The organism is Aquitalea magnusonii, from assembly GCF_002217795.2.
GTDB lineage: Bacteria > Pseudomonadota > Gammaproteobacteria > Burkholderiales > Chromobacteriaceae > Aquitalea > Aquitalea magnusonii_B.
In genome coordinates this window covers 4754617-4812287 of record NZ_AP018823.1, presented here as the reverse complement: position 1 = coordinate 4812287, position 57671 = coordinate 4754617, and the positions used below count along the sequence as shown (strand labels likewise).

Below are 57671 nucleotides of genomic sequence, written 5' to 3'. Positions count from 1 at the left end.
CACGGTTCCGAGCAGGCAGAACCAGAAGGTGCGGATCTGCCAGTCAAAATGGCTTTGGTACAGCGTTCCGCGACACTCATCGCGCTTGAGATAATTGATGATTACCGCCACCACCATGGGCAGGCCGGTAAACAGGCTGATGCCTTGCAGGATATACACCAGCAGGGTGAGGTTGTTCAGCCGGCGCTCGTCGTCGCGGGTGGATAAATCCATGTTTGTCTTTCAGTTGCTGGCCGGGGCCTGCAGACGCTGCCACAGCGGCTGCAGACGGTCGCGGCACTGTTGGGCCGCCAGGCGCGACGCCATGAACAAGGACTGCATGCCATGCGCCACACCAACCATGCCGCTCATGCGCTGACGGCTCCAGCCCTGCAAGATGCCGGGGCTGCGCTGCGGCGCAGTCAACAATACCGGGGCAGCACAAGGCAGTGTCAGTTGCAGTTGCTCGGACAGCACTTTCAGACGGCGGTTGGCCTCATCTAGCTGGCTTAGCTCCGGCAAGGTCACTGCAACGTGGCTCAGCTCCAGCACGGCAATACGTGCGGCGAGCCAGTCGGTTTCATCGGCAAAGCGGCTGGGTGAACATGCGCTCTTGATGCGCAATGAGGACAACAGCATGGCCAAGGCACGAATATCAGGCAGCAAGGACTCCAGTACCGGGGTGGCGGCCGCCTGGTCATGCTGTTGCAGGGTGCGATACAGGCGGTCCGCTGCGGGCGCGACGCTGTTGGCCAGGGCCTCACCATCGGTCAACAGGGTTACGGACCATACGGCACCGTCCAGCACCAGATTGGCGCTTTCTCGGGCGATCTGCCTTGCATCACTGACTTCATTCATGACCTGGATCTCCAGTCTGGTTGCCTGGGTAGGTCCGGCGTCTGCTTTGTCTGGAAATAACAAATGCCGCCGGATTGACCGCGGCGGCATTGTTCGGGATTCTGTGTTGTCCTGTACTTTTTCCTAGTCCAGAACCACCCCTTGGAGCCGCCGTGGTGTGCGGTACCAATAAAAGTAGGTGGTAAAGACTGCGGAGAAAGAATTCATGCCGACCATCCTGCCAACAAGGACAGTGGGCTGTCAAGGCGGAATGCAAGAAATCGTTGCATTGCACAAAAAAACCCGGCCAAGGCCGGGTTTTTGCAACAGTCCGGCCAAACGGCCAGCATCTGCTTACATATTGGGATAGTTGGGACCGCCACCACCTTCCGGGGTACACCAGTTGATGTTCTGGCTGGGGTCCTTGATATCACAGGTTTTGCAATGCACGCAGTTCTGCGCATTGATTTGCAGACGCGGGCTGCCCTCTTCCTGACCGACAATTTCATACACACCAGCCGGGCAGTAGCGCTGCTCGGGTGCGTCATACTTGGCCAGGTTGAAGCTGATCGGCACGCTGGCATCTTTCAGTTTCAGGTGCGGCGGCTGGTCTTCGCTGTGATTGGTGTTGGAAATGAACACCGAGGACAGGCGGTCGAAGGTCAGCACCCCGTCCGGCTTGGGATAGTCGATGCGCGTGCATTCACTGGCCGGGCGCAGCGCTTCGTGGTCGGCATGCTTGTGTCGCAGCGTCCACGGGGCCTTGCCACGGAACAGGAAGGTGTCGATGGCCGAGTAGATCATGGCCGGCCACAGACCCCAGCGGAAGGACGGGCGGATATTGCGCACCTGGTGCAGTTCTTCATGCAGCCAGCTTTGCTTGAAGCTGGCGGAGTAAGCGCTTGCTTCCAGCCCCTGGGCTGCCGGATTGGCCTGCAGCAAGGCAAACACGGCATCGGCCGCCAGGATGGCGGACTTCATCGCCGTGTGCGTGCCCTTGATCTTGGGCACATTGAGGAAGCCGGCGGTATCACCCACCAGCAAACCACCGGGGAAGGTGAGCTTGGGCAGACTCTGGATGCCGCCTTCGGACAAGGCGCGCGCGCCATAGCTCAGACGACGGCCTCCCTCAAACACACCCTTGATGGCCGGGTGGGTCTTGAAGCGCTGGAATTCCTCGAACGGCGACAGGTAGGGGTTGGTGTAATCCAGACCCACCACATAGCCCACGACGACCTGATTGTCTTCCAGGTGGTACATGAAGGAGCCGCCGTAAGTGGCGGTGTCTACCGGCCAGCCCACGGTGTGGGTGATGGTGCCGGGCTTGTGGTGTTCCGGTTTGACTTCCCACAATTCCTTGATGCCGATGCCGTAGGTTTGCGGGTCGGCACCGTCACGCAGGCCAAAGCGCTCAAACAGCATCTTGGTGAGCGAGCCACGACAGCCTTCGGCAAAAATGGTTTGTTTTGCCCACAGTTCCATGCCGGGTTCGCCGGGTTGGTCGCCGTTCTTGCCGGTGCCCATGGCACCGGTGGCCACGCCCTTGACCGAGCCGTCGGCATGGTAAAGCACTTCGGCGGCAGCAAAACCGGGGTAGATTTCCACCCCCAGTGCTTCGGCCTGCTCACCCAGCCAGCGACAGAAATTGCCCAGGCTGACAATGTAATTGCCGTGATTGTGCATCTGCGGCGGAGTCGGCAACTGGATGGACTCGGTTTCCGTCAGGTAGAGGAAACGGTCGGACAGCGCCGGGGTATTCAGCGGTGCTCCTTTTTCTTTCCAGTCCGGGATCAGCTCGGAAAGCGCCCCGGTTTCGATCACGGCGCCAGACAGGATATGTGCGCCGATTTCGGAGCCCTTTTCCAGCAGACAGACACTGATTTCCTGGCCGTTCTGTTCGGCCACTTGCTTCAGGCGAATCGCGGCAGACAGCCCGGCAGGGCCGCCGCCGACGATCACCACGTCGTATTCCATATAATCGCGTTGCACCACATCTCCTTTGCGCCCGGAGGGCTGTCCTTATTAGCTGGCAGTCATCATGCAATGAAGCAGCCACGCTCGTCAAAATCAAACAAGCGTTTAAACGGTGCCTTGCTCACGCAGTGTGGCAATCCTGGCAGCGTCGTAGCCCAGCGCGCGCAGTACGTCGTCGGTATGTTCACCCAGTTTGGGAGGGGCCTGATTGTACTCGACTGGTGTGCCGGAAAGTTTGATCGGACACCCTACCAGGGGAACATTTTGCCCTACGCTGTCCTGCATGTGTATTTCCATGCCGCGATGGCGAATCTGCGGATCGCGGAATGCCTCGTCCACGGTATTGATCGGACCGCACGGCACACCGGCTTCATCCAGTTGCTTGAGCCATTGTTCGCGGGTATTGCCCATGAAGGCCTCGGCCAGCAAGGGAACGATGCTGGCGCGGTGCTTCACCCGCTGCGGATTGCTGGCAAAACGTTCGTCATCCGCCAGTTGCGGCAGGCCGATCACCTGGCATACCGCACGGAATTGCTTGTCGTTACCGCAAGCCAGAATGAAATGGCCATCGGCACAGGCAAATACCTGGTAAGGCACGATATTGGCGTGGGCATTGCCCAGCCGCGGCGGCACTTGCTGGCCGATCAGCCAATTCATATTGATATTGGCCAAGGACGCCAGCGCGCAGTCAAACAGCGCCATGTCGATGTACTGTCCCTTGCCACTGCTCTGACGGGCAATGATGGCCGCCAGAATGGCATTGCTGGCATAGATGCCGGTGAACAGGTCGGTGACTGCCACGCCCACCTTGTGCGGCTCACCATCGGCCGGGCCGGTAATGCTCATCAGGCCGGACATGCCCTGCACGATGTAGTCGTAACCCGGCAGCTCGGCATAGGGGCCATCCTGACCGAAACCGGTGATGGAGCAATACACCAGCCGCGGATTGAGCTGGCTGAGGCTGTCGTAATCCAGCCCGTATTTTTTCAGGCCGCCCACCTTGTAGTTTTCAATCACCACGTCGGCATCGCGTGCCAGCGCGCGGACAATCTCCTGCCCTTCCGGCTTGGTGATATCGACAGTCACCGAGCGCTTGCCGCGGTTGGCACACAAGAAGTAGGCTGCCGTGCCATCCGCCAGGCTGGGCGGGGCCCATTGACGAGTGTCGTCACCGGCACCCGGGCGCTCGACCTTGAGCACTTCGGCACCCAGATCAGCCAGTAACTGACCCGCCCACGGCCCGGCCAGTACCCGGGAAAGATCCAGAACCTTGATGCCTGCAAGTGCGCCCGCCATGGTGTTCTCCTGATTCATTCGTTAGTGGCCGTCTGGCGGCCGGATGGACAGTGTCATGTGGCCGCTTAAGCAGCCACATGACACTGTTCACCAAAAAAAGGGCCCGGTAAGCACCGGGCCTCGCAAGGACAGACAGGAACCAACAACGGGGGCAGGTGGAGCCACACCCCCGCTGTGCTATCAGGCAAATGCCTGAATACCGGTCTGGGCGCGGCCCAGAATCAGGGCATGCACATCGTGCGTGCCTTCATAAGTGTTGACGGCTTCCAGGTTCATTACGTGGCGGATGACGTGGAATTCGTCGGCAATACCGTTACCGCCGTGCATGTCGCGGGCGATGCGGGCGATGTCCAGCGACTTGCCGCAGTTGTTGCGCTTGATCAGCGAAATCATTTCCGGCGCAGCCTTGCCTTCGTCCAGCAGGCGACCCACGCGGATGGCTGCTTGCAGGCCCAGCGCGATTTCGGTCTGCATATTGGCCAGCTTCAGCTGGATCAGCTGGGTGGCAGCCAGCGGGCGGCCAAACTGCTTGCGGTCCAGCGTGTACTGGCGCGCGGCGTGCCAGCAGAACTCGGCGGCACCCATGGCGCCCCAGGCGATGCCGTAGCGGGCCTTGTTCAGGCAACCGAACGGGCCTTTCAGGCCTTTCACGCCCGGCAGGATGGCATCTTCCGGCACCAGCACTTCGTCCATGACGATTTCACCGGTGATGGAAGCGCGCAGGCTGAACTTGCCGTGAATCTTGGGTGCCGACAGGCCCTGCATGCCTTTTTCCAGCACGAAGCCGCGGATTTCGCCTTCGTCATCCTTGGCCCATACCACGAACACATCAGCCACCGGGCTGTTGGTAATCCACATCTTGCTACCGGACAGGACATAACCGCCGTCCACCTTGCGGGCACGGGTTTTCATGCCGGCCGGGTCGGAACCGGCATCCGGTTCGGTCAGGCCGAAACAACCCACCCATTCACCGGTGGCCAGCTTGGGCAGGTATTTGTCTTTCTGTGCTTCCGAGCCGTAGGCCCAGATCGGGTGCATCACCAGGCTGGACTGCACGCTCATGGCCGAGCGGTAGCCGGAATCGACACGTTCCACTTCACGCGCCACCAGGCCGTAGGCCACATGGCTGAGGCCGGCACAACCGTAGCCGTCGATGGTGCAACCCAACAGGCCCAGCTCACCCATCTCGCTCATGATTTCGCGGTCGAAGCGTTCCTCGCGGTTGGCCGTCAACACGCGCGGCATCAGACGGTCCTGACAGTAGGCTTCAGCGGTTTGCTGAACCAGTCTTTCTTCTTCGGTCAGCTGATCGGCCAGCAGGAAGGGATCTTCCCAGGCAAAGGGTGCGCGGCTGTTGTTGGCGGCCATTGAGGTATCTCCTTGGTGAATTTGCTCCGCATAATTCCGCATTGCGGAATTGCGTTTTACATTGCAGAATAGACTAACAACTCCAAAATTGGCTGTAAAGCGTTTTCTTTTACCGACGCCGCAAGCAGGCTATCCTTGCCGCTCGCGCCAGGCCGCCAGCACCTGATGTTTCGGCCATTGATATAGAAATGAGGAATGCAATGCAGGAAGAAGATGACAAGGACCGACTGTTCGTCACCGCGCTGGCGCGTGGCTTGCAGGTGATGGCAGCGTTTCGACCGGGCGAGTCGGCACTGTCCAATCTGGAAATTGCCAAGCGCACCGGCCTACCCAAATCCACGGTATCGCGGCTGACCTATACCCTGACCACGCTGGGCTATCTGTCCCAGGACGAACACAGCGGTTTCTACCGGCTGGGCGTGGCACTGCTGGCACTGGGTTCGGTGGTGCTGGCCAGCTACGATATCCGCCAGGTAGCCGGGCCGCTGATGCGCGAGTTTGCGCTGGAGAACAATGTGTCAATCAGCCTGGCCATGCGCGACGGCACCGACATGGTTTACCTGGAAACCTACCGCAGCCAGTCGCGGGTCAGCGTGCAACTGACCGTAGGCTCACGCGTGCCGATTGCCACCACCGCCATTGGCCGGGCTTTTTATGCCGGGCTGCCGGAAAACGTGCGCCAGCAACTGAATGGCGAACTGGCCACACGCTATGGCGCACGCTGGCCGGAGCTGCAGCAACGGCTGCAACAGGCGATGGCGGAATACCAGCGCTGTGGCTACTCGGCCTCATTCGGCGAGTACGAGCCGGACGTGATGGCCGTGGGCGTACATCTGCCCTCGCCCACTCCCGGCCAGCCGCCGATGAGCCTGAACGCCAGCGGTCCGGCCTTTGCCTTCAGCGCCGAAGTGATGCAACAGCAAGTGGCACCCGCGCTGATAGCCTTGCGCCAGCGCATCGTGCCTGTAGCCTGATGTGTTACGCCAGATAGCAAAAGCCGCCCGCAGGCGGCTTTTTATTATCTGGCAGGCAGGGACTCAAGCGCTCTGGATGTAATGCACCAGATGATTGATGACCTGCGCCTGCTCCTGGATGGTGGCGTGGACCAGATCGCCAATCGACAGCATGCCCAGCACCGTTTTACCCTCCAGCACCGGCAGGTGACGGATGTGCTTTTCCGTCATCAGCGCCATGCATTGATCGGAATTCTGTTCCGGCGTGACATACACCACCTTGCTGGTCATGATGTCGCGAATGCGGGTGCCGGCAGAAGTACGGCCCTGCAGCACGATGCGCCGGGCGTAGTCCCGTTCGGAAAAAATACCCACCACCTCGCCGCCATCCATCACCAGCACTGCGCCGATATCATGTTCTGCCATTACCTGTAGTGCCTGAAATACGGTACTTTCCGGCGTGACGGTAACCAGCACCCGCCCGGATTTTTGCTCCAGCAACTGTCTGACTGTCTGCATTGCACCCTCCTCATCGGCCAAGAGAACCTGAAACAGGCTGTTTCAATACTATAGAACAAGTTTGATTAACAACATGGCTGGCGGCAAAGATGCAGCGGGCAAGAAAAAGGCCGGCGGGCAGTACGCCCCCGGCCTGGTCAATGCACTGCAATCAATCAGCTGGCGCGAATCATGGTACCCACGCCGTCATCGGTCATGATTTCCAGCAGCAGTGCGTGCGGTACGCGACCATCAATGATGTGTACGGTGTTCACGCCGCTGCGGGCGGCATCCAGTGCCGAGCTGATCTTGGGCAGCATGCCGCCGTGGATGGTGCCATCGGCAAACAGTGCATCCACTTGCTGGGCGGACAGGCCGGTCAGGAGCTTGCCTTGCTTGTCCAGCACGCCGGGGGTATTGGTCATCAGGATCAGCTTTTCGGCATGCAGGGTTTCCGCCAGCTTGCCGGCCACCAGATCGGCATTGATGTTGTAGGCTTCGCCATTGGCACCCACACCGATGGGGGCCACCACCGGGATAAAGTCCTGACGGTCCAGCAAGGACACCAGCGACGGGTCGATGCTGGAGATTTCCCCCACCTGACCGATGTCGATCTTTTCGTCACTCTCATCGCTGAGGAACATTTTTTCCGCGCGGATGAAGTGGCCGTCCTTGCCGGTCAGGCCAACGGCCTTGCCGCCATGGGTGTTGATCAGCGAAACGATTTCCTTGTTCACCAGGCCGCCCAGCACCATTTCCACCACGTCCATGGTTTCCTGATCGGTCACGCGCATGCCCTGGATGAATTTGCCTTCCTTGCCAACACGCTCCAGCAGCTCGTTGATTTGCGGGCCGCCGCCATGCACCACCACCGGGTTGATGCCTACCAGCTTGAGCAGCACGATGTCCTTGGCAAAGCCTTCCTTGAGCGCATCGTCGGTCATGGCATTGCCACCGTACTTGATCACGATGGTCTTGCCGGAAAAACGGCGGATATACGGCAGGGCCTCGGCGAGAACCAACGCTTTTTCAGCGGCATTTACAGACACAACGATCTCCTTCTGCAGAGTGAAGGCCGGAAGCGCTCCGGCCATGGGGCGACAATGTGTTGCATTCTAATCAATCAAACTACTGAACACTGATTTATTAATTGTCAGGATTGCAGCTTTACTCTACATTGCACGCCGTTAATGAATCATGATTCAGCTATATCCATGACCGAAAACAGCCCTATCACCCGCTGGCGCAGGAAAAAAGAAGCCCGTCCCGCCGAAATTCTGGATGCCGCCCTGGGCCAGTTTGTCGAAAAAGGCTACCGGGCCACTAAAATGGAAGACATCGCGCGTGCTGCCGGCGTTACCAAGGGCACGCCTTATCTTTATTTCCAGAATAAGGAAGAGATTTTCAAGGCGATTGCCCGTGGCACCATTGTTGCCAATTTGCAGCAACTGGCACAGGTCGCCAACGATTTTCCAGGCAGTACCAGCGCGCTGCTGCACCACATGGTCGAGCACTGGTGGCAGGAAGTGGGCTCTGGCCCTTCGGCTGGCCTGTGCAAACTGATGATTGCAGAGGCGGCCAACTTTCCGGAACTTGCGCAGTTCTACTTCGAGGAAGTCATCACGCCGAGCAACCAGATGCTCAGCATGGTGCTGGAACGGGGTATAGCCAGTGGTGAATTTCGCCAGGTGCCGCTGGCACATACCGTCGATGCGCTGCTGGCACCGCTGCTGAGCACCATGATTTTCAGCCACTCCTTCGGCCAACTGCCCGGCTGCTGCATCGGTTCTACCAAGGACCCACTCGGCTTTCTCAAGGACGCACTGGATCTGGTGCTGCACGGCTTGAAAAAAAACTGACAGGACACACTCCATGCCCACCGCCCTCCGTCTGGCCTGCCCGCTTGTGCTGGCCATGCTGCTTGCCGCCTGCTCCCATCCGGACAGCAGCAGCGAAGAAATCCGCCCGGTCCGCATCGTGACTGCCGGCCAGAATGGCAGTACACCGCGCAACAGCTTTGCCGGCCAGATTCGCGCCCGTACCGAAACCGATCTTGCCTTCCGTATTGGCGGCAAGATCGTTGCCAAACTGGTCAATAGCGGTGAACACGTGAAAAAAGGCCAGGTACTGGCCCGGCTCGATCCCAGCGACACCAGCCTGGACATCAGCGCCAAACAGGCCCAACTGGCCGCGGCAGAATCCGATCTGGCACAACAGCAGCTCAATCTGCAACGCTACCAACAGTTATTGGCCAAGCAATTCATCAGCCAGTCGCAAGTAGATGGCCAGCAAAACGGCGTCAACGCAGCCCGTGCCAAACGAGATGAGGCCAGGGCGCAACTGGCCGCCAGCCGCAACCAGGGCAGCTATACCCAGTTGCTGGCCGACGCGGATGGAATCATCAGCCAGATCAACGCCGAGCCTGGCCAAGTAGTGGCTGCCGGGCAGGCCGTGGCGCGACTGGCCCACGATGGAGAACGAGAGGCCGCCATTCAGGTGCCGGAAAACGCCTTGCAGCAGGTCCGCCAGCAAAAGCAGTTTGCCGTCACCCTGTGGGCCGGCAAGCAGCAGTTCGAGGGCAGCTTGCGTGAACTGGCCGGCGATGCCGACTCCGCCACCCGTACCTACGCCGCCCGTATCAGCCTGCCGCATGCCAGCGCGCTGGCACTGGGGCAGACCGTGACTGTCACCCTGGAGCCAGGCGCCGCTGCCGCGCCGCAAACCCTGCGTCTGCCACTGACAGCAGTGCTGGACGAACAGGGCAAGCACTATGTCTGGGTATTGAATGACAAGAGCCTGCGCGTGACGCGTCGTGCCGTCAGTGTGCTAGCGATCGACAGCAACAGCGTCACCCTGCAAGGCGGCGTGCGGCCGGGCGAAAAAGTGGTCAGCGCCGGAGTGCATCTGCTGCACGACAATCAGCGCGTCACCATGCTGCAAGGTGGCCAGTAAATGAAAAAGCTCAATCTATCGGAATGGGCACTGCGCCACCAGGCGCTGGTGCTGTACTTCATGGTGATGCTGATGGTGTCCGGCCTGTGGGCCTATACCCAGCTAGGCCAGAAGGAAGACCCCGAGTTCACCTTCAAGGCCATGCTGGTGCAAACCTATTGGCCGGGTGCCAAGGCGGTGGAGGTGGAGCAGCAAATCAGCGACCGGCTGGAAGAAAAACTGCAGGAGATGCCGGAAATCAAGTACGTGCAGAGCTACAGCAAGCCGGGAGAATCCCTGCTACTGATCAATCTGCGCGAAGATGTGCCGGCCAAGAATGTGCAGTCGCTGTGGTATCAGGTACGCAAGAAACTGGGGGATGTGCGCAGCAGCCTGCCCGCCACCACCCAAGGCCCCTTCTTCAACGACGAGTTCGGCGACACCTTCGGCAACATCTATGCCTTTACCGGTGACGGCTTCAGCGACGAGGAACTGCGCCGCTACGTGGACCGTGCCAAGGAAGAAATCCTGCGCGTGCCGGATGTGGCCAAGGTCAACCTGGTGGGTGAGCAGAGCGAGAACATCTATATCGACCTATCCAGCAGCAAACTCGCCTCGCTGGGCCTGGACACCAGCGCCATCTGGAGCGCGCTGCAGCAGCAGAATGCCATGCTGCCAGCCGGCACCTACGAAACCGCCAGCGACCGTATCTGGGTAAGACCCACCGGCAACTTCAGCACCGTGGAAGCGGTGGCCAACACACCCATCGTGGCCAATGGCAAAACCCTGCGCCTGGGCGATATCGCGCAGATTCATCGCGGCTTTGTCGACCCGCCCAACTTCCGCATGCGCTTTAACGGCCAGCCAGCGCTGGGCCTGGCCATTTCCATGAAAAGCGGTGGCGATGTCCTGCAACTGGGCGAGCATCTGGACGCCACGCTCAAGCGGATCCAGTCCAAGCTGCCGGTAGGCATCGAAATCCACCCCGTTTCCGACCAGCCCAAGGTGGTCAAGAGCGCGGTGAGCGAATTCATGCGCTCGCTGATCGAGGCCGTGCTGATTGTGCTGGCGGTCAGCTTCTTCAGCCTGGGTCTGCGCACCGGCGTGGTGGTGGCGCTGTCGATTCCGCTGGTGCTGGCCATGACCTTTCTCGCCATGTACTTCTTCAAGCTGGACCTGCAACGCATTTCGCTGGGTTCGCTCATCATTGCGCTGGGCCTGTTGGTGGACGATGCCATCATCGCGGTGGAAATGATGGCGCTGAAGCTGGAGCAAGGCTGGAACAAATTCCAGGCAGCGACCTATGCCTACACCAGCACGGCCTTCCCCATGCTGACCGGCACGCTGATTACCGCGGCCACCTTCCTGCCGGTAGGACTGGCCAAATCCGACGCGGGCGAATACGTGTTCAGCCTGTTCGCCGTGGTGGGGCTGGCCCTCATCCTGTCCTGGATTGTCGCCGTGGTATTCACTCCCTTCCTGGGCTACAAACTGCTGTCCGAGCAAAGCACGCATCACCAGCAGCACGACGTCTATCACAAGCCGTTCTACCTGCGCTTCCGCAGCCTGCTGGAATGGTGCCTGCACTACCGCAAAACCGTCATTGCCATCACCCTGGGCATTTTCGTCCTGTCCTTGCTGGCCTTCCGCCTGCTGGTGGCACAGCAGTTTTTCCCCTCGTCCAACCGGCCGGAACTGATGGTGGACCTGTGGCTGCCGCGTGGTGCCAGTTATGCCGCCACCGAGCGCGAGGTGAAAAAACTGGAAGCACTGATACGGCAGGACAAGAATGTACGCAGCGTCACCAGCTATGTCGGCAATGGCAGCCCCCGCTTTTATCTGCCGCTGGATCAGCAGCAACAGCATCTGAACTATGCCCAACTGATGGTGATGACCGGTGACGAGCATGTGCGCGAACTGGTGAAAAGCCGTATCGAGCAGATTTTCGATCACGACTTCCCACTGGTACGCGGCCGCGTCACCCGGCTGGAAAACGGCCCGCCGGTAGGCTACCCGGTACAGTTCCGCGTAATGGGGCCGGACCATGACAAGATCCGCGCCATTGCCGCCGAAGTGGAAAAACGGGTAAGAGCCAACCCGTCCACCCGTCACGTCAATATCGACTGGGGTGAGCAGTTGAAGGCGCTGCGCATCACGCTGGATCAGGACAAGATCCGCCTGCTAGGCATCAATAGCCAGTCCTTGTCCCAACAACTGCAAATGCTGATTTCCGGTGCCACCGTGACCGATTATCGCGACGGCAACCGTACCGTCGGCATCGTGGCGCGCCTGAACAAGCAGGAGCAGAGCGATGTGGCGGCACTGGGCAATTTGCAGGTGCAAACCGCCAGTGGTCGCTTTGTCGCGGTGTCGCAACTGGGCAAGATCGACTATCAGCCGGAGGAGTCCATCATCTGGCGGCGCAACCGTCTGCCCACCATCACCGTCAACGCGGATGTCGCCGACGGCGTGCAGGGCGATGATGTCTCTGCCGCGCTCTGGCCGCAGATGCAGCAACTGGAACAGACCCTACCCCTTGGCTATCACATCGAACTGGGTGGTTCGCTGGAATCCAGCAGCAATTCGCAAAAGGCCATTGCGGCGGTTGCCCCCTTCATGATCGTGGTGGTGCTCACCCTCTTGATGCTGCAATTGCACAGCTTCCAGCGCACGCTGATGGTATTGCTGACTGCGCCGCTGGGCATGATAGGGGTGACACTCACCTTGATCCTGTTCCAGGCACCGTTCGGCTTTGTCGCCATGCTGGGGGTGATTGCCCTGTCCGGCATGATCATGCGCAACTCAGTTATTCTGGTGGATCAGATCGAGCATGACATCAGCGAAGGCATAGACCGCCACGAAGCCATCATCGGCTCCACGATACGGCGCTTCCGCCCCATCATGCTCACCGCACTGGCCGCCATCCTGGCGATGATTCCGCTCACCCGCAGCACCTTCTGGGGACCGATGGCGGTGGCCATCATGGGCGGGCTGCTGGTGGCCACAGTACTCACCCTGCTGTTCCTGCCTGCCCTGTACGCCCAGTGGTTCAAGGTGGACCGTCCGCAAAAGAGAACAACATGAAACATCTTGCCCGCTTCACCCCCTTGCTGCCTGCCCTGGTGCTGCTGCTGGCCAGCCCCAGCGCCCTTGCCTTCGACCTGAGCGAAGCCTGGCAGGCTGCCCGCAGTTACAACAGCGACTACGCCGGCTCGCGCGCCGACCTGAGTGCCGGCAGCGAACAGGCCGTGCAAGGCCGGGCCCAGCTATTGCCGCAAGTGGCCCTCACCGGCAGCTACAGCCACACCAATCCCACCCAGCCAGCCGGACTGGCCGGTTATGACAGCTCGGGCTATGGCATCCAGCTATCACAACCACTGTTTGACGTCAGCAAATACAGCGCCTACCAGAAAGGCAAGATAGCCAGCCAGCAGGCGGCAACCAGCTTTGATGCCGCCGAACAGCAACTGATGGTGGAGATTGCCCGGGCTTACTTTGACGTGCTGTTGGCCGAGGACACCCTGACCGCCACCCGTGCCAGCAAGAAGGCCTACCAAACCCAACTGCAACAGGCAAAAACGGCTTTTGATCTGGGCACCGCCACCATTATTGACACCCACGAAGCCCAGGCCGGCTTCGATGCCGCCAGTGCCAAGGAAATCGTGGCACTCAACCAGCAGGAAATCAGCCAGAACAATCTGCGCCGGCTCACCGGGCTGGATGCACGCGCCATCCAGCCACTAAAAGAGCAGTTGCCCCCTCCTCCAGCCGGCGATTTGCAAAGCTGGCTGGAACTGGCCACCCACAACAGCCTGGCACTGCGCGCAGCCGAACAGGCTTTGCAATATGCCAGCCAGACCGTCACCGAAAAACGCGGCAACCAATTACCGGTGGTGGCACTCAGCGCCGGGTATAACGATAACCGCAGCAACCAGAACGGCGCACTGCCGGTCACCCGCGGCAGCAGTATCGGCGTGTCGGTCAACCTGCCGCTGTTTGCCGGTGGCGGTATCAACTCGCAAATCCGTGAAGCCCTGGCCAAGGAGGAGGCCGCCCGCGACAAGCTGGAATCCACCCGCCGCCAGTTGCGTGAAGACGTGCGCAAGAGCTGGCTGGGCGTCACCAATGGTGCCGCCTTGGTACGTGCGCAACAGCAGTTGCTGATTTCGGCCAAAAGCAAGGTGGACTCCACCAAACTGGGCAAGGAAGTCGGCATCCGTACCAATCTGGACGTGTTGCAAGCCGAACAGTCTTACTACGATGCCATCACCAGTCTGGCCACCGCCAAGTACGACTACCTCACCGCCTGCCTGCAACTGGAACAAGTGGCCGGCACCCTGAATGAAAGCCGCTTGCAAACGGTAAACGCGGCGATTCGCCATTAAACAAACTTGTCACTTGTGATCAAATGGGGCTACTGTTTGCGCAGCAGCCCTTTTTTCATGGTGTGCATGTCTTGCAACAAGTGTTTAACTTTTTGATGCAGGTGTAGCTTTTTGCTAAACACCTGATTAGAATCAAACCACGCTGGAAAACGCCGAATTCTGCCCAACGGCGACTGGTTGACACTGAAAAAAGCAGCACTAAATGCCCTAGGTTCACCAGCATTCATGTCCAGGACCATGCCACCAGGCACCCCAATCTTAGGAGAGATGGAATGAGCAACAAAGATCTGATGCAACGCAAGGCCGATGCAACCCCGCGCGGCGTGGGTGTAATGTGTACTTTCTTTGCCGACAAGGCCAAGAACGCCGAAGTATGGGATGTTGAAGGCAATCGTTACATCGACTTTGCTGGTGGTATCGGCGTACTGAATACCGGCCATCTGCATGCCAAGGTACAGGCTGCCGTGGCCGAGCAACTGAACAAGTTCAGCCATACCTGCTATCAGGTTGTGCCTTACGAATCCTATGTTGCCGTGGCCGAAAAGCTGAACAAGCTCAGCCCCGGCAACTTCGCCAAGAAAGCCGCCTTCTTCAGCACTGGCGCTGAAGCAGTCGAGAACGCCATCAAGGTGGCCCGCGCTGCAACTGGCCGTCCGGGTGTGATCGCATTTGGTGGTGCCTTCCATGGCCGCACCATGCTGGGCATGGCACTGACCGGCAAGGTTGCCCCGTACAAAATCGGTTTTGGTCCGTTTGTAGGCGAGATCTACCACGCCGCTTACCCGAACGCCCTGCATGGCGTATCGGTTGAAGATTCGCTGGCCAGCATCGAAAAACTGTTCAAGTTCGACATCGAAGCCAAGCGCGTTGCCGCCATCATCTTCGAACCGGTACAAGGCGAAGGTGGTTTCTACTCCGCGCCGGCCGAATGGGTACGCGCCATCCGCAAACTGTGTGACGACAACGGCATCGTGATGATTGCCGACGAAGTACAAGCCGGCTTTGCCCGTACCGGCAAGCTGTTTGCCATGGAACACTTCGACGTTGCTGCCGACCTGACCACCATGGCCAAGTCGCTGGCTGGTGGTTTCCCGCTGGCAGCCCTGGTAGGCAAGGCCGAACTGATGGACGCACCAGCACCGGGCGGCCTGGGTGGTACTTATGCCGGTAGCCCGCTGGGCCTGGCTGCTGCCAATGCCGTGATCGATGTGATTCAGGAAGAAAACCTGCTGGAACGTTCCAACAAGCTGGGCGAGCTGCTGAAGGAAAAACTGCACAGCCTGAAGAAGGACATCCCGCAGATCGCCGACGTGCGTGGCCTGGGTGCCATGGTAGCCGTTGAGTTCAATAAGCCGGGCACCCACGAGCCGGATGCCGAATTCACCAAGAAGGTACAGACCAAAGCCCTGGAATCCGGCCTGATCCTGCTGACTTGCGGCGTGTACTATAACGTGGTTCGCTTCCTGTTCCCGCTGACCATTGAAGACGAAGTGTTCGCCGAAGCGCTGGCCAAGCTGGAAGCCGCCCTGAAGGCCTGATCCGTCACTGACTGATGATGACGGCCAATCCCGGCAACGGGGTTGGCCGTCTGCACACACACCATGCTCCGCCCATTCTGGAGAGACTCATGCTGAATCTGAAAGACCCTTCCCTGCTCAAGCAGCAGTGCTACATCAACGGCCAATGGCTGGATGCTGACAACGGCGAAACCATCCCGGTCACCAACCCGGCCACCGGCGAAGTGATTGCTACCGTACCGAAAATGGGCAAGGCCGAAGCCGAGCGCGCCGTAGCCGGTGCCGCCGAAGCCTTCAAGAGCTGGAAAAAGAAATCTGCCAAAGAGCGCTCGGTCATCCTGCGCCGCTGGTTTGAACTGATGATGGCCAACCAGGACGACCTGGCCGTCATCCTCACCAGCGAACAAGGCAAGCCGCTGGCCGAAGCCAAGGGCGAAATCGCTTACGGCGCTTCCTATATCGAATGGTATGGCGAAGAAGCCAAGCGCCTGTATGGCGACACCATTCCGGCCCCGGCATCCGACCGTCGCATTCTGGTCACCAAGGAGCCGATCGGCGTTACCGCCGCCATCACGCCGTGGAACTTCCCCAATGCCATGATCACCCGCAAGGCAGCCCCGGCGCTGGCCGCTGGCTGCCCGATGGTGGTACGTCCGGCCAGCCAGACTCCGCTGTCCGCCCTGGCCATTGCCGTACTGGCCGAACGTGCCGGCATTCCGGCTGGCGTGTTCTCCGTACTGACCGGCAGCTCCAGCGAAATCGGTGCCGTACTGACCGGTAGCGACACCGTGAAGAAGTTCTCCTTCACCGGCTCCACCGAAGTGGGCCGCAAGCTGATTGCCCAATGTGCCGACACCGTCAAGAAAGTGTCGATGGAACTGGGCGGCAACGCACCGTTCATCGTGTTTGACGATGCCGATCTGGATGCCGCCGTTGAAGGCGCGATGATTTCCAAGTACCGCAATGCCGGCCAGACCTGCGTCTGCGCCAACCGCATTCTGGTACAGGACGGCGTGTACGATGCCTTCACCGAAAAGTTTGCCGCTGCCGTAGCCAAGCTGAAGGTGGGCAATGGTCTGGAAGCCGGCGTTACCCAAGGCCCGATGATAGACCAGAACGCCGTGGCCAAGGTGGAAGAGCACATTGCCGATGCCCTGGCCAAGGGCGGCAAGCTGGTGACTGGCGGCAAGCGCAGCGCGCTGGGCCACAGCTTCTTCGAACCGACCGTGATCACTGAAGTGACCCCGGCCATGAAGGTGGCCAAGGAAGAAACCTTCGGCCCGCTGGCTCCGGTATTCCGCTTCAAGACCGAAGAAGAAGCCATCCAGATGGCCAACGACACCGAGTTCGGCCTGGCCAGCTACTTCTATGCCCGTGACGTGGGTCGTATCTTCCGCGTCTCCGAAGGCCTGGAATACGGCATGGTTGCTGTCAACAGCGGCCTGCTGTCCAACGAAGCCGCACCGTTCGGTGGCGTGAAGCAATCCGGCCTGGGCCGCGAAGGGAGCAAGTACGGTATTGAAGACTATCTGGAAATCAAGTACGTGCTGCTGGGCGGCCTGGACAAATAAGTCCAGCCCACCATCAAAAAAAGGCCGCGTTTGCGGCCTTTTTTGTTGTTGCGGATCCCGGAACAGGGAACCGGCGGACACGCTGGCGTACCACCACCTGGGCCATGGGCCGCCGCAGCCGCTTGTTTGTCAGCCGTGCTTAGTGAAGTTTGACGATGGTTTCCGACAGCGGAATATCCGCCTCGCGCAGGCAGTCACACAGATCTTTCCAGGTGGCATCCTTGTCCGGTGCCACATCCGGCACCATCAGCCAGGGCGAACGTGCCAGCAGCTCCTCACTACCACGAACTTTCAGGCCGACTTCATAGCCCTGCAGTTCCGGCTGGTATTCCGCCACCGCCTCCAGGTCCTGCAGCCCGCCCACCTTGCTGGCAATCAGGGCTACGGTCAGGCCCAGACGCTTGCGGTTCCAGGCGCGCACACCGGCGGACAGCGACTCCCACCATGGCAGCGGGGCAAACAGTTCGGCCTCGCCATACTCCATCTCGGCACCAATGGCCTGCTGCACCAGCGGCATCACCGCATCCAGCGCCTTGCGTGAGAGCTGTCTGGCCTGGTCAATCGGCAAGGCACCACGCTCCACCAGGAAAGGCAGCCAGGAAATCACCAGTTGCGGATCCTGCGTCTTGCGCGCGGCCTCGTAGGTGGCACGCGATGAGGCCGGGTCCAGCGGGGCAAAATCACAACCGGCATCCATCACGCTGGCCAGATGCATCAGGTTCTGACAAGCACGCTCATTGAGCATGTCGACGGTAAACAAGGTGGGCGATATCCACAGGATGGCCTTTTCCGGTACGTCCAGCGCATCGGCCAGCGGGGTTTCCAGCCGTTCCAGCAAGGGAAAATGCCACCACACCCCACCTTGCGCGCGGGAGAAGGCAAAGGGTAGCGCCCATAATTCGAAGGACACCACGGTGCCATCGGCACGCACCACTTCGGGAAAGGCAATGGCATCACGCGCGCTGTTGACCAGCAAGGCACGTGCAGCCGGCTCAGCCAGCAGGGAAAGCTGGGCTTCGGTAAACACCGCCTGATCACCGCCCATCAAGGCCTGCTGCACCTGGGCGGCAAACCCGGCACGATGCATAGGGTCAAGGGCGGCAGCGCGGGCGGCTTCGCGCAGCGTGCGAATGGCAAGGCTACGCTCGGCGGGCGGCAGCGGCTCGGTCGGCCCCTGCCGCATTTCGCGCGGGCGCGGCCCTACCTCACGCTCGGCATAGGCTTCATGCAAGCGCTGATAGGTGCTCATGGCTTCATCGCAGATCGCCTGCAGACGCGCTGCGGTGGGGATATCGCCAGTAAAGACAAAATCAAACAGCCGCAGCCCGCGATTGCACACATACACACTGCGGTTGGCATCAGCATCAAACAGCAAGGCGCTGGCAAACGCATCTGCATCGCGCCCGGCAAATTCAGTGAAATCATTGCCAACCAGTCGGCAGACAAAGGCCGGTGCTGCGGTATGCACCAGATATTCGGTGGCCTCAAGGCCTGCCGCGTCCACGGCATCGCCAAAGATAAAGCGGTTGGGCTGCTGCGGTTCGCCCTTGATACGGGCATTACGGGGATGCGGAGTCATCAATCAACCAGAATAATCTGCAAAAACATCCTATTGTACCCGCCACCCCCATGCGGCGAAACCGCCAGGATGCTGATTCGCCTATCCCTTGCCTGCCATTTCTCCACGCCAGCCCGCCATCAGCGCGGACAATGCCACACGCTGCCGGCCTGCCACATCAAAGTTTGCAGCAGCCAGCCATTGCTCCAGCCGCTGCCGCACTGCAGGCCATTCGCCATCCAGGATCGAATACCAGGCGGTGTCCCGATTACGCCCCTTGATCACCATGGATTGCCGGAACAGCCCTTCAAACAGAAACCCCAGCCGCTCTGCCGCCCGGCGCGATGGCAGGTTCAGCGCATTGCACTTCCATTCATAGCGGCGATAGCCCAGGTCAAAGGCATGGCGCATCATCAGGTACATGGCCTCGGTGGCTGCTGGTTTCTGCTGCAATAGCGGCGAATAGTTAAGGTGCCCGACCTCGATCACCCCATTGGCCGCATCAATGCGCAGATAGCTGGCCAGACCCACCGGCTGCCCGCTGGCAGCGTCGATGATGGTGTAAAACTGCGGATCGCTCAGCCCTTCCATACTACGTAACCAGTCCGTATAGTCCGTGAGGCTGGCAAACGGCCCGTAGCCCAGATAAGTCCAGTTCGCATCCGCACCATCAGCCTGCATGGCGGCATACAGCCCCGCCGCATGGCGCGCCACCGATAATGGTTCCAGACGGCAATACTGCCCGCTCATGAGCAGCGGCTGCGGTAACGGACAAGCCTGCCAGTCAGGCAAGGCCACGCCATGCAACTGGCCAAACTGGTTTGGCTCACCCGGAGCAAGACGCTGCGCGATAAATTCATCAGACATATCGCCTCCTAGCAGGCACACTGGATGGACGTACCTGCAGTGGCATGACTGCCCACAGTGGCAAAACCATCGCGCTTCCACCAGTCCAGCCCGCCTTGCAGCTCTTTCACCCGGAAGCCCAGTTGCAGCAGCTTGATGGCACCATTGGTGGAGCCATTGCAGCCAATGCCATCGCAGAACGGCACCAGCAAGGCATCGCGCGGCAATGCGGCAGTGGTTTCTGCGTTCATGCTGCGGTGTGGCAGGGACAAGGCACCCGGTATGCTTTCACGCTCAAATGCGGCGGTGGCACGCGTATCAATCAGAATCAGCTTTTCACCCGCCTCCAGCGCCGCCTTGACATCGGCGGCATCGATTTCATAGGCCAGTTTGGCTTGGTAGAACTCCAGCTGTGTCATCAGTTTCACCCTTGTTGTTGCATTTGCAATAAGCGCAGATTACGGGCAAATTGATTCCTTCAAAAGAACCACTCTTTGCATCTGCAAAGGAACCACTTCATTCATGCATGCCGACTGGATCATTGATTACCTGCACAGCCATCTGCAGCGCGAGGGCAAGTCCACGCTTTCCCAGCAGGTTTACCAACTGCTGCGGGAAGCCATCCGCCGACAGCAGATCACGGCAGACAGTCCCCTGCCCGCCAGCCGCATACTGGCCAAGACATTGCAGATCGGTCGCAATACCGTATTGTCCGCTTACGACCAATTACTGGCAGAAGGCTATCTTTACAGCCGCCCGGGGGCAGGAACCTTTGTCAGCCCGGCCTTTGCGGGCCTGAGCAGCAGGCAGCAGGCGGATTCCGAGCATGCCGGCCTGTCGCGGCGTGGCCAGGTACTGACGGCACAATGCCGGCTGCCTACCGGCCTGATCGGTGCCTTTGCCCCCGGCTTGCCAGAGCTGCGCCAGTTCCCGCATGCCATCTGGCAGCGCCTGCAGCACCAGCACAACAAACAGGCGGCAGATCACTGGTGGCATTATCAGCAGGAGGGCGGCTTGCCTGCATTACGTCAGGCAATCTGCACCTACCTGCAACTTTCACGCTCGGTACGTTGCCAGCCGGAGCAGATCCTGGTGGTGCAAGGCGCACAGCAAGCACTGGAACTCACCGCCCGGCTACTCGCAGATCAAGACGACCAGGCATGGATGGAGGAGCCGGGCTATGCAGGTGCCCAGGCAGCACTACAGGCGGCAGGACTGCAGGTGGTGCCGGTGCCGGTCGACCAGGAGGGGCTGAACCCCGCTGCGGCACCGGCAGGCAGCCATCCCCGGCTGATCTACATCACACCATCCCATCAATATCCCAGCGGAGTAGTCATGTCATTGGCACGACGACTGGAATTATTACAACGTGCCAAAGCAGACAATAGCTGGGTAATTGAAGACGACTACGATAGCGAATTCCGCTACGACGCCCAACCCATTGCCTCGCTGCAAGGGCTGGCTGACAGTGCCAGGGTGATCTACCTTGGCACCTTTAGCAAAGTGATGTTTCCAGCCATGCGACTGGCTTACCTGGTTATCCCGCCAGCGCTGATTGATGCATTCCGTGCCAGCTATGCCCGACTGTACCGCGAAGGCAGCTACGCACAGCAAGCGGCACTGGCGGACTTTATCGAGCAGGGGCATTTTGCCCGTCACATCCGCCGCATGCGCGAGCTTTATCGCATACGCCAGCAACTGCTGCGCAGTACATTGCATCAAGCACTGGGAAATGCACTTCCCCTATCTGCCGGCCAGGCAGGCATGCACCTGGTTGCCTCACTGCCAGCAGGAATCAGCGACCAGCAGCTCAGCCAGCAGGCAGAGCAAGAGCAACTATGGTTACGCCCGCTATCCCGTCACTACCTTGCTCAGCCTCAAGCCAATGGGTTGGTGCTGGGCTATGCCGGCGTAGAAGAAACCAGCATTCGGCAATCCGCCACGCGGCTGGCCCAACTTGTAGAGCCATGGCTATGAACACGACCAAACCTGCCTTATTGATTAGCGCCTGCTTGCTAGGTCAGCCGGTACGCTACGATGGCCAAGCAAAAGGACAAACCCCGCAGCAATTGGTGGCACTAACTACGCATTTCCAGCTGATTCCCACCTGTCCGGAATGTGCCGGGGGGCTACCCGTACCGCGTCCACCCGCTGAAATCAGTGGCGGAGATGGCTCAGACGTATGGCAAGGCACAGCAAAGGTCATGACCGCTGATGGCCAGGACCTCACCACGGCCTTCACCAATGGCGCAGAGCACAGCCTGGATCTGGCACAACAGCATGGCTGTCAGCTCGCCTTGCTCAAGGCCAATAGCCCGTCTTGCGGCAACCGGCAAATCTACGATGGCAGTTTCACAGCTCAGCTACAGCCAGGCGAAGGTGTATGCAGCAGTCTGCTGCGCCAGCACAACATCCGGATATTCAATGAGGAAGAAATCAGTACCTTGCTGGAGACTGCTGGCCGCAAGACATGATCTTGCATCAGCCAAATGCAAAAAGCCCGGAACATGATGTCCGGGCTTTTTACTGCCAGCTGGCTGGCGAATGGGGAGTTTGGCGGTGTCCTACTTTCACATGGCGAATGCCACACTATCATCGGCGCTAAGGCGTTTCACGGTCCTGTTCGGGATGGGAAGGCGTGGGACCACCTCGCTATGGCCACCAAACATCAAGCTGTAAACCAAAGCTTGCTGGAGAAACTCAACAGCAAAACTTCGGGTAAATCAAAGCCCAGCTCGATTGAGCTGGGCTTCTGTAAGGGGAGTCTGGCAGTGTCCTACTTTCACATGGCGAATGCCACACTATCATCGGCGCTAAGGCGTTTCACGGTCCTGTTCGGGATGGGAAGGCGTGGGACCACCTCGCTATGGCCACCAGACATAAACTGTCAACAAACTTGAAGAAGCTTTGTCATCCAGACTTCGTCTGAATCACTGAATTAATTAGGTATCTTATCTTGGATCTTTGATCGCGTCGCACATTCACTATCCATCCGGTCTCGGTTTCCCAAGCCACTCAAATGATAGGATCAAGCCTCACGAGCAATTAGTATCGGTTAGCTTAACGCCTCACAGCGCTTCCACACCCGACCTATCAACGTCCTGGTCTCGAACGACTCTTCAGGAGGGTCTAGCCCTCAGGGAAGTCTCATCTTCAGGCGAGTTTCGCGCTTAGATGCTTTCAGCGCTTATCTCTTCCGAACTTAGCTACCCGGCAATGCCACTGGCGTGACAACCGGTACACCAGAGGTTCGTCCACTCCGGTCCTCTCGTACTAGGAGCAGCCCCCGTCAAACTTCCAACGCCCACTGCAGATAGGGACCAAACTGTCTCACGACGTTTTGAACCCAGCTCACGTACCACTTTAAATGGCGAACAGCCATACCCTTGGGACCGGCTACAGCCCCAGGATGTGATGAGCCGACATCGAGGTGCCAAACACCGCCGTCGATGTGAACTCTTGGGCGGTATCAGCCTGTTATCCCCGGAGTACCTTTTATCCGTTGAGCGATGGCCCTTCCATTCAGAACCACCGGATCACTATGTCCTGCTTTCGCACCTGCTCGACTTGTCGGTCTCGCAGTTAAGCTACCTTTTGCCATTGCACTATCAGCACGATTTCCGACCGTACCTAGGTAACCTTCGAACTCCTCCGTTACACTTTGGGAGGAGACCGCCCCAGTCAAACTGCCTACCATGCACTGTCCCCGATCCGGATAACGGACCAAGGTTAGAACCTCAAAGGGGTCAGGGTGGTATTTCAAGGTCGGCTCCACAGGAACTAGCGTCCCTGCTTCAAAGCCTCCCACCTATCCTACACAAACCACTTCAAAGTCCAATGCAAAGCTACAGTAAAGGTTCACGGGGTCTTTCCGTCTAGCAGCGGGGAGATTGCATCTTCACAAACACTTCAACTTCGCTGAGTCTCAGGAGGAGACAGTGTGGCCATCGTTACGCCATTCGTGCGGGTCGGAACTTACCCGACAAGGAATTTCGCTACCTTAGGACCGTTATAGTTACGGCCGCCGTTTACTGGGGCTTCGATCAAGAGCTTGCACCCCATCACTTAACCTTCCAGCACCGGGCAGGCGTCACACCGTATACGTCCACTTTCGTGTTGGCACAGTGCTGTGTTTTTGATAAACAGTCGCAGCCACCGATTCTCTGCGACCTGTCGTAGCTCCCACCGCAGGGTGTTCACCACAACAGGCATACCTTCTCCCGAAGTTACGGTATCAATTTGCCGAGTTCCTTCTCCTGAGTTCTCTCAAGCGCCTTAGAATTCTCATCCTGCCCACCTGTGTCGGTTTGCGGTACGGTTCTTGTGTAGCTGAAGCTTAGTGGCTTTTCCTGGAAGCGTGGTATCAGTCACTTCAGGTCCGTAGACCCTCGTTATCACTTCTCGGCGTTAAAGAAGGGCGGATTTGCCTACCCTTCACGCCTACCGGCTTGAACGACCTATTCCAACAGGCCGCTGACCTAACCTTCTCCGTCCCCACATCGCACTACACAAAAGTACGGGAATTTTAACCCGTTTCCCATCGACTACGCTTTTCAGCCTCGCCTTAGGGGCCGACTCACCCTACGCCGATGAACGTTGCGTAGGAAACCTTGGGCTTTCGGCGAGCGGGCTTTTCACCCGCTTTATCGCTACTCATGTCAGCATTCGCACTTCTGATATCTCCAGCATCCCTTACGAGACACCTTCACAGACCTACAGAACGCTCCCCTACCATCTGCACTTACGTGCAAATCCGCAGCTTCGGTTATCAGTTTGAGCCCCGTTACATCTTCCGCGCAGGACGACTCGACCAGTGAGCTATTACGCTTTCTTTAAATGATGGCTGCTTCTAAGCCAACATCCTGGCTGTCTGGGCCTTCCCACTTCGTTTACCACTTAACTGATCATTTGGGACCTTAGCTGGCGGTCTGGGTTGTTTCCCTCTTGACGATGGACGTTAGCACCCACCGTCTGTCTCCCATGCTCGCACTTTCCGGTATTCAGAGTTTGCCATGGTTTGGTAAATCGCAATGACCCCCTAGCCATAACAGTGCTTTACCCCCGGAAGTGATACATGAGGCACTACCTAAATAGTTTTCGGGGAGAACCAGCTATCTCCGAGTTTGTTTAGCCTTTCACCCCTATCCACAGCTCATCCCCTAGTTTTGCAACACTAGTGGGTTCGGACCTCCAGTGCGTGTTACCGCACCTTCATCCTGGCCATGGATAGATCACTCGGTTTCGGGTCTACGCCCAGCAACTAAAGCGCCCTATTCGGACTCGGTTTCCCTACGCCTCCCCTATGCGGTTAAGCTTGCTACTGAACGTAAGTCGCTGACCCATTATACAAAAGGTACGCAGTCACCCCTTGCGAGGCTCCCACTGTTTGTATGCATCCGGTTTCAGGTTCTATTTCACTCCCCTCCCGGGGTTCTTTTCGCCTTTCCCTCACGGTACTGGTTCACTATCGGTCGATCACGAGTATTTAGCCTTGGAGGATGGTCCCCCCATCTTCAGACAGGATTTCGCGTGTCCCGCCCTACTTTTCGTATGCTCAGTACCAAGAATGAAATTTCGTGTACGGGGCTATCACCCACTATGGCGGACATTTCCAGGTCCTTCCACTATCTCAATCTCTATCACATACAGGCTATTCCGCGTTCGCTCGCCACTACTGACGGAATCTCGGTTGATTTCTTTTCCTCGAGTTACTTAGATGTTTCAGTTCACTCGGTTCGCTTCCACAGACCTATGTATTCAGTCTGGGATACCCTTGCGGGTGGGTTTCCCCATTCGGATATCGCGGGATCAAAGCTCTATTGCCAGCTCCCCCGCGCTTTTCGCAGGCTTACACGTCCTTCATCGCCTGTGATCGCCAAGGCATCCACCAGATGCACTTAGTCGCTTGACCCTATCATTTCAGTAACCTGAGTTACCAATCCGACAGGATTGTGTTTGTGCGACATGTCACACCGCCCCTTTTGTGATGGCGACATGACATTAGATACAATCAAATTCCCAAGATGACGATTTGTCCTGCATGCAGAGTTAACTTCATGCATTTCATTTCGCCGTCTAATTAATTCGGCTTCTTCAGTTTGTTAAAGATCGGGCGTTCGACCTTGCGGTCAATTCAACGCAAACAAAAAGATACCCGGAAACAACGTTTCCAGATGCGTTTTTGTTTGAGTTGAGGTGGTGGAGGATGACGGGATCGAACCGACGACCCCCTGCTTGCAAAGCAGGTGCTCTCCCAACTGAGCTAATCCCCCAAACTGGTGGGTCTGGAAGGACTCGAACCTTCGACCCCTGCGTTATCAACACAGTGCTCTAACCAGCTGAGCTACAAACCCAGTCAAACCCTTAAAATCTCGAATAACCGATAGGCTGTGAATACTTGACGATCGCCTTCTCTAGAAAGGAGGTGATCCAGCCGCAGGTTCCCCTACGGCTACCTTGTTACGACTTCACCCCAGTCATGAATCCCACCGTGGTAAGCGGCCTCCTTACGGTTAGCCTACCCACTTCTGGTGAAACTCACTCCCATGGTGTGACGGGCGGTGTGTACAAGACCCGGGAACGTATTCACCGCAGCATGCTGATCTGCGATTACTAGCGATTCCGACTTCACGCACTCGAGTTGCAGAGTGCGATCCGGACTACGATCGGTTTTATGAGATTGGCTCCACCTCGCGGCTTGGCTACCCTCTGTACCGACCATTGTATGACGTGTGAAGCCCTGGTCATAAGGGCCATGAGGACTTGACGTCATCCCCACCTTCCTCCGGTTTGTCACCGGCAGTCCCATTAGAGTGCTCAACTAAATGGTAGCAACTAATGGCAAGGGTTGCGCTCGTTGCGGGACTTAACCCAACATCTCACGACACGAGCTGACGACAGCCATGCAGCACCTGTGTTACAGCTCCCTTTCGGGCACCAATCCATCTCTGGAAAGTTCTGTACATGTCAAGACCAGGTAAGGTTTTTCGCGTTGCATCGAATTAATCCACATCATCCACCGCTTGTGCGGGTCCCCGTCAATTCCTTTGAGTTTTAACCTTGCGGCCGTACTCCCCAGGCGGTCAACTTCTCGCGTTAGCTACGCTACCAAGGATTCAAACCCCCAACAGCTAGTTGACATCGTTTAGGGCGTGGACTACCAGGGTATCTAATCCTGTTTGCTCCCCACGCTTTCGTGCATGAGCGTCAGTGTCATCCCAGGGGGCTGCCTTCGCCATCGGTATTCCTCCGCATCTCTACGCATTTCACTGCTACACGCGGAATTCTACCCCCCTCTGACGCACTCTAGCTGTGCAGTCTCCAATGCAGTTCCCAGGTTAAGCCCGGGGCTTTCACATCAGACTTACACAACCGCCTGCGCACGCTTTACGCCCAGTAATTCCGATTAACGCTTGCACCCTACGTATTACCGCGGCTGCTGGCACGTAGTTAGCCGGTGCTTATTCTTCAGGTACTGTCATCCCCCAGCGATATTAGCGCTAGGAATTTCCTCCCTGACAAAAGTCCTTTACAACCCGAAGGCCTTCTTCAGACACGCGGCATGGCTGGATCAGGCTTGCGCCCATTGTCCAAAATTCCCCACTGCTGCCTCCCGTAGGAGTCTGGGCCGTGTCTCAGTCCCAGTGTGGCGGATCATCCTCTCAGACCCGCTACTGATCGATGCCTTGGTGAGCCTTTACCTCACCAACTAGCTAATCAGACGTCGGCCGCTCAAATAGCGCAAGGTCTTGCGATCCCCTGCTTTCCTTCTCAAAGCGTATGCGGTATTAGCTATCCTTTCGGATAGTTATCCCCCACTACTCGGCACGTTCCGACGCATTACTCACCCGTTCGCCACTCGTCAGCGGAGCAAGCTCCCTGTTACCGTTCGACTTGCATGTGTAAAGCATGCCGCCAGCGTTCAATCTGAGCCAGGATCAAACTCTTCAGTTCAATCTCATAGCAAATTTTCTGGCACGCAAGATCAAAGAAAATAACAAGTATTTCTTGTCTTGCAGTGCAAGTATTTGGCTTTCGCCAAGCACTCACACCTATCGGTTATTCTGTTTTTTAAAGAGCGGTGCAGGTCGCTGCGTTTCGTTTCCGTCGCTGCGTTGTCTGCTGAGGAGGCGAACTATACCGCCCTGCCCCACCCTCGTCAACACTTTGTGCGAAGAAATCTGCAGGATTTGCCAAAATTCCGTCCCGCAGACCGCTAAGTCACTGAACGGTAATACTTTATGAAATACGGGTTTCATGGCTGTTTTGCTGCGGGCGCACAGGCAGCGGCGCACTGGCCTCCATCCTGACGCTGCCCCACGGGGGAAACTGGCGCAAAAAGCTGGTTTCGGTGCTGGAATAGATACAAGCACAGGCAGCAAAAAGCCCGGCTGCGCGCCGGGCTTTTTGCATCAGGGACGACTAGATAGCTGTATCAGCTACGGTAGTCGGCATTGATTTTCACATAATCATAAGAGAAGTCGCAGGTCCAGACCGTGGCCTGGGCCGCGCCACGCCCCAGTACCACGCGAACGGTGATTTCGCTCTGGCTCATCACACGCTGACCATCTTCTTCCTTGTATTCCGGGTTGCGACCGCCATTGCAGGCCACCAGTACATCATCCAGATACAGGGAGAGGCGATCGACATCCAGATCGCTGACGCCAGCATAACCAATGGCGCACAGCAAACGTCCCAGATTCGGGTCGGAGGCGAAGAAGGCAGTCTTGACCAGCGGCGAGCGGGCGATGGCGTAGGCCACGTCCTTGCATTCAGCCACGGAACGACCGCCTTCCACCTTGACGCTGATGAACTTGGTGGCACCTTCACCGTCGCGGATGATGGCCTGAGCCAGCTCAGTGGCCACATCGACCAGCGCTGCCTTGAGGACGGCGTAAGCCGGGTGGTTGACCGAGTCGATACGCGGTGCGGCGCTCTTGCCAGTGGACACCAGGATGAAGCTGTCGTTGGTGGAGGTATCGCCATCGACCGAGATGCAGTTAAAGGAGAGGTCGGCCACTTCCTTGACCAGTTGCTCCAGTACCGGACGGGTTACTGGCGCATCGGTGGCGACAAAGCCCAGCATGGTGGCCATGTTCGGGTGAATCATGCCGGCACCCTTGGCGATGCCGGTGATGCTGACTTTCTGACCATCGATTTCCAGCGTACGGCTGGTGGCCTTGGGCGCGGTATCGGTGGTCATGATGGCTTCGGCAGCCTCGGCCCAGTTGGCCGGGCGACGGGTCGGCAGTGCCTGGATGATCTTGTCGGCAGGCAGCGGCTCCAGGATGACGCCAGTGGAGAACGGCAGGATTTGTTCAACTGCGCAGTCCAGTTCGCCGGCCAGTGCCTGACAGACCGACAGTGCGCGTTGACGGCCATCTTCTCCGGTACCGGCATTGGCATTACCGGTATTCACCACCAGCGCGCGGATTTGCACGCCGGCATCCAGATGATTCTTGCTGATTTGCACCGGGGCGGCGCAGAAGCGGTTTTGCGTGAACACGCCGGCAACGGTATTGCCCTTGTCGATGCGCACCACCAGCACATCCTTGCGGTTGGCTTTTTTGATGCCGGCTTCTGCCACGCTCAGTTCGATGCCATCAATGATGGCCAGTTGATCGGCGCTAACCGGAGTCAGGTTGACTGCCATGATGAATTCTCCATGCCGGCACGCTGACACGTGCCTGTTGCTTGTATGTTGTGTGGCTAGATTGTAACGGAATCAGTCCTGCTGGCTATCGAGGATTTGTTGCAATGCATCGCCATAGCGCGCCAGCTTCAGTTCGCCCAGGCCATATACCTTGCCCAGCTCGCGCAGGCTTTGTGGCCGACGCTCGACGATGTCGCGCAAGGTACGGTCAGAAAACACCGCATAGGCCGGGACGTTGTGTTCATCCGCAGTCTGACGGCGCCAGCGACGCAAGGCCTGCCACAGTCGCTCCTCGCGTTCGGTACGCAACCAGCGGTCGGTATTGACGCTGCGCGCCTTGCTGTCTTCCGCCAGCGGCCGCAGATAGATTTTCTCCTGCCCCTTGAGCAAGGGGCGGCAGGCATCGGTCAACACCAGCGACTGGCCGCGGGCGATGTCCACTTGCAGGATCTTGCGCGCCACCAACTGGCGGATGAGCGAACGCCAGGCGCGCTGGTTGTAGTCGCGCCCGATGCCGAAGGTGGACAGCTTGTCATGCCCGAAACTGAGGACCGACTGGTTGCTGCGCCCCAGCAGCACATCCACCACATGATTGGCAGCAAAACGCTGCTCCACCCTATAGATACAGGACAGTAGCTTCTGCACCGGTACGGTGGCATCAAAAGTGATAGGGGGATTCAGGCAATTGTCGCAATGACCGCAGGGCTGGCTGGCTTCGCCAAAGTGGCTGAGGATTTGCTGGCGGCGGCAACTGGCGGTTTCGCAGAAGGCCAGCATGGCATCCAGCTTGGACAGTTCCACCTGCTTTTGCAGCTCGGCCATTTCCGAGCCCTGAATCATCTGGTTGAGCTGCACCATATCGTTCAGCCCGTAACACAGCCAACTGGAGGCCGGCAGGCCATCGCGCCCGGCGCGGCCGGATTCCTGATAAAAATTTTCCGGGCTCTTGGGCAGGTCGATATGGGCGACAAAGCGTACGTCCGGCTTGTCGATGCCCATGCCGAAAGCCACGGTGGCCGCCATGACAATGCCCTCTTCGCGCAGGAATTCGCGCTGGTGCCGTTCGCGCACTTCATGACTGAGGCCGGCGTGGTAGGGCAAGGCCGGAATGCCGTTCTGGCTCAGCCACTCGGCGGTCTCTTCCACCCGCTTGCGCGACAGGCAGTACACAATGCCGGAAGCACCCGGATATTCATTATTGATGAAGTCGAGCAACTGCTTTTTGGCATTGTGCTTTTCCACCACCTGATAAAACAGGTTGGGCCGATCAAAACTGGACAGGAACACCTGTGCATCCCCCAGCTTGAGGTAATGCAGGATGTCTTCACGGGTTTGCGGGTCGGCGGTCGCGGTGAGCGCAATACGCGGCACTTGCGGGTATTGGTCGGCCAGCATGCCCAGCTGCTGGTATTCCGGGCGGAAGTCGTGCCCCCACTGGCTGACACAATGCGCTTCATCGATGGCAAACAGGGAAATGTCCAGCTGCGCCAGAAAATCCAGAAAGCGCGGGGTCAGCAAACGCTCTGGCGCAACATATAACAACTTCAAGGAACCATCGCGGGCACGCCTTGCAATATCACGGGCATCGTCCGGCGCAGTGGCCGAGTTCAGACAGGCGGCGGCCACGCCAACTTCTGTTAGCGCGGCAACCTGGTCCTGCATCAGGGCGATCAGGGGCGACACCACAATGGCCAGTCCCGGGCGCATCAGCGCGGGAATCTGGTAGCACAGGCTCTTGCCGCCACCGGTGGGCATCAACACCAACGCATGACCGCCATCCACAATGTGCTGCACGATTTGCGCCTGCTGACCACGAAAGGCCGGATAGCCAAAGATATTGCCAAGTAAGGTGAGTGCGTCCTGCATGCGGGGTAAGCACCAAGCCTGTGCCAGATAATCCGGTCAGGACAAGGCCGACAACCTGTTTGAAGTCATGGGAAGCTGGCTATTGTACGGCAAAGCGACAGCGTACAAAAAAAAGCCGCCCGAAAGGGGCGGCATCAAGTTTGGATGGAGACAATGTGAAACGAAGAGAAAGATGCTCTCGTCACCAACAGACTAAGCTCAGACAAGGAAAGTTCCTTTAAACAAGAAGACATCACTTAAACTTTTACCTGAAAATACCGTCAACACAGGCCGGCGCAGCACCCTTACCCCACCCTCATCCAGCGCCACGACAGCGTGGCGGGCTTGCCGGCATTGCCAGCACAATTTCCCCCATGCTGCGGCCTATGCGAAACTGTGCGCATCACACCGGAGATCAAGCATGTTTTATCGTCTGCTCGCCCTGGCAGCTTGTGGCAGCCTGCTGGCTGCCTGCACCACCGTTCCTCCCCAGACTTTCCCCTCCAGGCAAAAAACCCAGCCTCTGCCCCTGCCATCACAGGCCAATGCCGACTGGGAAAATCTGGGGGTTTCGCCCAATGGCAATATCCTGAACGAGCTGGACAAGCTGTCGATCAAGCCGCAAGGCAATATCGTGACGTTCCGCGACCGCAAGACCATCTTCAATCTGAGAAAAGAAAACTTCCTGTCCACGCCACGGCACAAGACATCGATCAATAGCTGGCTGATTGACTGCTCTGCGCGCACCTTCCGCCTGACCAGCATGGTGCTGTTTGACGAAAATGGTCGCCAGATTGCCAGTTACACATACAATGACAGTCAGATAAAAGCCATGCCGGTCACGCAAAACTCTGCCAGCTATCAGCAAATGCAATACGTATGCAAGGGCCTGGCCGGCTTCTGATATATTCCGGATGCCGCTGCAGACTGCGCATCCGACCTGAACACCAGCTTGCCGGGCATTGCACATGGCAGCCAGCACCATCCATCAGCCTGTATTCATCGTGTTGCCAAAGGGAGATTCCATGCACGCCATCCGCCGTGTGGTATTCAATCAGAAAGGTGGGGTAGGCAAGTCCACCATTACCGCCAATCTGGCTGCCGTGGCAGCCCGGCAGGGCAAGAAGGTATTGCTGATAGACCTGGACGCACAGGGCAATGCCAGCCACTACCTGACCGGTACCACAAGCCATACGGCGGAAAAATCCGCTGCCGGTTTTTTTGGTCAGATGTTGAATATCAGTATGTACAGCAAAGAGCTGCCGGAATTTGTCAGCGCAACGCCGTTTGATGCACTGCAATTGCTGGCATCCCATGCGGAACTGAGCGAGCTGATGGTCAAGCTGGAGAGCCGCTACAAGATGTTCAAGCTTAAAGAGGCGCTGGACCAGGTGGCCGGGGAATTTGATGAAATCTGGATCGACACCCCGCCGGCACTCAACTTCTTTACCCGCTCCGCACTGATCGCGGCTGACCGCTGCCTGATTCCTTTCGACTGCGATGCATTTTCGCGTCAGGCACTGTACAACCTGCTCGCCAGCGTAGAAGAGATCCGTGCCGATCACAATCCAGACCTGCGGGTGGAGGGCATCGTGGTCAACCAGTTCCAGCCGCGCGCCAGCCTGCCGGCACGCCTGGTGGCAGAGTTGCGTGCCGAAGGCCTGCCCGTGCTGGACCCGCCGCTGTCTGCCTCGGTCAAGATCCGTGAATCGCACGATGTGGCCAAGCCGATGATTTATCTTGACCCCAGACACAAGCTGTCGCTTGAGTTTGCTGCGCTGTACGACACGCTGGCCTGACGCCGGCAGGAAATCATGTCGAGCCTGAACCGCCTCACCTCCCTGCTGCTGGGTGCCCTTCTGACCATTGTCCTGCTGTCAGCCGAATATGCGCTGCTGCTGGACAATGATCAGGTACGCGAACAGGAAAAGCTGCAGCACTGGGGGGAACTGGGAACCGAGCTTTTGGCCACCCGGCTGCAGGAAATGCTCGACCGCACCGATCTGCTGGCCCAAAGTCTGGTCCGTCAGCGGCACAGCACCGGCACTGCGGCCAATCTGAGTGAACTGGCCCCCACGGTGCTGAAGGAAGAAAGCCGCTTTGGCGGCATCGGCATCGTACGGCGCATTGGCCCGGAGCAGCGCGCCGCATTCGAAGCCAATATTGCCAACAGCATACGCACCCTGAAGGACCGCCACCTGGTCCCCAGTCCGCAGCAACCGATGTACTACCCGGTGGAAAGCTATCTGCCGGACGATGGCAATGCCCTGCCGCAAGGCATGGACCTGGGCGGCCTGGACAATGCCAGACGCAAGATGGATCAGGCGCGCAACCGTAACCAGCCCATGCTGATGTTCAACACCCTGACCCCAGGCACCCTGCCGCGGCTGGACATCATGGCCAACCTGGGCGATGACGGCCACATGCTGCTGGTGAACCTGCGCAGCGACCTGCTGCTGCAAAGCAGCCAGAGCAATACCGACCAGCCCAATCCACTGCAGCATGTCCGCCTGGTGGTGTGGAATCAGGAAGCGCCGGATCGCCCCAGCCTGGACTCACTGCCATCGCAGGCCCTGCCATCGGGGAATCCACTTCTTACCACACGACGCAATATCGGTGGCTATGACTTGCTGTTTGGTGCCTACCCGCTGGAAGAAGACCAGCCGGCGCTGAGCATGCAGGGCTACGGCATTCTGGCCGCATCGGCCATCATCATGTGCCTGTTGCTGATCCTCCAGCAACGCCAGATCACCCATAACCGCGAATTGCGCATCCTGCTGCGCCGCCAGCACCAGCAACTGGAACTGAACAATCGCACCCTGCGTGAGCAGATCAACGACCGCACCCACTCCGAACAGGCGTTGGCAGAAAGCGAAGCCCGCCAGCGCGCCATCCTGCAGGCCAGCTCGGATGCCATCATCCTGATCAACCGCAACGGCCTGATCACCCATGTCAACCCGGCAGCCGCCAAGTTGATCGGCCAGAGCGCCGAATCCATCGAGCACCTGCCGGTTGGCTCACTGTTGACCGAGCTTTACAGCCTCAACCCCAGCATCAGCTTCGAAGCCATTGCCGCAGCACGGGAAGGACGTCCCTTCGAAGCCCACCTGCTGTGCAGCGACAACCGGCAGATGCCGGTGGAGCTGTCGCTCAGCCGGGTTGAAGTGCCGGATGACTCCTTCTACGTGGCGGTGTGCCGCGACATCAGCCTGCGCAAGGAGCAGGAGGCCGCCCTGATCCGGCTGAAAAACAGCCTGGCCGAGCAGGTGGAAGTACAAAGCCGCCAACTGGCCGCCCTGCTGGAAGCCAGCCCCATGGCCATGGCCTATATTGTCGACCGCCATCTGCGCCGGGTGAACGCTGCCTTTCTTGATCTGTTCGAACGCAAGGAAGACGAGGTGATCGGCCAAACCACCCTGCCCTATTTCGAAAGCCAGGAACAATGGGAACGCACCGGCCGTGCGCTGTACAACCTGCTCAACGACGGCAAGGTGGTGCAATCGGAAGTGAAGCTGCGCACCGGCACCGGCAAGGTGATCTGGTGCCGCATGTTTGGCCGGGCAGTCAACCCTTCGGTACCCAAGCTGGGCACCATCTGGCTGTACCAGGACTTCTCCGCCCAGCGGGAAATGGAAGATGCGCTGCGCCAGGCCAAAACCCTGGCCGAGGAAAACAGCCGCGCCAAGACCGAATTCCTGGCCAATATGTCGCACGAACTGCGCACACCGATGCACGCCATCCTGGGCTTTACCGAAATCGGCGAAGCACGTTCGCGCCAACTGCAGGATGACAAGCTGGCGCAATACTTCCAGCGCATCCACAGCAGCGGCAACCGCCTGCTGCAATTGCTGAACGATCTGCTGGACCTGGCCAAGATGGAAGTGGGCAAGATGGACTACCATTTTGGCCATTACGATCTCACCCACTGCCTGCGTGAAGCCTGCGATGAGATGACGCCGCTGGCCGGCAACCGCAATATCCGGATCTACCTTTACAGCACACCGGAAAAACTCACCGCCGACATCGACCCCTTCCGGCTGGGCCAGGTGATGCGCAACCTGCTGTCCAATGCCATCAAGTTCAGCCCGGATGGCGAAGTCATCCGCGTAACCGCGCGCCTGCAGCAGGACAGCCAGTTGCAAGAACAGATCATGCTGTGCGTGGAAGATGCCGGACCAGGCATCCCGGCGGATGAAATCGAAACCATATTCGACAAATTCATCCAGAGCAGCAGCACCAAGACCGGTGCCGGCGGCACCGGCCTGGGTTTGGCCATCTGCCGTGAAATCATCCAGGCCCATCACGGAGTGATTTTTGCCGAAAACCTGAGTCCACGCGGCGCGGTCTTCACTGCCTTGCTGCCGCGCAGGCACGACCACGGGACCCCAAGCGAGGACGCCCATGCCCCATCGTCTTTTACTCGTTGACGACGAGCCCTTCAATCTGGAGCTGATGACCGAGCTGCTGGAAACGGCCGGTTACGAAACCGTATGCGCCGATAATGGCGAACAGGCATGGCAGATCCTGCAGCAACAGGGCTGCACCCTGTCCATGGTGTTGCTGGACAAGATGATGCCCGGCCTGAATGGCTTTGATGTGCTCAAGCGCATCAAGAACACACCGGAACTCAACTTCCTGCCGGTCATCATGCAAACCGCCATCGGCTCCCCCGCCAGCGTGCAGCAGGGCATGGAGGCCGGTGCTTTTTACTATCTGACCAAACCCTTTTCCCGCGACATGCTGCTGGCGGTAGTCAAGGCAGCGCAAAGCCACTGGGACCGGCACCAGGCATTCCGCGAACTGGCCAAACAGCATCTGGACGCACTGGCGCATTTGCAGCAGGCCGAATTCCGCCTGCGCACGCTCAAGGAAGCCCAGACTGTCACCGCGCTGCTGGCACGCACCTGCACCCAGCCGGAAAAAGTAGCCACCGGCCTGTTTGAACTGATGGTCAATGCCATCGAACACGGCAACCTGGGCATCAGCTATGCCGACAAAACCCGCCTGCAATCCGACGGCGGATGGGAAGAAGAGCTGGAGCGACGCCAGCACGATCCAGTGCTGGGACAACGTGAAGTGCGCATTTTCTTTGAACGCGACCCCGCCTGCTGCCGCTTTACCATCCAGGACATGGGAGATGGCTTTGATTGGCAAAACTATCAGGACTGCCCGGCGGCCAGCCTGCTGGCCAGCCATGGCCGCGGCATCCTGATTGCGCGCAAACTGTCTTTCGACAATGTTGAATACCAAGGCAATGGCAACCGGGTGGTCGCCAGCGTACTGCAAACAGCCTAGTCTGCCGGCATCCCACAGGTACCGGCACTGCGCCAATAGCGCGCAGCCTGCATCCGGTAACAGTCAAGCGATAGCTGTGCGCCCAAGCGAATGCCAAGCAAGCCGTCCGCATCGGTGCGCAACACCTTGCTCTCTGCCTGCAAGGCGGCCAACACCCTGGGCTGCGGGTGGCGGTAGCGGTTGAGAAAGCCCACACTCAACACCGACCACTGCGGTGCCACGGTCTCCAGCCACAAGGGGGAACTGGATGTCCGGCTGCCGTGATGCCCCACCACCAGCACACTGCTGCGCAACTGCCGGCCATAATCCCTCACCAGCGCCTCCTCCACTGCCCGCGGTGCATCACCGCTGATCAGAATGGCCTGCTGCCAGCTGGCCACCCGCAGCACACAGCTATAGCTATTGTCGTCCGGCAGTTGCGCGCCAGGCAGGGGCCACAGCACGTCGAAGCGAACGCCGTCCCATACCCAGCTTTGGCCACGCCGGCACATTTCGCCGCGCAAACCATATTGCTGCAGCGTGGCAGCCTGTCCAGCCAATACATGTCGCACCGGCATGGCGGCGACGATGTCGGCAGCAGCAGCCACATGATCCTTGTCGTCATGCGACAGTAACAACACATCCAACTGCGCGATGCCAAAACCGCGCAACTGCGGCAACACCCAACGCTCCCCACCTGCCGCACCGGTATCGAACAACAGCGCGTGTTGCCGGGTCTGGATCAGCACCGACAAGCCCTGCCCCACATCCAGCACACGGACATGGACCTCTCCCGGCGCAGGCGCATCCGGCCGGTAAAACAGCAGCGGCAACAGCAGGCAGCCCCCCAGCCAGCGTCCGGGCATGCCGGCGGGCGCCAGCAACCAGAGGCTGCCGATTCCCCCCAGCAACAATAGTGGCCAGGGCAATGCCGCCACCTGCCACACCGGCCATTGCGCCAGCCAATCCACGCCGCGATAGAAGCATTCCGCCAGCCAGCCGGCCAGCAGCAAGGGCTGCTCCCATGGCAATGCCACCGCCAGCAGGCTGGCCGGCGTCAACAGTATCGAGACAAAGGGAATCCCCAGTGCGTTGGCCAGCGGTGACACCAGCGGAAAGCTGCCAAACATGGCCAGCAAGGGCAGCAGTGAGGCCACGGTTGCCGCCCATTGTCCACGCAGTGCCTGCCGGACTTTTCCGGCAGGCCGCCGCAGTCCCAGCGCAGACAGCATCAGCGCCGCCACCAGGCCAAAAGACAGCCACAGCCCTGGGGCGAGTACGGCGAACGGATCGATCAGCAGCACCACCGCCAGGGCCAGCCACCAGATATGCAAGGCCCCCCAGGCCCGTCGCCACAACAGCATCAGCGCCATGCAGCACAACATGTAGAGCGTACGCTGGGTCGGCACGGAAAACCCGGCCAGCACCGCATACGCAGCCGCCGCCATTACACCGGACAGGACAATGCACAGCCGTGGCGCAAGTCGGGGCAATGGCCAGCGGCGCAAGAACAGGGCGACCAAACCTGCCACCATGCCGGCCACCATGGTGATATGCAGGCCGGAAATCGAAACCACATGAGTCAGACCGGTAGCTGCCAGCTTCTGCCATTCGGCACGCCCGATTTGCTGCTGGGCCCCCACGGTCAGACCGGCCACCAGACCGGCAGCACGCACCGACCCCAGTACCGCAGTGATACGCAGCACCAGCTTCTCGCGCAAACGGTCCACCCTTGCCAGGACATCATTGGCCTCACCCAACCGCTGCGCGCCGGGCTGCACCGTGCCGGTGGCCAGAATGCCCTCCGACCAATACCACTGCTCGGCATCAAAACCATGCGGATTCGCCGTGGACTGCACCGGGCGAAAGCGGGCCGTCAACTGCCAGCGCTCACCGGCATGCCAGGACAGATCACGCGCGGTTTCTCCCTTGCGGGCAAACAGGGATAACTGCACCTGAGCGGGCAGTTGCGCAGCCGGAGTCAACACCTGCTCCACTTCAAACTGCATGCGCATGCCGTAATCTCCTGCCACCGGCAAACCGCGCACCACCCCCTGCACAGTCAGCGGCTGTTGCCACAGCGCGGGCGGCAGGGTTTGCCGCTGACGCCATTGCGCACGGGCATCGGCATAGCCAAGCCCGAGCAAGAAGGCCAACAGCATGCCCGCCAGCCATGCCACAGGGGCCGGAGCAAGCCGCGACACCAGCCACAGCAGCAGGCACAGACCGGCAAGATTCCACAGGGAAGGCAATACGGGCAGAAAGGCACAGCAAACAATGCCGGCCACAAACAGGGCAAGTTTCAGCATTTGCTTCTTATGCCTGCAGCCACCTTGCACGGCAATGTCGACTCGGACAGGCCGCTTGCCGCCCTGCCCCACATCCCGTATCGTGCCGGCATGATTGAAACATGCCCCATGACAACTACCGCGCTGTTCTGCGCCGAGAGCGCTCGCCGCGATCAGGCAGCCCTGCTCGCCAATCGCTTTGCCCTCCCCCTGCTCACACGCCGTCCGGAAGAAGGCTATTGGCTGGAACTGGGTGCCGAACGGCTGGAACTGGTCACCACCGGCAAACACGGCGCAGTGTATGCCGAGTTTGTCGAAGGCGCGGCGCGCCACCGCCGCGAACAGGGCGGAGGCCGCGGCCAGCCGGTGGCCAAGGCGGTGGGACTAAAAGGTGCCAAGGATCTGCCGCGGATTGTCGATGCCACTGCCGGTCTTGGCCGCGACAGCTTTGTGCTGGCCAGCCTGGGCTGCCAGGTCACCATGGTGGAACGCTCGCCAGTGGCTGCCGCCTTGCTGTTTGATGCGCTGGAACGCGCTGCCCGTGTACCGGAAACCGCAGACATCGCCGCGCGCATGCAACTGGTGCATGCCAACTCGGCCGACTGGCTGGCCCAGCTAGGCGAGGCAGACCGACCGGATGTGGTGTTTGTCGACCCGATGTTTCCCGACACCGACAAGAAAAGCGCTGCCGCCAAGAAGGACATGCAAGCCTTCCAGCAAGTGATTGGTGATGACATGGACAGCGCGCGCCTGCTGGCAGCCGCCATTGCCGCGGCCCAGGTACGGGTGGTGGTAAAACGGCCACGGCTGGGCGCGGCCATCGAAGGCATCAAGCCGTCGGCAGTGCTGGATGGCAAATCCACCCGCTTCGACCTTTACATCATCAAGGCCCTGCCCGCGCAGCACAGCGCATCCTGAACGGCCGCCCCTTGCCGGACAAACGGTCTTGTCAGGCAGGCATCTGCGGCCTAGCCTGACTATAAGGCCAGCAGAAACACCAACAAGAAAGCACGCCATGAGCACCACTTTTGCTGATTTGCTGCAACAGTACTGGTCGGCACAGAAATGGGAAGTCAACCTGCTGATTACCTGCAACCTGCTGGGCGGCCTGTTACTTGGCTGCCTGGTGGGCTATGAGCGCTGGTCCAACGGGCGCGCCGCCGGCATGCGGACCTACGGGCTGGTTTCCATGGCCTCCGCCGGGGTCATCAGCATGGTGGGCTATTCCGGCTTCTGGTATGGCGGCATCCATGCTGACATCATGCATGGCGATATGACGCGGGTGGCACAGGGCGTACTCACCGGCGTGGGTTTTCTCGGTGCAGGCATGATCATGAAGGAAGGCATGTCGATCAGCGGCCTGACCTCGGCGGCATCGGTGTGGATGTCCTCGGTGATCGGCATTCTGGTGGGCGTGGGCTTTTACCTCTCAGCCATCGCCGTCACCCTGCTGTGCGTGGGGTGCATGCGCCTGCTCAACTGGATGGAAAATCGTCTGCCACGCCGCTTCAGCCTGTACGTCAACCTGACAGTATTACGCGAACATCAGTGGACAGTGGAAAAGCTGGTCGGCAATCTGCGCACCCTGGGCATCATCGTGCATGAAGACAGTATTGCGCTGAAAGTGGATGCACAGATTAGCGACTGGGGCTTCATGGTATCGGCCATCAACAAGCATCACCTGATCAATGTGGTGGATTTGTCACGCGCCATCATGCAACTGGAAGAAATCGAAAGCTTCAGCGTACAGCCGGCACGCAACTGAGCCTCAGGCGGGCTGCCAGCCATCATGGCGCAGGCGCTCTGCCACTGCCGTGGCCGAACGACGGCAGGCCAGCACCGGAATGCCACGCGCAGCTGCGGTATCGCGATAATGCCGCATCGCGTTATGGCCCAGAAAGTCAGTCAGCAGAATCAGCATCTGGGTATTCTTGGGCAGCGGCAGTTTGCGCTGGTGCAGGGTATTGCGGCCGGTAATGTGGCGCGCGATGCGAATATCATACAGTGCCAGCACATCGGGAATCTGTCCCAGGCTGTCGCCACCAATCAGCAAGGCATCCATGTCCATTCTCCTCAAGTGCCGCACTGCGGCGGGATGATGGATGCACTGTAGCCGGGCCGTTTGATTCCAGAAAATAATAAAAACTGGAATTCTTATTCCATAACAACAAATCATCCGACACCCCGGCCATGTGCCGGCCAAGGTAGAATGCGCGCATGAATACCGAAGACCGCCTGACTGAACTGGAAGTGAAAATCGCCTTCCAGGATGACCTGCTCGACAGCCTCAACAGCACCATTGCCCGCCAGCAACAGCAAATCGACTTGCTGCAACAGCAACTGCGCCTGGTGTATCAGCAATTCAAGGCCGCCCAGCCCGATAGCGGCAATAGCGGCGGCTCGCTGCGCGACGAAATACCGCCGCATTACTGATTCATCCGTTCTTTTTGCGCTTGCGGGATACCACGGCTTCAATGTTCTTGCGGGCAATCAGCGGGGCTGATGCCGTCAACGGCTTGTCGGCCTCGGACGCTTGCAGCCATTTGTGCATGATCAGGCAATCGACCAGACCCAGGCTGCGGTGCCGGTAAGCACCCGGCACCCGCCCTACCTCGGCAAAGCCCAGCTTCTTCCACAAGGCAACCGCCACGGTATTGCTGGCCACCACCGCATTAAACTGCATGGCAAGAAAACCCAGCGCGCGACCGCGCTGCTGCGAATGCGCACACAGGGCGGATGCCACCCCCTGGCCACGCGCCGCCGGGGCCACCATATAGCCGCAATTGCACACATGACCGCCCGGCCCGGCGGCATTGGGCTTGATGAAATAGCTGCCCAGCAGCACGCCGTCCTCCTCGGCCAGCCAGGTTTCCTGTGGTAGCTCACACCACAGCGCGCGTGCTTGCGCCTCACTCAGCTGCGGGTCGAAGGCATAGCTTTCCTGCGCCTGGATGATGTGGTGAAACGTCGGCCAAAAAGCCGGAAAGTCTTCTGCGTGCATACGCCGGATATTCATACCTTCTCCTGTGCAGCCACCGGCTGCGTCATCTTGCCGGAAAGCAGGCTGGCGGCAGCGATAAAGGCAGCGCCCAGCCACTCCTGCAGGCTCATGCTTTCGCCGGCCAGCCAATAGGCGGACAAGGCGGCAAACACCAGCTCCAGCAGCATCAAGGTCATGGTCTGACTGGCAGGCAGCAGGCTGACGCCATGCTGGGAAATAATGCTGGTGGCCAGCAGGGTCATCCCCAGCAACAGCAACAACAGCCACGCTTGCGGCGTAGTCTGCCACACCGCCCCCAATTGCTGGCGGCTGGCCAGGGCGATAAAGCCCAGCAGGGCAACGCCCACCCAGATGGTGGCCGACTTGACCGGCACCGGCAGGTTGCGCGCCCGCTTGCTCAGCACATTGCCCAGCGCAAAGCTGATACCGCCGGACAGCGCCAGCCACTCATAACGCTGGCTGAGCAAGGCAGCTCCGTCCAGCAGGCCGGGACGATACAGGATGATCAGGCAGCCGGCCAGCGACAAACCCACCAACAGCCAGCCCGTTCTGCTGAGTTTCTCCTGCAACAGCAGCCGGGAAAACAAAGCCGTCCACAAGGGCGACAGGGAGAACAGCAGCAGCACCCGCATCACCATGCCTTCCGATACCGCCCAGGTGTAACTGAAATTACACCAGCCAAACAGCAGGGCCAGCAGCGGTAATACCGGCTGCCAGCGTAACTGGCGGCGATACACATCGAAAAACAGGGCAATGCCCAGTATGGCGGCAATCAGGTATACCAGCAGCGAGGTTTGCGCAATGCTGACACCCCGCTCATTCAGCGCACGAAACGGGTACCACATCAGGCCCCACACCAGTGCAGTGCTTAGAATGGCGACGATGGCCAGAAGCTTTTGTTTTACAAGAGGCATCACGATTTCTTAAGATGAGCGATTCTGCGGCTTTGCCATGGCAAGGCCAAACCAGAAGCAGCTGGCATGACCAAGCTGCTCCCACAGCATAGAGAGAACCAAGCGTGAATCCCCACCTGGACAGCCTGCAACCCTATCCCTTCCAGCGTTTGCGTCAGCTGATGGCTGGTGCGGTCCCGGCTGACAAGCCGCATATCAACCTGTCCATCGGCGAACCCAAACATCCGACACCAGAAGTCATCAAGCAAGCGCTGGTCGCATCGCTGGGCGGCCTGTCGGTTTACCCGGCCACGCTGGGCAGCGTGGAGCTGCGCCAGTCGTGTGCCAACTGGATGCAACGCCGCTACGGCCTGGAGCTGGATGCCGAAAAGGAAATCCTGCCGGTCAATGGCAGTCGCGAAGCCCTGTTCGCTTTTGTGCAGACAGTGGTCAACAGCCAGCAGGCTGAAAAACCAGTGGTGATTTCACCCAATCCGTTTTACCAGATTTACGAAGGCGCGGCACTGCTGGCAGGGGCGGAACCCTTTTATGTCAACTGCACCGCCAGCACAGGTTTTCAGCCAGACTGGGCCAGCGTGCCGGAAAGCGTATGGGCACGCACCCAGTTGGTCTTCGTCTGCAGTCCGGGCAATCCCACCGGAGCCGTGATGTCGCTGGACGACTGGAAAAACCTGTTCGCCCTGTCCGACCGCTACGGCTTTGTGATTGCCAGCGACGAGTGCTATTCGGAAATCCACTTCGGCCAGCCGCCGCTGGGCGGGCTGGAAGCCGCCAGCAAGCTGGGCCGCGGTTTTGAGCGACTGGTGATGTTCACCAGCCTGTCCAAGCGCTCCAATGCACCGGGCATGCGTTCCGGCTTTGTTGCCGGCGACGCGGCCCTGCTGGCCAAGTTCATGCTGTACCGCACCTATCAGGGCGGTGCGATGAGCCCCACCATCCAGGCGGCCAGCGTGGCAGCCTGGAACGATGAAGCGCATGTCGAAGCAAACCGCGCCGCGTATATTGCCAAGTTCCAGGCCGTCACCCCGCTGCTGGCCGAGGTACTGGAGGTCAGCCTGCCGGATGCCAGCTTCTACCTGTGGGCCAAAGTACCCGGTGGCGATGACACCGCCTTTGCCCGCGCCCTGTTCGAGCAGGAGCACATTACCGTGCTGCCGGGCTCCTTCCTGGCCCGCACCGCCCACGGTGTAAACCCGGGCAGCGGCTATATCCGTATCGCTCTGGTCGCGACACTGGCAGAATGTCAGGCTGCCGCCGAACGCATCGTGCGTTTCGTCAAGACAACAACCATATAAACGACATCCACCAGCTATGACTGTTTCCATTCACCTTGCCAAAGGACTCCATCACATGCATCCGATCCAAGCATTGATCGAAGAGGCGTTCGAAAAGCGCGCCGACATCACCCCCGCCACCGTTTCGGTCGAACTGAAGGCTGCCATCAGCCAGGTTATCGACGAGTTGGATAATGGCCGCCTGCGCGTGGCCGAAAAAGTGGACGGCGACTGGGTGGTCAACCAGTGGGTGAAAAAAGCCGTGCTGCTGTCTTTCCGCATTCGCGACAACGTGGTGCAGGACGATGGCGTCAGCCGTTACTTCGACAAGGTAGACACCAAGTTCCACGACTGGAGCGAAGCCCACTTCAAGGAAGCCGGCTTCCGCGTGGTGCCGGGTGCCGTGGCACGCAAGGGCAGCTTCATTGCCAAGAACACCGTGCTGATGCCGTCCTACGTCAATATCGGTGCCTATGTGGATGAAGGCACCATGGTGGACACCTGGGCTACCGTCGGCTCCTGCGCCCAGATCGGCAAGAACGTACACCTGTCCGGCGGCGTCGGCATTGGCGGCGTACTGGAACCGCTGCAAGCAGGCCCCACCATCATTGAAGACAACTGCTTCATCGGTGCGCGCTCCGAAGTGGTGGAAGGCGTGATCGTGGGCGAAGGCTCGGTCATCTCCATGGGTGTTTACATCGGCCAGTCCACCAAGATCTACGACCGCGAAACCGGCGAAGTAACTTATGGCCGCATCCCGCCGGGCTCGGTAGTGGTATCGGGCAACCTGCCGTCCAAGGATGGCAGCCACAGCCTGTACTGCGCCGTTATCGTCAAGAAGGTGGATGCACAAACCCGCAGCAAGACCAGCATCAACGACCTGCTGCGCGGCGTGTAAACAGGCAGTGGCGGGTCGCCCATCGTCGACCTGCCGCGTCAGGGACCCGGCCTGGCCGGGTCTTTTGCTTGCACAATCACCGTACCAACACCAGCGGTGACAATGGCTGGCTTGCCGCCCCTTCATGCCAATGAAATAATAGCGCCAGCAATTTTTTAGCACAGCTTCAAACTTGTTTAAAAACTAGTCGCAGCAAAACTTGCCATACCACGGCAGTGGCAGGCACCATCGTTACATGCCGAAACCTTGAATATTTGGCGAGTAGCACACAACTCTATAAAATCCAGCTGTTCCACACCCACTTCGGGCAGGAACTTCAACCGCGTTTTTTATCCGGAAAATCCGTGTCTTCAGACCATTTCATCGAATTCAGGAATGTCAGCTTCGCCTACGGCGAACGTCCCATCCTGAACAACATCAGCCTCGCCATTCCGCGTGGCAAGCTGGTCGCCATCATGGGGGGCAGCGGCAGTGGCAAAACCACAATGCTGCGCCTGATTTCCGGCCAGATTCGCCCCGTTTCCGGACAGGTGCTGGTTGATGGGCGCGATCTAGCCGGCATGAACCATGCCGAGCTGTTCGAGCATCGCCGCCGCATGGGCATGCTGTTCCAGTTTGGCGCGCTGTTTACCGACCTGTCGGTAGAAGATAATGTCGCCTTCCCCATCCGTGAGCACACCCGCCTGCCGGAAAGCATGATTCATGACCTGGTAATCATGAAACTTTCCGCCGTGGGGCTGCGCGGCACGCAGGGACTGATGCCGGCAGAACTGTCTGGCGGCATGGCACGCCGGGTGGCACTGGCCCGCGCCATTGCACTTGATCCGCAACTGATGCTGTACGATGAGCCGTTCACCGGCCTGGATCCGATCTCGCTGGGCGTGATTGCCCACCTGATCAAGAAACTCAACGATGCGCTGGGCACCACCTCCATCATGGTGACCCACGATGTACACAAATCGCTGGACATCGTCGACTACGTCTACTTTGTCTCCAATGGTGAAATTGTCGCCGACGGCACGCCGGAAGAAATCCGCGCCTCCCCGTCGCCCTGGGTACACCAGTTCATGTGGGGAGAGGCCGATGGTCCGGTCCACTTTGCCTACCCTGCCAGCAGCACGCTGCAGCAGGACCTGGGTCTGAAAGGAAGCCAGCATGACTGAATTGCTGCTGTCGCCGCTGCGCCGACTGGGCCACAGCACCATCAACGCCATCTGGCGGCTGGGCTTCATCTCGCGCTTCCTGCTGGCCATACTGCGCTATTCCGGCCAGAGCCTGCTGCGTTTTAACCTCACCATCCGCGAAATCTACTTCGCCGGCGTGATGTCGGTGATCATCGTGGTGGTATCCGGCCTGTTTGTCGGCATGGTGCTGGGCCTGCAGGGCTACAACACCCTGTCGCGCTTTGGTTCGGCCGATGCACTGGGCGCGCTGGTGGCGCTGTCCCTGCTGCGCGAACTGGGCCCGGTTCTGGCTGCCTTGCTGTTCTCCAGCCGTGCCGGCAGTGCCATGACCGCCGAAATCGGCCTGATGAAAGCCACCGAACAACTGGATGCCATGAGCGTGATGGCGGTCAACCCCATCGCCCGCGTGGTAGCACCACGCTTCTGGGCCGGCGTCATCTCCATGCCCATCCTGGCTGCCATGTTCAATGTAATGGGCATCTTTGGCGGCTATCTGATTGGCGTGGTGATGATAGGTTTGGATTCCGGCACCTTCTGGTCGCAGATGCAGAACAATGTCGACCTGCACTACGACGTGGTCAACGGCCTGATCAAGAGCCTGTGCTTCGGCATTGTCGTCACCCTGATCGCCGTATTCGAAGGTTACGATGCCACGCCGACCGCGGCTGGCGTATCTGCCGCCACTACCCGCACGGTGGTGACCTCGGCCTTGGTTATCCTGGCGGTGGACTTCGTCCTCACCGCCTTCATGTTCTAGGAAATAGGGAATGAAACGCTCTACTATTGATTTGTGGGTTGGCCTGTTCGTGGCAATCGGCATTGCTGCCGTCGTATTCCTGTCGCTGAAAGTGGCCAATCTCACGCCGCAAAGCGCCGATCAGACCTACACCCTGTATGCTGACTTCGACAATATCGGCGGCCTGAAGGTAAAGGCACCGATCAAGGAAGCCGGCGTGGTGGTGGGCCGCGTGGCAGCCATTACACTGGACACCAAGACCTACCGCGCCCGCGTCACCCTGAATCTGGAGAAACAGTACACCTTCAGTCGTGATGCCAGCGCGGAAATCCTTACCGCCGGCCTGCTGGGCGAACAGTACATCGGCCTGCTGCAAGGCGGTGATCCGGATGAACTGAAACCGGGTGAGCACATTACGCTGACCTCCTCGGCCCTGGTGCTGGAGCAGTTGATCGGCAAGTTCATGACCAGCTTCAGCGGCGGCAACAACAAGAGCAGCGCTTCCGCAGCGCAATAATGACGGTCCTTGTGCACAACTCATCAAGAATGACAACTACCATGAAAAAATTCATTGCATCCTTCCTCGTCCTGCTGGGTCTGAGCACCCAGGTGCTGGCCGCCAGCGACAATCCGGTGGAGCAGGTTCGTGAAACCTCGCGCCAGGTGATGGATATCCTGAAACAGGAAAACGGCAAGAACACCAAGCAGATCCGTCAGCAGGTGGAAGCCGTTGCTGTGCCGCAGTTCGACTTCCAGCGTATGACCGCACTGGCCGTCGGCCTGGGCTGGCGTCAGGCCACGCCTGCCCAGCAAGGCGCCCTGACCCAGCAATTCCAGAACCTGCTGGTCCGCACCTACTCCACCACCATGACGCGCTTCAAGAACGCACAGATCGACATCCAGCCCAATGCCACCATGGGCAACAGCGGCCGCGAAGCCACGGTCAAGTCCTCGGTCAGCCTGCCGGGCAATGACAAGGGCCCGGTTGCCGTCGACTACACCCTGTACAAGACAGCGCAAGGCTGGAAAGTATTCAACGTCAGCGTGGAAGGTGCCAGCCTGGTCACCGTCTACCGCAATCAGTTCAATCAGGAAATCAACAAGAGTGGTGTTGATGGCCTGATCAAGATGCTGCAGGACAAGAACGCCGCCCTGCCGGCTGGCAAGTAAGCAAGGGGGATGGCCATGTTTGAGGAAACCGCTGCCGGACAGGGCCGCCTGAGCGGCAAGCTGGACATGCACAGCAGCGGCAAGCTGCTGGCCCCGCTGACAGCCCGTGCTGCGCGCGCGCCGCTGCAACTGGACCTATCCGGTGTCACCGAGGCGGACTCCTCGGCGGTTGCCCTGCTGCTGGCCTGCCGCCGCGCCGCGGAACAGGCTGGCCAGCAACTGCTATTGCAGAACTGGCCAGCCCGGCTATCCGATCTTGTTGAGCTGTATGCACTGCGTGCGCTGCTTGCCAGCCCGCAAGGAGACTGAATCATGACTGGCACGCGACTTACTCTGCGCGCTGGCCTGGTGGCAACCAGCTTGCTGCTGGCTGGCTGCGCCAACACGCCGCCGAGCTCCGCGCTCGACCCGTACGAATCGTTCAACCGCTCGATGTTTGCCTTCAATGACAAGGCAGACCGCTGGGTGATCAAGCCGGCAGCACAAGGCTATCACACCATCACGCCAGCGCCGTTCCGCACTGCCGTGGGCAACTTCTTTGACAACTTCAAGGATGTATACAGCGCGGCCAACAACCTGCTACAAGCCGAACCGGAAAAAGCACTCAACGACATCATGCGGGTTGCGCTCAACAGCACCTTCGGCTTGTTCGGGCTGATCGACATTGCCACCCCGGCGGGGCTGAAGAACAACAAAACCTCTCTGGGCGACACCTTTGCTCACTGGGGCTGGAAGAGCAGTAATTACCTGGTATTGCCATTCTTCGGCCCCAGCACGGTGCGTGACGGCCTGGGACTGGGCGTATCACTGGGTATCCATGGCCCTGAGCATCTGGTCTATCACAACAGTAACGAGGCGATTGCCTTCTACGGCGTCTACGGGGTCAATACCCGCGCCCGTTATCTGGATCTGGACGACAGTCTGGCAACGGCCGCCATCGACCCCTACACCTATATGCGGGATGGCTACCTGCAACTGCGGGCCAAGCAACTGGGACAACCCAATCCCACCCAGGGCGATGATGTCAACATCGATGATCTGGTTGGCGCCACCGCTCCTGCCTCTGCCTCGGCACCCGCAGCAGAAGCGGCACCCGCCCAGCCGGACAGCAGCCATCCGGAAGCCTCTGCGGCGGCCCATGCAGCGGCTTCCGCAGCGCAATAGCCCGCCATCCGGACAAAAAAAGCAGCCGTCAGGCTGCTTTTTTCATTCTCCTGCGGCACAGTTGATCTGCCACAAATGCCTGCTTAGCATTAATATTAGAATAAACTTAATAATTTATATGGAGCAGATCATGGAACAACGCCTCATCCCCCAGCCAGTCCTGGAATATCTCACGCTCTGCCTGCGCCATGCAGTATCCAATGGCCAATACCTGACACCAGAGCTACTGGAAGAAGCCATTGCCGCCTACAGTGTCGATCACCCGCAAGAAAGCATCCAGGTACTGCACTGAATCGCGTCTATCAAAAAAGCGGCCCTGGCCGCTTTTTTCACATCGCCAATAACCGGATTACAGGCGAAAACGCGCCAGCAGCCCCTCCAATTCGTCACCAAGCAGGTGCAGGGTTTCGATCGCCTGGTAGGCTTGCCGCACCGAGGCATCGGACTGCTGCAGCATGTTATGGATGCTTTCAATATGCTGGGCAATTTCCTGACTGGCACTGGACTGCTCGGCGGTGGCTATTGCAATGTCTCCCACCGTCCGTACCACTCGCTGGCTGTTGTCTGTAATGCGTGAGATGGAGGTGGCAGCCATTTCCGCCTGCCGCACGCCACCTTCCACCTGGGTCAGCGCCCCTTCCATGCTGCCGGCAGCCTGCCGGGTATCCTGCTGTATCCGCTGGATCATGCCGCCAATCTCCAGCGTGGCCTGCGCCGTCCGTTCGGCCAGCTTGCGCACCTCATCGGCAACCACGGCAAAGCCACGGCCTTGCTCACCGGCGCGCGCGGCCTCGATGGCGGCGTTCAGGGCCAGCAGATTGGTCTGATCCGCAATATCCCGTATCACGTTGACAATGCTGCTGATCTCGCCAGAACGCTGTTGCAGCCCGGCCATCAGCCCGGCCAGGCCGCGGACGGTATCAGCAATCCCGCCGATTTCGCGCGCGGTGGCATGCACAGTGTCTGCCACCTGTGCTGACATGCCGCCAGCCTCTTGCGCCAGTTGCTCGGCGGACTTGCTGGCATCGGCAATCAGGCTGATGCTAACCGACAATTGCTCAATGCTTGCCGCCGTGGCATTGGCGGCCTCGGACTGGCTGGATGAACTATCCCGTATCTGACCGATATCTTGCGACATGATACGTACCGAGCCGGATACCCCGGCTGCATGACTGCGCACCTCCAGCATCATGTTGCGCAGTGCGCCGGTAAAGCGGTTGAAGGCACTGGCGGCCACACCAATTTCATCATCGCTGGCAATTTCCAGTTGGCGTGTCAGATCTCCCCCGCCTCCTGCCAGAGCGCTCATGGCCTTTTGCAAACGTCCCAGCGGGCGTAGCAGGTAAGAAAGCGTCAATCCCAACAGCAGCACAATAGCCAGCAACACCACTGCGCTGAGCGCAACAGACTGCCACACGGCAGCCCACACCGGGGCCAAGGCTGCAGCGGGAGGAATGCTGATGCCAACAGCCCACGGCTGGGCAACGCCGGCTACCTGCACCGGCAGGATGAAGTGCCACTGCCCGTCCGCTGAAGAGTATTCGGCAGGCCTGCCGCTGGTGATGGCTTGCCGTACCTCAGGCGGCAGCGCTGGATCAGCCTTGCCGATCAGCCCCTGCTCCGGCCCGGCCAGCAGCATCCCCTTGTTGGAATACAGCCGCATGGCACCACTGCCGTAGGGCTTCACGCTGGCCGCCAGCTCGCGCAGATGACCCAGCGCCAGGTCGACACCCGCCACGCCCAGCACCTTGCCATCCTGCTGCAAGGGAATGGCCAGGGTGCCCATCAGTATCTTGATATCGTCATCCACATAGGGCTCGGTCAATACCGGCTTGCCCGAGGTCTTTGGCAAGGCGTAGTAATCATTGCCATCCACGCCTTCGCCCCCCCACACCACATCGGTCTTGCCTGCCTTGCTAAACCAATAAACCCCGCTACGGCCATTCTTGTCATTAAAGGGGGTTCCGGCCAGCTTCTTGTCCTGGCCATCAAAAGCATCCGGGTCCCAAATCACCCAGTAACCGACCGCATCCGGGTTATGCGGTAACTGCGCGCGCGTCATTTCCGAAACCAGTTGCCGGCCATCCACCGCCTGCCGCCGCCGTACCGCCAGCGCGGCTTCCGCCAGGGTTTCCACTGTGTGATAGGAAGACTCCAACAGCCGCTGGACATTGCCAGCCTCCCGTGCAGACAACAGGCGCGCATTGTCGCGCACCTGCTCACGTGCCTGCTGATAATGGGAATAGGCGTTCAGCCCGATCAGCAAGGCAAAGCCCGCCAGTATCAGCAGGCCACTCCCGGCCAGTATCTTGTTTCTAATGGTTGTGAACATGTGAACTCCATCTGCCGCTCGATTATTGTGATGTCGACAGGGACTCTGCCTTGGCAGCCCCGGGCGCGCAGTGGCAGCCGGTTTACTTCCCCTTTGGCCGGCAATGTGACATTGCGGCTGCAGCATTGTGTCAGGAATCCATCAATTTGATCAAATAAAAAGGCATCAAGCTGATTTTAGCCAGAATTGATGCCTTATTTGGTCAAACACATCGCCACAACCATGTGTGGCACCAGTGGAATCAGCTGATACGCTCGATATGGGCGCCTACCGCACCCAGTTTTTTCTCAATGTATTCGTAGCCACGGTCAAGGTGATAGATGCGATCGACAATGGTTTCACCTTGTGCAACCAGCCCCGCCAGCACCAGGCTGGCAGAAGCGCGCAGATCGGTTGCCATCACGGTGGCACCCGACAGTTTCTCCACGCCATGCACCATAGCAGTATTACCTTCCACCTCGATACGCGCACCCATGCGATTGAGTTCCGGCACATGCATGAACCGGTTTTCAAAGATGGTTTCCGTCACTACACCGGCCCCCTCGGCAATGCAGTTGAGCGTCATCAGCTGTGCCTGCATATCAGTGGGGAAAGCCGGATAAGGCAGGGTGCGGAAACTGATGGCCTTGGGACGGCGCTTCATGTCCAGCGAAATCCAGTCATCCCCCGCTTCGACAACCGCACCGGCTTCCACCAGCTTGTCCAGCACGGCCTCCATGCTGCGCGGTGCCGCATTGCGCAGAATCAGATGCCCTTGCGTCATGGCGGCAGCAACCAGGAAAGTACCGGCTTCAATACGGTCAGGCATGATGGAGTATTCACAACCATGCAGCTTGTCCACCCCTTCAATTACCAGGCGGTTGGTACCGATGCCGCTGATACGCGCCCCCATGGCCACCAGGCAGTTGGCCAGATCAGTCACCTCCGGCTCACGGGCGGCGTTTTCCAGAATAGTGGTGCCATCGGCCAGCGCGGCTGCCATCAACAGGTTTTCGGTACCACCAACGGTCACCACATCCATCACGATATGCGCGCCACGCAGGCGTTTGGCTTTGGCCTTTACATAACCGTGCTCGATGACCACCTCAGCCCCCATGGCCACCAGCCCCTTGATGTGCTGATCCACTGGACGGCTGCCAATGGCACAGCCACCGGGCAAGGACACGGTCGCCTCGCCAAAACGCGCCAGGGTGGGGCCCAGCACCAGGATGGAGGCGCGCATGGTCTTCACCAGATCATACGGTGCCACCAGGCTATCCAGGTGGTCTGCGGTGATTTCCATTTCGTGTACATTGTCGGTCATCACCCTTACCCCCATGCCTTGCAGCAGCTTTTGGGTGGTGGAGATATCGCGCAACATGGGCACGTTGGTAAAGCGCATAGTGTCCGCAGTCAGCAAGCTGGTACACAGAATCGGCAGCGCCGCGTTCTTGGCACCGGATACGCGGATTTCGCCATTTAGCGGACCATTGCCGCAGATTCTCAATTTATCCATATCAGCATCAGCCTTGGAGTTTTTCCCATTCGTCCGGCGTCGCGGCCTTGACAATGGAAAGGGCGTGGATTTCGTTGCTGGCCAGACGGGTGGCAATCACTTCCTTCACCAGACGGTGACGGTCGATCAAGCGCTTGCCGGCAAAATCCGGCGACACCACGGTGGCGTAAAAATGATGGCCATCGCCCTCCACTTCGAGGTGGGAGCACTGCAGACCAGCAGCAATGTATTGTTTGACCTGTTCGGCAGAAATCATGTGTACATCCTGAAAAGGGATCCTAATGGCGCAGCTTGTAGCCCGACTTGATCAGCCACAAAGCCAGCCCGGAAAGCAAAATAAAACTGCCTCCGACCACGCCTAGCGACAGCCATGGGCTGACGTCGGCCTGGCCGAAAAAGCCATAACGAAAACCATCAATCATGAAAAACACCGGGTTGCCATGCGACACGGCATACCAGAATGGCGGCAGGCTGTTAATCGAATAGAACACGCCAGAGAGGAAAGTCAGCGGCATGATCAAAAAGTTCTGGAAAGCAGCCAGTTGATCGAATTTTTCTGCCCAGATGCCGGCAATCACCCCCAGCGTACCCAGCACCCCACAGCCCAGAATGCCAAACAACACCACCCACAAGGGGTGGCTTGGCAGCGGCAGGCCAAACCAGGCCGTCACCAGCAACACCCCGGCCCCCACCGCCAGGCCGCGCACAATCGCAGCCAGCATATACGCGGCAAAAAACTCCAGCGCGGTCAGCGGTGGCAACAGCAAGAACACGATATTGCCGGTAATCTTGGACTGAATCAGGCTGGAAGAACTATTGGCAAAGGCATTCTGTGCCATCGACATCATCGCCAGGCCCGGAATCAGAAAAGCGGTATAGCTGACACCTGGATACGCCTCAACATGGCGCGACATCACATGGGAGAAAATCAGCTGGTACATCAGTGCCGTCAATACCGGCGCGGCAACGGTCTGGAAAGCCACCTTCCAGAAGCGTACCAGCTCCTTGCGAAACAAGGTCAGGAAGCCCTGCATCAGGCATGTCCTCCATGCATCATGTTCACAAACACACTCTCCAGATCCACCTCGACCACATTCAGCTCCCGCACCGGTACGCCAGCCTCACGCAAGGTTGCCAACACAGCTTCCAGTTGCCCTATCTCAGCCAGCCGCAATACCACGCGGCCATCCTCTTCTCTCACCTTGCGGGCAGCCAGACTCTCTGGCAGCGGTCCAGCCAGCTTGAACGCAATATCGCGCTCCTTACCGTGCTGCAGCAGCTTATCCTTGTTTTCCAGCGCAACGAGCTTGCCGCGCTTGAGCATGGCAATGCGATTGCACAGCGTTTCCGCTTCTTCCAGATAGTGTGTGGTCAACACGATAGTATGCCCCGCCTCGTTCAACTCCTTGACGAAGGACCACAAGCTCTGGCGCAGCTCGACATCCACACCGGCCGTTGGCTCATCCAGCACCATTACCGGCGGACGATGCACCAAGGCCTGTGCCACCATCACCCGGCGCTTCATCCCGCCAGACAAGGCACGCAGATTGGCATTGGCCTTGTCGGCCAGGCCAAGCTTGAACAGCAACTCATCAATCCAGTCATCGTTACGCGTCAGGCCAAAGTAGCCGGACTGAAAGCGCAAGGTTTCCCGCACCGACAGAAAGGGGTCAAATACCAACTCCTGCGGCACCACCCCAAGACTCATGCGGGCGGCACGAAAATCGCGCACCACATCATGTCCCATGATACGGATGCTGCCACTGTCAGGACGCGACAAGCCCGCCATGGCAGAAATCAATGTCGTCTTGCCCGCCCCATTGGGACCAAGCAGGGCAAAGAATTCACCCGGCTCAACACTAATGCTGACATCGTCCAAGGCCTGCAAACTGCCATAGCGCTTACTCACCGCTTTTATTTCGATCGCCGAGGGCATGTGCTTATCAAATGCATGGGAAAAAGAGTGCGATTATACCGCCGCCCAAGCGGGCAAGGGAATTGTTGCGCCGGGATGCGATCTAGCAGCATCGCTTCAATTTAGGCACCAGCGGCCAACACAGGGCGCCAGCGCCATCTCGCTGCGCCTAGTACAGGCACTGCAGGCAACAGCAATCACCATTCAATGACAAATGCTTGACTATCGACTGTTGTTTTTAAAGCACAAAAATGACAAGGCGCACGGGAGAGACTGATATGCCAAGCAGCACAAAAACCAACAAGACTCGGCAGTAAAAACGGATAGTTCAGACCAAGCTGCTGCCCGCGCCACAAAGCACAAAGCCCAGCTCGATTGAGCTGGGCTTCTGTAAGGGGAGTCTGGCAGTGTCCTACTTTCACATGGCGAATGCCACACTATCATCGGCGCTAAGGCGTTTCACGGTCCTGTTCGGGATGGGAAGGCGTGGGACCACCTCGCTATGGCCACCAGACATAAACTGTCAACAAACTTGAAGAAGCTTTGTCATCCAGACTTCGTCTGAATCACTGAATTAATTAGGTATCTTATCTTGGATCTTTGATCGCGTCGCACATTCACTATCCATCCGGTCTCGGTTTCCCAAGCCACTCAAATGATAGGATCAAGCCTCACGAGCAATTAGTATCGGTTAGCTTAACGCCTCACAGCGCTTCCACACCCGACCTATCAACGTCCTGGTCTCGAACGACTCTTCAGGAGGGTCTAGCCCTCAGGGAAGTCTCATCTTCAGGCGAGTTTCGCGCTTAGATGCTTTCAGCGCTTATCTCTTCCGAACTTAGCTACCCGGCAATGCCACTGGCGTGACAACCGGTACACCAGAGGTTCGTCCACTCCGGTCCTCTCGTACTAGGAGCAGCCCCCGTCAAACTTCCAACGCCCACTGCAGATAGGGACCAAACTGTCTCACGACGTTTTGAACCCAGCTCACGTACCACTTTAAATGGCGAACAGCCATACCCTTGGGACCGGCTACAGCCCCAGGATGTGATGAGCCGACATCGAGGTGCCAAACACCGCCGTCGATGTGAACTCTTGGGCGGTATCAGCCTGTTATCCCCGGAGTACCTTTTATCCGTTGAGCGATGGCCCTTCCATTCAGAACCACCGGATCACTATGTCCTGCTTTCGCACCTGCTCGACTTGTCGGTCTCGCAGTTAAGCTACCTTTTGCCATTGCACTATCAGCACGATTTCCGACCGTACCTAGGTAACCTTCGAACTCCTCCGTTACACTTTGGGAGGAGACCGCCCCAGTCAAACTGCCTACCATGCACTGTCCCCGATCCGGATAACGGACCAAGGTTAGAACCTCAAAGGGGTCAGGGTGGTATTTCAAGGTCGGCTCCACAGGAACTAGCGTCCCTGCTTCAAAGCCTCCCACCTATCCTACACAAACCACTTCAAAGTCCAATGCAAAGCTACAGTAAAGGTTCACGGGGTCTTTCCGTCTAGCAGCGGGGAGATTGCATCTTCACAAACACTTCAACTTCGCTGAGTCTCAGGAGGAGACAGTGTGGCCATCGTTACGCCATTCGTGCGGGTCGGAACTTACCCGACAAGGAATTTCGCTACCTTAGGACCGTTATAGTTACGGCCGCCGTTTACTGGGGCTTCGATCAAGAGCTTGCACCCCATCACTTAACCTTCCAGCACCGGGCAGGCGTCACACCGTATACGTCCACTTTCGTGTTGGCACAGTGCTGTGTTTTTGATAAACAGTCGCAGCCACCGATTCTCTGCGACCTGTCGTAGCTCCCACCGCAGGGTGTTCACCACAACAGGCATACCTTCTCCCGAAGTTACGGTATCAATTTGCCGAGTTCCTTCTCCTGAGTTCTCTCAAGCGCCTTAGAATTCTCATCCTGCCCACCTGTGTCGGTTTGCGGTACGGTTCTTGTGTAGCTGAAGCTTAGTGGCTTTTCCTGGAAGCGTGGTATCAGTCACTTCAGGTCCGTAGACCCTCGTTATCACTTCTCGGCGTTAAAGAAGGGCGGATTTGCCTACCCTTCACGCCTACCGGCTTGAACGACCTATTCCAACAGGCCGCTGACCTAACCTTCTCCGTCCCCACATCGCACTACACAAAAGTACGGGAATTTTAACCCGTTTCCCATCGACTACGCTTTTCAGCCTCGCCTTAGGGGCCGACTCACCCTACGCCGATGAACGTTGCGTAGGAAACCTTGGGCTTTCGGCGAGCGGGCTTTTCACCCGCTTTATCGCTACTCATGTCAGCATTCGCACTTCTGATATCTCCAGCATCCCTTACGAGACACCTTCACAGACCTACAGAACGCTCCCCTACCATCTGCACTTACGTGCAAATCCGCAGCTTCGGTTATCAGTTTGAGCCCCGTTACATCTTCCGCGCAGGACGACTCGACCAGTGAGCTATTACGCTTTCTTTAAATGATGGCTGCTTCTAAGCCAACATCCTGGCTGTCTGGGCCTTCCCACTTCGTTTACCACTTAACTGATCATTTGGGACCTTAGCTGGCGGTCTGGGTTGTTTCCCTCTTGACGATGGACGTTAGCACCCACCGTCTGTCTCCCATGCTCGCACTTTCCGGTATTCAGAGTTTGCCATGGTTTGGTAAATCGCAATGACCCCCTAGCCATAACAGTGCTTTACCCCCGGAAGTGATACATGAGGCACTACCTAAATAGTTTTCGGGGAGAACCAGCTATCTCCGAGTTTGTTTAGCCTTTCACCCCTATCCACAGCTCATCCCCTAGTTTTGCAACACTAGTGG

Annotated in this window: 46 protein-coding genes, 2 tRNA genes and 6 rRNA genes (2 of these 54 only partly in view); 25 read left to right on the top strand and 29 right to left on the bottom strand. The window is 58.7% G+C overall.

The annotated features are described in order from the left end of the window. The 5 genes from DLM_RS22725 to DLM_RS22705 all read right to left on the bottom strand — a co-directional run. Positions 1 to 213 carry the 5' portion of a DUF4870 family protein gene (locus DLM_RS22725; RefSeq protein WP_089084408.1) on the bottom strand. It extends 126 nt beyond the left edge of the window, so the window shows 213 of its 339 coding nt (coding positions 1–213); the start codon lies at positions 211 to 213; the stop codon falls past the left edge of the window. A 9-nt stretch (positions 214 to 222) separates the two neighbouring features. Beyond that, on the bottom strand, positions 223 to 837 hold the full coding sequence (locus DLM_RS22720; protein WP_089084407.1) for a hypothetical protein: 615 nt from the start codon (positions 835 to 837) through the stop codon (positions 223 to 225). 333 nt (positions 838 to 1170) lie between these two features. Then, positions 1171 to 2790, bottom strand: a complete 1620-nt coding sequence (locus tag DLM_RS22715) for an electron transfer flavoprotein-ubiquinone oxidoreductase (RefSeq protein ID WP_089084406.1) — start codon at positions 2788 to 2790, stop codon at positions 1171 to 1173. Between the two features lie 105 nt (positions 2791 to 2895). Then, positions 2896 to 4086, bottom strand: coding sequence for a CaiB/BaiF CoA transferase family protein (locus DLM_RS22710; protein ID WP_089084469.1), 1191 nt, complete (start codon positions 4084 to 4086; stop codon positions 2896 to 2898). 180 nt (positions 4087 to 4266) lie between these two features. Continuing rightward, complete coding sequence (locus DLM_RS22705; protein ID WP_089084405.1) at positions 4267 to 5454, bottom strand: acyl-CoA dehydrogenase; 1188 nt, start codon at positions 5452 to 5454, stop codon at positions 4267 to 4269. Positions 5455 to 5654: 200 nt separating this feature from the next. Here DLM_RS22705 and DLM_RS22700 point away from each other — a divergent pair, with 200 nt between their 5' ends. After that, positions 5655 to 6428: an IclR family transcriptional regulator gene (locus DLM_RS22700; RefSeq protein WP_089084404.1), complete on the top strand. Its 774-nt coding sequence runs from the start codon at positions 5655 to 5657 to the stop codon at positions 6426 to 6428. 63 nt (positions 6429 to 6491) lie between these two features. Here DLM_RS22700 and DLM_RS22695 read toward each other — a convergent pair whose 3' ends face one another. Continuing rightward, positions 6492 to 6926 (bottom strand): CBS domain-containing protein, encoded by a 435-nt coding sequence (locus tag DLM_RS22695; RefSeq protein WP_089084403.1) that lies wholly within the window; start codon positions 6924 to 6926, stop codon positions 6492 to 6494. A gap of 155 nt (positions 6927 to 7081) precedes the next feature. Beyond that, entirely contained in the window at positions 7082 to 7954 is an 873-nt protein-coding gene (gene argB / locus DLM_RS22690) for an acetylglutamate kinase (RefSeq protein WP_089084468.1), read from the bottom strand. Positions 7955 to 8119: 165 nt separating this feature from the next. Between argB and DLM_RS22685 the strand changes: the two genes are divergently transcribed. The 6 genes from DLM_RS22685 (at position 8120) to DLM_RS22655 (ending at position 17309) form a co-directional block, all read left to right on the top strand. Continuing rightward, complete coding sequence (locus DLM_RS22685) at positions 8120 to 8764, top strand: TetR/AcrR family transcriptional regulator (protein ID WP_089084402.1); 645 nt, start codon at positions 8120 to 8122, stop codon at positions 8762 to 8764. Between the two features lie 13 nt (positions 8765 to 8777). Then, the gene (locus DLM_RS22680; protein ID WP_089084401.1) at positions 8778 to 9857 is read left to right on the top strand and encodes an efflux RND transporter periplasmic adaptor subunit; all 1080 of its coding nucleotides are present in this window, start codon (positions 8778 to 8780) and stop codon (positions 9855 to 9857) included. Beyond that, positions 9858 to 12920, top strand: coding sequence for an efflux RND transporter permease subunit (locus tag DLM_RS22675; protein ID WP_089084400.1), 3063 nt, complete (start codon positions 9858 to 9860; stop codon positions 12918 to 12920). It begins immediately after the preceding gene. Continuing rightward, the gene (locus tag DLM_RS22670) at positions 12917 to 14221 is read left to right on the top strand and encodes a TolC family outer membrane protein (RefSeq protein WP_089084399.1); all 1305 of its coding nucleotides are present in this window, start codon (positions 12917 to 12919) and stop codon (positions 14219 to 14221) included. Before DLM_RS22675 ends, DLM_RS22670 begins: the two co-directional genes overlap by 4 nt. Before the next feature lie 272 nt (positions 14222 to 14493). Beyond that, on the top strand, positions 14494 to 15759 hold the full coding sequence (gene gabT / locus DLM_RS22660; RefSeq protein WP_089084397.1) for a 4-aminobutyrate--2-oxoglutarate transaminase: 1266 nt from the start codon (positions 14494 to 14496) through the stop codon (positions 15757 to 15759). An 89-nt stretch (positions 15760 to 15848) separates the two neighbouring features. Beyond that, positions 15849 to 17309: an NAD-dependent succinate-semialdehyde dehydrogenase gene (locus DLM_RS22655; protein ID WP_089084467.1), complete on the top strand. Its 1461-nt coding sequence runs from the start codon at positions 15849 to 15851 to the stop codon at positions 17307 to 17309. A gap of 139 nt (positions 17310 to 17448) precedes the next feature. Here the strand turns inward: DLM_RS22655 and DLM_RS22650 are convergent, their stop codons facing one another. The 3 genes from DLM_RS22650 to DLM_RS22640 all read right to left on the bottom strand — a co-directional run bounded on the left by DLM_RS22650 (position 17449) and on the right by DLM_RS22640 (position 20132). Then, complete coding sequence (locus tag DLM_RS22650; RefSeq protein WP_089084396.1) at positions 17449 to 18888, bottom strand: hypothetical protein; 1440 nt, start codon at positions 18886 to 18888, stop codon at positions 17449 to 17451. Between the two features lie 81 nt (positions 18889 to 18969). Next, positions 18970 to 19734 carry a GNAT family N-acetyltransferase gene (locus DLM_RS22645; protein WP_089084395.1) on the bottom strand — a complete coding sequence of 255 codons (765 nt, stop codon included), beginning with the start codon at positions 19732 to 19734 and terminating at the stop codon, positions 18970 to 18972. Positions 19735 to 19742: 8 nt separating this feature from the next. Beyond that, complete coding sequence (locus DLM_RS22640) at positions 19743 to 20132, bottom strand: rhodanese-like domain-containing protein (RefSeq protein ID WP_089084394.1); 390 nt, start codon at positions 20130 to 20132, stop codon at positions 19743 to 19745. 103 nt (positions 20133 to 20235) lie between these two features. On the opposite strand from DLM_RS22640, the gene DLM_RS22635 reads away from it, so the two are divergent. Both DLM_RS22635 and DLM_RS22630 read left to right on the top strand, forming a co-directional pair. Then, positions 20236 to 21690 (top strand): PLP-dependent aminotransferase family protein, encoded by a 1455-nt coding sequence (locus DLM_RS22635; protein ID WP_089084393.1) that lies wholly within the window; start codon positions 20236 to 20238, stop codon positions 21688 to 21690. After that, on the top strand, positions 21681 to 22187 hold the full coding sequence (locus DLM_RS22630) for a DUF523 domain-containing protein (protein ID WP_331852734.1): 507 nt from the start codon (positions 21681 to 21683) through the stop codon (positions 22185 to 22187). The genes DLM_RS22635 and DLM_RS22630 overlap by 10 nt, the downstream gene beginning before the upstream one ends. 77 nt (positions 22188 to 22264) lie before the next feature. On the opposite strand, the gene rrf (DLM_RS22625) is transcribed toward DLM_RS22630, so the two are convergent. From rrf (DLM_RS22625) to recQ, 8 genes are all read right to left on the bottom strand, one after another. Beyond that, a 5S ribosomal RNA gene (gene rrf / locus DLM_RS22625) occupies positions 22265 to 22379 on the bottom strand. A 97-nt stretch (positions 22380 to 22476) separates the two neighbouring features. Further along, a 5S ribosomal RNA gene (gene rrf / locus DLM_RS22620) occupies positions 22477 to 22591 on the bottom strand. Positions 22592 to 22737: 146 nt separating this feature from the next. Beyond that, positions 22738 to 25624: ribosomal RNA gene (locus tag DLM_RS22615) — 23S ribosomal RNA — on the bottom strand. A 285-nt stretch (positions 25625 to 25909) separates the two neighbouring features. Next, positions 25910 to 25985: transfer RNA gene (locus DLM_RS22610), tRNA-Ala, on the bottom strand. Between the two features lie 4 nt (positions 25986 to 25989). Next, a tRNA-Ile gene (locus DLM_RS22605) sits at positions 25990 to 26066 on the bottom strand. A gap of 64 nt (positions 26067 to 26130) precedes the next feature. Continuing rightward, positions 26131 to 27666 (bottom strand): 16S ribosomal RNA (locus DLM_RS22600). The 16S, 23S and 5S rRNA genes sit together here with 2 tRNA genes alongside, the layout of an rRNA operon. Before the next feature lie 481 nt (positions 27667 to 28147). After that, positions 28148 to 29365 carry a bifunctional glutamate N-acetyltransferase/amino-acid acetyltransferase ArgJ gene (argJ, locus tag DLM_RS22595; protein ID WP_089083832.1) on the bottom strand — a complete coding sequence of 406 codons (1218 nt, stop codon included), beginning with the start codon at positions 29363 to 29365 and terminating at the stop codon, positions 28148 to 28150. Between the two features lie 72 nt (positions 29366 to 29437). After that, positions 29438 to 31231 carry a DNA helicase RecQ gene (recQ, locus tag DLM_RS22590; protein ID WP_089083833.1) on the bottom strand — a complete coding sequence of 598 codons (1794 nt, stop codon included), beginning with the start codon at positions 31229 to 31231 and terminating at the stop codon, positions 29438 to 29440. Between the two features lie 400 nt (positions 31232 to 31631). Between recQ and DLM_RS22585 the strand changes: the two genes are divergently transcribed. The 4 genes from DLM_RS22585 to DLM_RS22570 all read left to right on the top strand — a co-directional run bounded on the left by DLM_RS22585 (position 31632) and on the right by DLM_RS22570 (position 36505). Continuing rightward, positions 31632 to 32114, top strand: coding sequence for a surface-adhesin E family protein (locus tag DLM_RS22585; protein ID WP_089083834.1), 483 nt, complete (start codon positions 31632 to 31634; stop codon positions 32112 to 32114). 130 nt (positions 32115 to 32244) lie between these two features. Next, the gene (locus tag DLM_RS22580) at positions 32245 to 33009 is read left to right on the top strand and encodes a ParA family protein (protein WP_420000726.1); all 765 of its coding nucleotides are present in this window, start codon (positions 32245 to 32247) and stop codon (positions 33007 to 33009) included. Positions 33010 to 33024: 15 nt separating this feature from the next. Further along, positions 33025 to 35637, top strand: a complete 2613-nt coding sequence (locus DLM_RS22575; RefSeq protein ID WP_089083835.1) for an ATP-binding protein — start codon at positions 33025 to 33027, stop codon at positions 35635 to 35637. Next, on the top strand, positions 35612 to 36505 hold the full coding sequence (locus DLM_RS22570) for a response regulator (protein ID WP_089083836.1): 894 nt from the start codon (positions 35612 to 35614) through the stop codon (positions 36503 to 36505). The genes DLM_RS22575 and DLM_RS22570 overlap by 26 nt, the downstream gene beginning before the upstream one ends. Here the strand turns inward: DLM_RS22570 and DLM_RS22565 are convergent. Beyond that, positions 36502 to 38793, bottom strand: coding sequence for a DNA internalization-related competence protein ComEC/Rec2 (locus tag DLM_RS22565; protein WP_089083837.1), 2292 nt, complete (start codon positions 38791 to 38793; stop codon positions 36502 to 36504). The genes DLM_RS22570 and DLM_RS22565 overlap by 4 nt on opposite strands. A gap of 9 nt (positions 38794 to 38802) precedes the next feature. Here DLM_RS22565 and DLM_RS22560 point away from each other — a divergent pair, with 9 nt between their 5' ends. Both DLM_RS22560 and DLM_RS22555 read left to right on the top strand, forming a co-directional pair. Next, positions 38803 to 39690 carry a class I SAM-dependent methyltransferase gene (locus tag DLM_RS22560; protein WP_231959943.1) on the top strand — a complete coding sequence of 296 codons (888 nt, stop codon included), beginning with the start codon at positions 38803 to 38805 and terminating at the stop codon, positions 39688 to 39690. A 97-nt stretch (positions 39691 to 39787) separates the two neighbouring features. Continuing rightward, positions 39788 to 40537, top strand: a complete 750-nt coding sequence (locus DLM_RS22555; protein WP_089083838.1) for an MgtC/SapB family protein — start codon at positions 39788 to 39790, stop codon at positions 40535 to 40537. Between the two features lie 3 nt (positions 40538 to 40540). Here the strand turns inward: DLM_RS22555 and DLM_RS22550 are convergent, their stop codons facing one another. Then, positions 40541 to 40834, bottom strand: coding sequence for a DUF2325 domain-containing protein (locus DLM_RS22550; protein ID WP_089083856.1), 294 nt, complete (start codon positions 40832 to 40834; stop codon positions 40541 to 40543). A gap of 155 nt (positions 40835 to 40989) precedes the next feature. Here DLM_RS22550 and DLM_RS22545 point away from each other — a divergent pair, with 155 nt between their 5' ends. Next, on the top strand, positions 40990 to 41205 hold the full coding sequence (locus DLM_RS22545; RefSeq protein ID WP_089083839.1) for a SlyX family protein: 216 nt from the start codon (positions 40990 to 40992) through the stop codon (positions 41203 to 41205). 1 nt (position 41206) lies between these two features. Here DLM_RS22545 and DLM_RS22540 read toward each other — a convergent pair whose 3' ends face one another. Continuing rightward, positions 41207 to 41788, bottom strand: coding sequence for a GNAT family N-acetyltransferase (locus DLM_RS22540; RefSeq protein WP_231959941.1), 582 nt, complete (start codon positions 41786 to 41788; stop codon positions 41207 to 41209). Then, positions 41785 to 42687 (bottom strand): DMT family transporter, encoded by a 903-nt coding sequence (locus tag DLM_RS22535; RefSeq protein WP_089083840.1) that lies wholly within the window; start codon positions 42685 to 42687, stop codon positions 41785 to 41787. Before DLM_RS22535 ends, DLM_RS22540 begins: the two co-directional genes overlap by 4 nt. A 104-nt stretch (positions 42688 to 42791) precedes the next feature. On the opposite strand from DLM_RS22535, the gene dapC reads away from it, so the two are divergent. From dapC to DLM_RS23475, 9 genes are all read left to right on the top strand, one after another. Beyond that, positions 42792 to 43982, top strand: a complete 1191-nt coding sequence (gene dapC / locus DLM_RS22530; protein WP_089083841.1) for a succinyldiaminopimelate transaminase — start codon at positions 42792 to 42794, stop codon at positions 43980 to 43982. Between the two features lie 55 nt (positions 43983 to 44037). Then, complete coding sequence (gene dapD, locus DLM_RS22525; protein ID WP_089083842.1) at positions 44038 to 44859, top strand: 2,3,4,5-tetrahydropyridine-2,6-dicarboxylate N-succinyltransferase; 822 nt, start codon at positions 44038 to 44040, stop codon at positions 44857 to 44859. 344 nt (positions 44860 to 45203) lie between these two features. Beyond that, positions 45204 to 46022 carry an ABC transporter ATP-binding protein gene (locus DLM_RS22520; RefSeq protein ID WP_089083843.1) on the top strand — a complete coding sequence of 273 codons (819 nt, stop codon included), beginning with the start codon at positions 45204 to 45206 and terminating at the stop codon, positions 46020 to 46022. After that, entirely contained in the window at positions 46015 to 46800 is a 786-nt protein-coding gene (gene mlaE, locus DLM_RS22515) for a lipid asymmetry maintenance ABC transporter permease subunit MlaE (RefSeq protein ID WP_089083844.1), read from the top strand. Before DLM_RS22520 ends, mlaE begins: the two co-directional genes overlap by 8 nt. 10 nt (positions 46801 to 46810) lie before the next feature. Further along, positions 46811 to 47296, top strand: a complete 486-nt coding sequence (gene mlaD, locus DLM_RS22510) for an outer membrane lipid asymmetry maintenance protein MlaD (RefSeq protein WP_089083845.1) — start codon at positions 46811 to 46813, stop codon at positions 47294 to 47296. Between the two features lie 41 nt (positions 47297 to 47337). After that, on the top strand, positions 47338 to 47949 hold the full coding sequence (locus DLM_RS22505) for an MlaC/ttg2D family ABC transporter substrate-binding protein (protein ID WP_089083846.1): 612 nt from the start codon (positions 47338 to 47340) through the stop codon (positions 47947 to 47949). A 15-nt stretch (positions 47950 to 47964) separates the two neighbouring features. Then, complete coding sequence (locus DLM_RS22500; protein ID WP_167467195.1) at positions 47965 to 48258, top strand: STAS domain-containing protein; 294 nt, start codon at positions 47965 to 47967, stop codon at positions 48256 to 48258. 3 nt (positions 48259 to 48261) lie between these two features. Then, positions 48262 to 49113, top strand: a complete 852-nt coding sequence (locus DLM_RS22495; protein WP_089083848.1) for a VacJ family lipoprotein — start codon at positions 48262 to 48264, stop codon at positions 49111 to 49113. Between the two features lie 130 nt (positions 49114 to 49243). After that, positions 49244 to 49405, top strand: a complete 162-nt coding sequence (locus DLM_RS23475) for a hypothetical protein (protein ID WP_167467194.1) — start codon at positions 49244 to 49246, stop codon at positions 49403 to 49405. Between the two features lie 57 nt (positions 49406 to 49462). Here the strand turns inward: DLM_RS23475 and DLM_RS22490 are convergent, their stop codons facing one another. The 7 genes from DLM_RS22490 to DLM_RS22460 form a co-directional block, all read right to left on the bottom strand. Then, entirely contained in the window at positions 49463 to 51445 is a 1983-nt protein-coding gene (locus DLM_RS22490) for a methyl-accepting chemotaxis protein (RefSeq protein ID WP_167467193.1), read from the bottom strand. A gap of 241 nt (positions 51446 to 51686) precedes the next feature. Next, a complete protein-coding gene (gene murA, locus DLM_RS22485; protein WP_089083850.1) occupies positions 51687 to 52940 on the bottom strand; it encodes a UDP-N-acetylglucosamine 1-carboxyvinyltransferase in 1254 nt (417 codons plus the stop codon). A gap of 7 nt (positions 52941 to 52947) precedes the next feature. Beyond that, positions 52948 to 53196: a BolA family protein gene (locus DLM_RS22480; RefSeq protein ID WP_089083851.1), complete on the bottom strand. Its 249-nt coding sequence runs from the start codon at positions 53194 to 53196 to the stop codon at positions 52948 to 52950. 22 nt (positions 53197 to 53218) lie between these two features. Further along, positions 53219 to 53974: an ABC transporter permease gene (locus DLM_RS22475; protein ID WP_089083852.1), complete on the bottom strand. Its 756-nt coding sequence runs from the start codon at positions 53972 to 53974 to the stop codon at positions 53219 to 53221. Beyond that, positions 53974 to 54876, bottom strand: coding sequence for an ABC transporter ATP-binding protein (locus DLM_RS22470; RefSeq protein WP_089083853.1), 903 nt, complete (start codon positions 54874 to 54876; stop codon positions 53974 to 53976). Before DLM_RS22470 ends, DLM_RS22475 begins: the two co-directional genes overlap by 1 nt. Before the next feature lie 378 nt (positions 54877 to 55254). After that, positions 55255 to 55369 (bottom strand): 5S ribosomal RNA (gene rrf / locus DLM_RS22465). Positions 55370 to 55515: 146 nt separating this feature from the next. Then, positions 55516 to 57671: ribosomal RNA gene (locus tag DLM_RS22460) — 23S ribosomal RNA — on the bottom strand (it continues 731 nt past the right edge of the window).

Bases quoted from the DNA above. Each gene is read 5' to 3' on its own strand.
- DLM_RS22550 (WP_089083856.1), bottom strand. From the start codon at position 40,834: ATGGATGCCTTGCTGATTGGTGGCGACAGCCTGGGACAGATTCCCGAT.
- DLM_RS22695 (WP_089084403.1), bottom strand. From the start codon at position 6,926: ATGCAGACAGTCAGACAGTTGCTGGAGCAAAAATCCGGGCGGGTGCTG.
- DLM_RS22470 (WP_089083853.1), bottom strand. From the start codon at position 54,876: ATGCCCTCGGCGATCGAAATAAAAGCGGTGAGTAAGCGCTATGGCAGT.
- murA (WP_089083850.1), bottom strand. From the start codon at position 52,940: ATGGATAAATTGAGAATCTGCGGCAATGGTCCGCTAAATGGCGAAATC.
- DLM_RS22720 (WP_089084407.1), bottom strand. From the start codon at position 837: ATGAATGAAGTCAGTGATGCAAGGCAGATCGCCCGAGAAAGCGCCAAT.
- DLM_RS22555 (WP_089083838.1), top strand. From the start codon at position 39,788: ATGAGCACCACTTTTGCTGATTTGCTGCAACAGTACTGGTCGGCACAG.
- DLM_RS22645 (WP_089084395.1), bottom strand. From the start codon at position 19,734: ATGTCTGATGAATTTATCGCGCAGCGTCTTGCTCCGGGTGAGCCAAAC.
- DLM_RS22685 (WP_089084402.1), top strand. From the start codon at position 8,120: ATGACCGAAAACAGCCCTATCACCCGCTGGCGCAGGAAAAAAGAAGCC.
- DLM_RS22585 (WP_089083834.1), top strand. From the start codon at position 31,632: ATGTTTTATCGTCTGCTCGCCCTGGCAGCTTGTGGCAGCCTGCTGGCT.
- DLM_RS22475 (WP_089083852.1), bottom strand. From the start codon at position 53,974: ATGCAGGGCTTCCTGACCTTGTTTCGCAAGGAGCTGGTACGCTTCTGG.
- argJ (WP_089083832.1), bottom strand. From the start codon at position 29,365: ATGGCAGTCAACCTGACTCCGGTTAGCGCCGATCAACTGGCCATCATT.
- DLM_RS22535 (WP_089083840.1), bottom strand. From the start codon at position 42,687: ATGCCTCTTGTAAAACAAAAGCTTCTGGCCATCGTCGCCATTCTAAGC.
- DLM_RS22495 (WP_089083848.1), top strand. From the start codon at position 48,262: ATGACTGGCACGCGACTTACTCTGCGCGCTGGCCTGGTGGCAACCAGC.
- mlaE (WP_089083844.1), top strand. From the start codon at position 46,015: ATGACTGAATTGCTGCTGTCGCCGCTGCGCCGACTGGGCCACAGCACC.
- DLM_RS22710 (WP_089084469.1), bottom strand. From the start codon at position 4,086: ATGGCGGGCGCACTTGCAGGCATCAAGGTTCTGGATCTTTCCCGGGTA.
- DLM_RS22490 (WP_167467193.1), bottom strand. From the start codon at position 51,445: ATGTTCACAACCATTAGAAACAAGATACTGGCCGGGAGTGGCCTGCTG.
- DLM_RS22680 (WP_089084401.1), top strand. From the start codon at position 8,778: ATGCCCACCGCCCTCCGTCTGGCCTGCCCGCTTGTGCTGGCCATGCTG.
- DLM_RS22480 (WP_089083851.1), bottom strand. From the start codon at position 53,196: ATGATTTCTGCCGAACAGGTCAAACAATACATTGCTGCTGGTCTGCAG.
- DLM_RS22540 (WP_231959941.1), bottom strand. From the start codon at position 41,788: ATGAATATCCGGCGTATGCACGCAGAAGACTTTCCGGCTTTTTGGCCG.
- DLM_RS22500 (WP_167467195.1), top strand. From the start codon at position 47,965: ATGTTTGAGGAAACCGCTGCCGGACAGGGCCGCCTGAGCGGCAAGCTG.
- DLM_RS22675 (WP_089084400.1), top strand. From the start codon at position 9,858: ATGAAAAAGCTCAATCTATCGGAATGGGCACTGCGCCACCAGGCGCTG.
- recQ (WP_089083833.1), bottom strand. From the start codon at position 31,231: ATGCAGGACGCACTCACCTTACTTGGCAATATCTTTGGCTATCCGGCC.
- DLM_RS22630 (WP_331852734.1), top strand. From the start codon at position 21,681: ATGGCTATGAACACGACCAAACCTGCCTTATTGATTAGCGCCTGCTTG.
- DLM_RS22565 (WP_089083837.1), bottom strand. From the start codon at position 38,793: ATGCTGAAACTTGCCCTGTTTGTGGCCGGCATTGTTTGCTGTGCCTTT.
- DLM_RS23475 (WP_167467194.1), top strand. From the start codon at position 49,244: ATGGAACAACGCCTCATCCCCCAGCCAGTCCTGGAATATCTCACGCTC.
- DLM_RS22650 (WP_089084396.1), bottom strand. From the start codon at position 18,888: ATGACTCCGCATCCCCGTAATGCCCGTATCAAGGGCGAACCGCAGCAG.
- DLM_RS22570 (WP_089083836.1), top strand. From the start codon at position 35,612: ATGCCCCATCGTCTTTTACTCGTTGACGACGAGCCCTTCAATCTGGAG.
- DLM_RS22700 (WP_089084404.1), top strand. From the start codon at position 5,655: ATGCAGGAAGAAGATGACAAGGACCGACTGTTCGTCACCGCGCTGGCG.
- DLM_RS22640 (WP_089084394.1), bottom strand. From the start codon at position 20,132: ATGACACAGCTGGAGTTCTACCAAGCCAAACTGGCCTATGAAATCGAT.
- DLM_RS22545 (WP_089083839.1), top strand. From the start codon at position 40,990: ATGAATACCGAAGACCGCCTGACTGAACTGGAAGTGAAAATCGCCTTC.
- DLM_RS22655 (WP_089084467.1), top strand. From the start codon at position 15,849: ATGCTGAATCTGAAAGACCCTTCCCTGCTCAAGCAGCAGTGCTACATC.
- DLM_RS22715 (WP_089084406.1), bottom strand. From the start codon at position 2,790: ATGGAATACGACGTGGTGATCGTCGGCGGCGGCCCTGCCGGGCTGTCT.
- dapD (WP_089083842.1), top strand. From the start codon at position 44,038: ATGCATCCGATCCAAGCATTGATCGAAGAGGCGTTCGAAAAGCGCGCC.
- DLM_RS22505 (WP_089083846.1), top strand. From the start codon at position 47,338: ATGAAAAAATTCATTGCATCCTTCCTCGTCCTGCTGGGTCTGAGCACC.
- DLM_RS22670 (WP_089084399.1), top strand. From the start codon at position 12,917: ATGAAACATCTTGCCCGCTTCACCCCCTTGCTGCCTGCCCTGGTGCTG.
- mlaD (WP_089083845.1), top strand. From the start codon at position 46,811: ATGAAACGCTCTACTATTGATTTGTGGGTTGGCCTGTTCGTGGCAATC.
- DLM_RS22705 (WP_089084405.1), bottom strand. From the start codon at position 5,454: ATGGCCGCCAACAACAGCCGCGCACCCTTTGCCTGGGAAGATCCCTTC.
- DLM_RS22560 (WP_231959943.1), top strand. From the start codon at position 38,803: ATGCCTGCAGCCACCTTGCACGGCAATGTCGACTCGGACAGGCCGCTT.
- DLM_RS22575 (WP_089083835.1), top strand. From the start codon at position 33,025: ATGTCGAGCCTGAACCGCCTCACCTCCCTGCTGCTGGGTGCCCTTCTG.
- DLM_RS22635 (WP_089084393.1), top strand. From the start codon at position 20,236: ATGCATGCCGACTGGATCATTGATTACCTGCACAGCCATCTGCAGCGC.
- gabT (WP_089084397.1), top strand. From the start codon at position 14,494: ATGAGCAACAAAGATCTGATGCAACGCAAGGCCGATGCAACCCCGCGC.